This window comes from Streptomyces sp. NPDC048349 (genome assembly GCF_040651925.1).
GTDB lineage: Bacteria > Actinomycetota > Actinomycetes > Streptomycetales > Streptomycetaceae > Streptomyces.
The window spans coordinates 115,344-170,859 of sequence record NZ_JBEZLA010000003.1 but is presented as its reverse complement, the minus strand read 5'-3'; the positions used below and the strand labels follow the sequence as shown (position 1 = coordinate 170,859).

Genomic DNA, 55,516 nt, shown 5'->3' with positions numbered 1-55,516 from the left:
TGGCGGCGTCCAGGTCGCGCCACTCCGATTCGCCGAGGTGGCCGAGGCCGTCCGGGGAGGCGGGGGCGCCGAGGTCGCCGCGGTAGGCCAGGTCCAGCACGGGCAGCCGGTACCGGTGCAGGAAGGGCATGACCACCATCGGGTGCTCCCGGCCGGCGCCGAGCCCGTGCACGGTGATGACCCAGGTGTCGCGGGCCGCGGGCACGAACCAGGCGGGCAGGGCGCCGAGCTCCCCCGGGACGTCGACGTCGGCGTGGTCGAGCCCGAGGGCGGTGCGCGGGTTGCCGAGGTGGACCTGGGGGGTCAGGGCGACCCTGGTGCCGGGGTCGAGGCTGCCGTGGGTGACGGCGAGGAGGCGGCGTACGACGGTGTCCGGGCCGTGTTCGGCGTCGGGGAGCACGGGCCCGACCACGGCGTGCACCCCGGGGGCGTCGAGCCCGTACGTACCGGGCCGCAGGGAGGCCAGCGAGCGGGTCAGGACGACCCGGCCGGCGGCCGTGGAGTGGACGCTCAGGCGCGGGCTGCCGGGCAGCGGGCGCCCGGGCCGGGGCCGCAGGGCCGCGTCGGCGGCGTAGCGGCCGGCCGCTACCGCGGCCACGCCGGCGCCCAGGAGGGTCGTGGTGACGGCCGCTGCCGTCGCTGTGGCGGTACGCACCGCTCCAGTGTCGAGGTGCGGGCTTCGGCGGGCCACCGGAGGAGATCCCTCCGATCGTCCCCGGCGACGAGGTGATCTCGCTCTCTTTCGGCGTCCCGGGCGGGCGGGCCGGCAGGTCACAGGTCCCCCGTGGATGGGTTCGTTCACCCCGCTTTGACGTGCATTTATCGTGACAGCAAGGGCAGAATCGGGACGAATGACCCGATCATGCCCCGGGCGGAGACACCATTACGCCCGCGCCAGTTCACCTTCCGTTCATCCAGGTTGCCTACGTTCGCCGTGCCACTGACGTCAAACAGAAGCCTGGGTAAATGGAGCACATAACGCTTCTCCTCGGGATCGTGATCATCACCGCTCTCGTGTTCGACTTCACGAACGGTTTCCACGACACAGCCAACGCGATGGCCACCACCATCTCGACCGGCGCCCTCAAACCCAAGACGGCGGTGGCCATGTCCGCCGTGCTCAACCTCGTCGGCGCGTTCTTGTCCGTGGAGGTCGCCAAGACGATCTCCAAGGGCCTGGTCAACGAGGAAGGCATCCAGCCAGAGGTGATCTTCGCCGCCTTGGTCGGCGCGATCCTCTGGAACCTCCTCACGTGGCTGGTCGGCCTCCCCTCCAGCTCCTCGCACGCCCTGATGGGCGGCCTGATCGGCGCCGCGGTCGCCTCCGCCGGCCTCGGCGCGGTCAACGGCGACACGCTCGTCACCAAGGTGCTGATCCCGGCGATCGCGGCCCCGCTCGTCGCCGGTGCCGCGGCGATGCTGGCCACGAAGGTCACCTACAAGTTCGGCAACAAGGTCGGCGAGAAGACCTCGGCCAAGGGCTACCGCGCCGGTCAGATCGCCTCGGCCGGACTCGTCTCCCTCGCGCACGGCACCAACGACGCGCAGAAGACGATGGGCATCATCACGCTGGCGCTCATCGCGGGCGGCGCGATCGCGCCCGACGCGAACCCGCCGGTGTGGGTCATCCTCTCCGCCGGTCTCGCGATCGCGCTCGGCACCTACCTGGGCGGCTGGCGCATCATCCGCACCATGGGCAAGGGCCTGACCGACCTGCAGCCGCAGCAGGGCTTCGCCGCCCAGACCTCGGCCGCCACGGTCATCCTGGCCTCGTCCAACCTCGGCTTCTCGCTGTCCACCACCCACTCGTGCTCCGGCGCGGTCATGGGGGCGGGCCTGGGCCGCAAGGGCGGTGTGGTCCGCTGGTCCACCGCGACCCGCATGTTCATCGCGTGGGGTCTGACCCTGCCGGCCGCCGCCCTGGTCTCGGCGGGCGCCGAGCTGGTCATGCGCACCGGTGACGTCGGCATCGCCGCGGTCACGGTCTTCCTGGTCGGCTCCTGCCTCGCCATCTGGCTCGTCTCGCGCCGCCAGGTCGTCGACCACCACAACGTCAACGACGTGCCGGCGGACGGCGGCGAGGAGCCGGGTGTCGTCACCACGGCGATCGCGGCCGTCACCGTCCCGCCGACCGTCGCCGCGGCCGGTACGACCGCCGCCGTGACCGACGAGGACCTCAAGGCCACCATCCCGGCCTCGACCGCGTCTGCGGCTCCGGCCGCGGCGGTCTGACCCCGAGAACGACAGAGGAATCAGCGGTATGAAGATCGACTGGGAAGCACTCGGCTCCGTGTTCGGGGTCAGCCTCTCCGCCACCGTCGCCCTCGTGGCCCTGTTCACCCTCGGCCTGGTGGGCCTGTCCAAGCACGAGGCCGCCACCGAGCAGGGCGGCGCGGCCACCCTGGCCCGCAGCGGCGCGTACGCCTGCTTCGCGCTCTGCGCGGCGGCCGTGGCGTACGGGATCTACCTGATCGTCGTCTGACGCGTCACCTGTGAAGGCTCCCCCCGGGTTTCCCGGGGGGAGCCTTCGCGTACCCCGCCACGGCCTGGCCGCCGCCCCGCCACCGCGCCGCCCGGCCCGGCCGCCGCCCCGCTCCCGCCCCGCCGCAGGTCAACGGCGAGTTGACGGGCATTCGCGGTGCGTGGTGGACTGCCCGAGCCAATACGGCGGCATGGAGAGGAAGTCCGGTGCGAATCCGGCGCGGTCCCGCCACTGTCACCGGGGCACTCGGCCGAGTGCGACCCGGGAGCCAGGAACTCTCGCCGCCGGACACGTCGAACCAGGGCGCGGACCCTGAGTGAGGACATACCTGCCACCATGCGTGCCGATCGCGTCTTCGCGTACGGCGTCACGGCGGGCCTGATCGGCGACCGGATCCTCGGGGATCCGCGCCGAGGGCACCCCGTGGCCGCCTTCGGACGGGCCGCCGCCGCCGTCGAACGCCGCCTGTGGCGCGACGACCGCGCCCGGGGCCTCCTGCACACCCTGGTCTGCGCCGGGGGCGCGGCCGCCGTCGGCGCGCTGGGCGCCCGCGCCGTGCGCTCCCGGCCCGCGGCCGCCCGTATCGCCCTGACCGCCGCCGCCACCTGGGCCGTCGTGGGCGGCACCTCGCTGGGCCGCGAAGCGCGCGCCATCGGCGGCGCGCTCGCCGCCGGGGACGCCGAGGTGGCCAGGGAGCGCCTGCCGCACCTGTGCGGGCGCGACCCGCACGCCCTGGACGAGCAGCAGATGGCCCGCGCCGTCGTGGAGTCGGTCGCGGAGAACACCTCCGACGCGGTCGTCGGGGCCCTGGTGTGGGGCGCCGTCGCCGGAGTCCCGGGGCTGCTGGCCTTCCGCGCCGTGAACACCCTGGACGCGATGGTCGGCCACAAGTCGCCCCGCTACCTGCGCTACGGCTGGGCCTCGGCCCGGCTCGACGACCTGGCCGGCTGGCCGGGCGCCCGGCTGACCGCGCTGGCCGCCGTACTGGCCGGACCCGACCGGCGGGGAGCCGTACGGGCCTGGCGCGCGGACGCCGCCGCACACCCGAGCCCCAACGCCGGACCCGTGGAGGCCTCCTTCGCGGGGGCGCTCGGCGTACGGCTGGGTGGCACCCTGGCCTACGGGGGACGGGTCGAACACCGGGCGGTGCTGAACGGCGGGGCGGGGCGGCCGGTTCGGGTCGCGGACATCGAGCGGGCGGTACGGCTCTCGCGGCAAGTGACCTGGCTGGCGCTCGGGGCCTGTGTGGCCGCCCGGACGCTGGTCTCGCGTACATCACGGAGGGGACGCGCATGAGCGGCGCGAAGCGGGGCGGCGGACTGCTGGTCGCCGGAACCACATCGGACGCGGGCAAGAGCGTGGTCACGGCGGGCATCTGCCGCTGGCTGGCCCGCCAGGGCGTGAAGGTGGCGCCCTTCAAGGCGCAGAACATGTCCCTGAACTCCTTCGTCACCCGGGAGGGCGCCGAGATCGGCCGCGCCCAGGCCATGCAGGCCCAGGCGGCCGGCGTGGAGCCGACCGCGCTGATGAACCCGGTCCTGCTCAAGCCGGGCAGCGACCGCAGCAGCCAGGTGGTGCTGCTGGGCAAGCCGGTGGGCGAGATGAGCGCACGCGGCTACCACGGGGGCAGGCAGGAGCAGTTGCTCGGCATCGTCACGGACTGCCTGGAGCAGCTGCGGGGCACGTATGACGCCGTGATCTGCGAGGGGGCGGGGAGCCCGGCCGAGATCAACCTGCGCCGGACCGACATCGTCAACATGGGCATCGCGCGGGCCGCGCGGTTCCCGGTGGTCGTGGTCGGGGACATCGACCGCGGCGGGGTCTTCGCGTCCTTCTTCGGTACGACGGCTCTGCTCTCGGCGCAGGACCAGTCGCTGATCGCCGGATACCTGGTCAACAAGTTCCGCGGGGACGTCTCGCTGCTGGAGCCGGGCATGGAGATGCTCCGCGGCCTGACCGGGCGGGCCACCTACGGGGTCCTGCCCTTCCGGCACGGACTGGGCATCGACGAGGAGGACGGGCTGCGGGTCTCCCTGCGAGGAGCGGTACGGGAGTCCGTGGTGGCTCCGCCCGTGGGTGAGGACGTGCTGCGGGTCGCCGTGTGCGCGGTGCCGCTGATGTCGAACTTCACGGACGTCGACGCGCTCGCGGCGGAGCCGGGAGTGGTCGTGCGGTTCGTGGACCGGGCGGAGGAACTGGCCGACGCGGACCTCGTCGTCGTACCGGGGACGCGCGGCACGGTGAAGGCGCTGGAGTGGCTGCGGGAACGGGGGCTCGCGGACGCGCTGGCGCGGCGGGCCGCCGAGGGGCGGCCGGTGCTGGGCGTCTGCGGCGGGTTCCAGGTGCTCGGCGAGCACATCGAGGACGAGGTCGAATCGAAGGCGGGCGCGGTCGACGGGCTCGGGCTGCTGCCCGTGCGCGTCCGCTTCGCGCGGGAGAAGACCCTGGCGCGGCCGACGGGTTCGGCGCTCGGGGAGCCCGTCGAGGGGTACGAGATCCACCACGGCGTGGCCGAGGTCCTGGGCGGGGAGCCCTTCCTCGACGGGTGCCGGGTCGGGTCGGTGTGGGGCACGCACTGGCACGGCTCGCTGGAGTCGGACGGCTTCCGGCGGGCGTTCCTGCGGGAGGTCGCCGAGGCCGCGGGCCGCCGGTTCGTGCCGGCGCCGGACACCTCCTTCGCCTCCCTGCGCGAGGAGCAGCTGGACCTGCTGGGCGACCTGATCGCCGAGCACGCGGACACGGACGCCCTGCTGCGCCTCATCGAGACCGGAGCCCCTGCCGGCCTCCCGTTCCTCCCCCCGGGCGCGCCGTGACGGGCCGGGCCCTGCGGGCAAACCAGCCGCACCTGGCGGACGGCAGCAGCCAAAATCCAGCCCCTCCGGCGTTTGAGGAGCGGGGTCCGGGGCGGAGCCCCGATCGTTCAGCCCCGCCGGCGTTCGAGGCGCGGGGTCCGGGGCGGAGCCCCGATCGTTCAGCCCCGCCGGCGTTTGAGGCGCGGGGTCCGGGGCGGAGCCCCAGGTACGGGAGCAGCCCGCGCAGCGGTCCCCGCACCCGCGCCGCGCAGCCAACCGCACCACACCAAGGAGTGAGCCACACGTGAGCACGCCCTACCCGTTCACCGCGGTCGTCGGCCAGTCCGACCTCCGCCTGGCGCTGCTGCTCAACGCCGTCAGCCCCGCCGTCGGTGGGGTGCTCGTGCGCGGTGAGAAGGGCACCGCCAAGTCCACCGCGGTGCGCGCGCTGTCCGCGCTGCTCCCGCAGGTCGACGTGGTCCCCGGGTGCCGGTTCTCGTGCGCCCCGGCCGCACCCGACCCGGCCTGCCCGGACGGCCCGCACGAGCCCGGGCCCGGCGCCGCCCGGCCCGCCCGCATGGTGGAACTGCCCGTCGGCGCCTCCGAGGACCGGCTCGTCGGGGCCCTCGACATCGAACGGGCCCTGGCGGAGGGCGTGAAGGCCTTCGAGCCGGGCCTGCTCGCCGACGCGCACCGCGGCATCCTGTACGTCGACGAGGTCAACCTGCTCCACGACCACCTCATCGACCTCCTGCTGGACGCGGCAGCGATGGGTGCCTCGTACGTGGAGCGGGAGGGGGTCTCCGTCCGGCACGCCGCACGGTTCCTGCTCGTCGGCACCATGAACCCCGAGGAGGGCGAGCTGCGCCCGCAGCTCCTGGACCGCTTCGGGCTCACCGTCGAGGTCGCCGCCTCCCGCGAGCCCGCCCAGCGCGTCGAGGTCGTGCGCCGCAGGCTGGCCTACGAGGACGACCCGGCCGGTTTCGCGCACCGCTGGGCCGAGGACGAACACGAGGTCCGCGCCCGGGTGGTGGCGGCGCGCGCACTGCTCCCGCAGGTCCGGCTCGGGGACACCGCGCTGCTGCGGATCGCCGCGACCTGTGCCGGCTTCGAGGTCGACGGCATGCGGGCGGACATCGTGATGGCCCGGACCGCGACCGCGCTGGCCGCCTGGGCCGGGCGGACCGAGGTGCTCAAGGAGGACGTGCGGCAGGCCGCGCTGCTGGCGCTCCCCCACCGGCGGCGGCGCAACCCCTTCGACGCGCCGGGCCTCGACGAGGACAAGCTCGACGAGATCCTCGACCAGTTCCCGGACGACGAACCGGAGAACGAGCCCGACCCGGAGCCGCAGGGCCCGGACGACGGCGGCGACGGCGGACCCGACGGCGGCGGCGTGCCCCCGCAGGGTTCGGGACCCGAGTCGGGGGCCGACGCGCCCGCGGCGGGCACGGAGAGCGCCGAGAACCCCGAGGGCCCCGAGCCCGCCGAGGCGCCCGAGGCCCCGCAGCCCTCCTCCCGGGGAGCCGGCGGCCCCGAACAGGCCGCCGTGCGGGCCGCGGAGCCGTTCCGCACGAAGATGCTGAGCGTGCCCGGCCTCGGCGAGGGCGCCGCCGGGCGGCGTTCGCGGGCCCGTACCGCCCACGGCCGGACCACGGGCGCCCAGCGCCCCGGCGGCCAGCTGACGAAGCTGCACCTGACGGCCACCGTGCACGCGGCCGCCCCGCACCAGAAGGCGCGCGGCCGCAACGGGCGCGGCCTGGTGATCCGCAAGGACGACCTGCGCCAGGCGACGCGCGAGGGCCGCGAGGGCAACCTCGTCCTCTTCGTCGTCGACGCCTCGGGCTCGATGGCAGCCCGGCAGCGAATGAGCGCGGTCAAGGGCGCCGTGCTGTCGCTGCTCCTGGACGCCTACCAGCGCCGGGACAAGGTCGGCCTGATCACCTTCCGCGGGGCCGCGGCCGAGCTGGCACTGCCGCCCACCTCCTCGGTGGACGCGGCCGCGGCCCGGCTGGAGCAGCTGCCGACCGGCGGCCGCACCCCGCTGGCCGCCGGGCTGCTGAAGGCCCACGAGGTGCTGCGCATCGAGCGGCTCAGGGACCCGTCCCGACGGCCGCTGCTCGTGGTCGTCACCGACGGGCGGGCGACCTCGGCCGGGGCCGTCGGCGGCGACCCGCGCGAGCTGTCGGGGCGCAGCGCCCGGCTGCTCCGGGCCGCGGGCGTGGCGTCCGTGGTCGTGGACTGCGAGACCGGGCCGGTCCGGCTGGGGCTGGCGGGCGTACTGGCCGCCGATCTCGGGGGGCCCGCCGTCACCCTCGACGGGCTGCGGGCCGACTCGCTGGCCGGGCTCGTGAAGAACGTACGTACCGCAGTGACATCTTCCGCAACCGACTCCCCCAGGAGGGCCGCGTAATGCCGCAGGGACAGCCGACCGTCGTTCCGGACGACGGGCTCACGACGCGCCAGCGCCGCAACCGTCCGCTCGTCTTCGTCCACACCGGCCCCGGCAAGGGCAAGTCCACGGCGGCCTTCGGGCTGGCGCTGCGCGCCTGGAACCAGGGCTGGCCGATCGGGGTGTTCCAGTTCGTCAAGTCCGCGAAGTGGAAGGTCGGCGAGGAAAACGCGCTCAAGGTGCTCGGCGCCTCCGGCGAGGGCGGCTCCGTCGTCTGGCACAAGATGGGCGAGGGCTGGTCCTGGGTCCAGCGGGACGCGCAGCTCGACAACGAGCAGGCGGCCAAGGAGGGCTGGGAGCAGGTCAAGCGTGACCTGGCGGCCGAGACGCACAAGCTGTACGTGCTCGACGAGTTCGCGTACCCGATGCACTGGGGCTGGATCGACGTCGACGAGGTCATCGAGGTGCTGCGGAACCGTCCCGGTACCCAGCACGTGGTGATCACGGGCCGCAACGCGCCGGAGAAACTGCTGGAGTTCGCGGATCTCGTCACCGAGATGACCAAGGTCAAGCACCCGATGGACGCGGGCCAGAAGGGCCAGAGAGGCATCGAGTGGTGACGTCCGTGAACGTTCCCCGGCTGGTCGTCGCCGCGCCGTCGTCCGGCAGCGGCAAGACCACCGTCGCCACGGGTCTGATGGCGGCCTTCTCGGAGCGCGGCCTCACCGTGTCCCCGCACAAGGCCGGGCCGGACTACATCGACCCAGGCTACCACGCGCTGGCCACCGGCCGCCCGGGCCGCAACCTCGACGCCTTCATGTGCGGGCCGGAGCTGATCGCTCCACTGTTCGCACACGGGGCGGACGGGTGCGACCTCGCGGTGGTGGAGGGCGTGATGGGCCTGTACGACGGTGCTGCGGGCCGCGGTGAACTGGCGTCCACGGCGCAGGTGGCGAAGCTGCTGCGGGCTCCGGTGGTCCTGGTCGTCGACGCCTCCTCGCAGTCGCGGTCGGTGGCGGCGCTGGTGCACGGCTTCGCGTCCTTCGACCCGCAGGTGCGGCTCGGGGGCGTGATCCTGAACAAGGTGGGCTCCGACCGGCACGAGGTGATGCTGCGGGAGGCACTGGAGGAGGCGGGCACGCCGGTGCTCGGCGTGCTGCGGCGGGCTCCGCAGGTGGCGGCGCCGTCCCGGCACCTGGGCCTGGTGCCGGTCGCCGAGCGGCGGGCCGATGCGGTGGCCGCGGTGGCGGCCCTCGCCGCGCAGGTCCGGGCCGGCTGCGACCTGGACGCGCTGATGGCCCTGGCCCGTACGGCCCCGGCGCTGTCCTGCGAAGCCTGGTCCCCGGCGACTGCGCTGGCGCGTAGCCGGGGCGCCGCTCCAGACCCCGCGCCTCACACGCCGGCGGGGCTGGATTCGGCCGGCGTAAGCCGGGAAGTGCGCGCAGCGCCCGACCAGCAGGGCAACGGCGCCGCGCCGAACCGACGGCCCGTCATCGCCATGGCCGGCGGGGCCGCGTTCACGTTCTCGTACGCCGAGAACGCCGAGCTGCTCATCGCCGCCGGAGCGGAGGTCGTCGCCTTCGACCCGCTCAGGGACGAGGCCCTCCCCGAGGGAGCCGCCGGCCTGGTGATCGGCGGCGGGTTCCCCGAGGTGTACGCGCCCGAACTGTCCGCCAACGAGCCGCTCCGCAAGGCCGTGGCCCGCTTCGCCGCGCAAGGGCGACCCGTCGCCGCCGAGTGCGCCGGGCTGCTCTACCTGGCGCGGTCCCTGGACGGGAAGCCCATGTGCGGGGTGCTCGACGCCGACGCCCGGATGTCGGAGCGCCTGACCCTGGGCTACCGCGAGGCCGTGGCGGTGTCCGACAGCTCGCTCGCCCCCGCGGGGACCCGGCTGCGCGGGCACGAGTTCCACCGGACCGTGGTCGAACCCGGCGCCGGTACGGCCCCCGCGGGCCCCGCGTGGGGCTTCACGCATCCGGAACGCCGCGTCGAGGGCTTCGTACGCAGCGGCGTGCACGCCAGCTACCTGCACACGCACTGGGCCGCGGAGCCCTCCGTCGCCCTGCGCTTCGCCGGGGCGGCGGCCCGGCCGTGAGATCACTCCGCGAGGCCCACCACGAGCCAGATTCCGGCCACCCCGCCCACCGTGCACATCAGCGTGGACAGGGCGGGGTGTTCGTGGTGCGCCTCGGGCAGGATCTCGGCGGCCGCCAGGTACAGCAGCACCCCGCCGAAGAATCCGAGGTACGCGCCGAGCGGTTCCTCCGGAAGGGTGAACAGCACCGTGGACGCCGCGCCCACCACGGGGGCGGCGGCGTCCGCGAAGAGCATCATCAGCGCCTTGCGGCGGGCGTTGCCGTACAGGCTGGTGAGCGTGTACGTGTTGAACCCGTCGGCGAAGTCGTGGGTGATGACGGCCAGCGCCACCGCCACGCCCATCCCCCCGCCGACCTGGAACGCGGCCCCGAGGGCCACGCCGTCCGCGAGGCTGTGGCCGACCATCGCGGCGGCCGCGGTGAGCCCGACCTGCGGGACCCGGGCGCCGTCCTCCGCTCCGTGGGCGGCCTGGCGCACGGCGAGCAGCCGTTCCACGACGTGCGCGACGAGGAATCCGGCCACGAACAGCAGCAGGGCGAGCGGCACGCCGAAGACCTCGGTGCCGGCGGCGTGCAGGGCCTCGGGAAGCAGGTCGAGGCCGACGACGCCGAGCATCAGCCCGCCCGCCAGCCCCAGCACGAGGTGACGGCGGTCGGTGACGCGCTGCGCCGTCCATCCGCCCGCCAGGGTCATCAGGAACGCGCCCAGTGCCACGATCACGGCCATGTGCCCCTGAATACCGATTCCCCGGCCCGCGCGCACGTCCGCGCCGGGGTGGCGGGCGGCGGACTGTTGACGGTGACTACGGAGGGAGGGCCCCGGTGGGCGAGTACGTGACGCAGCTGGTGGTCGGGGTCGGCGGACGTGCGGGGGTGTCCGTGGCGGAGGTCTGCGCCCTGGTCGAGGAGACGCTGCGGGGGGCCGGACTGGCTTCGGCGGCGGTGACGGCCTTGGCCACGGTGGACTCCAAGGCGCAGGAGGTGGGGCTGGCCGGTGCGGCGAAACGATTCGGCGTCCCCCTCATCGGCTATCCCGCCGCACAGCTGGCCGCGATCACCGTGCCGCATCCGTCGGAGGCGACGCGCACCGTCACCGGAACTCCCTCGGTGGCGGAGGCCGCGGCGCTCGCGGCCGGCGGTGAGCTCCTCGTGCCGAAGCGGCGGTCGGTGGCCGCGACCTGCGCGGTGGCCACGGCGCAGGCCCACGACCTGCGCCACCACGGCGACGCGGAGGTGATCGACGCGGGGGCCGACCTGGTCGACCTCGCGGTCAACGTACGGGCGGACACGCCCCCGCAGTGGCTGAGGCAGCGGATCGCGGCCTCCCTCGGGGACCTCGCCGCCTATCCCGACGGCCGGGCCGCCCGCGCCGCGGTTGCCGACCGGCACGGGCTGCCGGTCGAGCGGGTGCTGCTGACGGCCGGGGCCGCGGAGGCGTTCGTACTGATCGCCCGGGCGCTGGACGCCGTACGGCCGGTCGTGGTCCATCCGCAGTTCACCGAACCGGAGGCGGCCCTGCGGGACGCGGGCCACCGGGTGGACCGGGTGGTGCTGAGTGCTGCGGACGGGTTCCGGCTGGACCCGGCGGCGGTGCCGGAGGACGCGGACCTGGTGGTCGTCGGCAATCCGACGAACCCGACGTCGGTCCTGCACCCGGCCGCCACGCTGGCCGCGCTGGCCCGGCCCGGCCGGATCCTGGTGGTGGACGAGGCGTTCATGGACGCCGTCCCGGGCGAACGGGAGGCACTGGCGGGCCGGACGGACGTGCCGGGCCTGGTGGTCCTGCGGAGCCTGACGAAGACCTGGGGTCTGGCGGGGCTGCGGATCGGCTACGTGCTGGCCGAGCCGCAGGTCGTCGCACAGCTGGCGGGGGCGCAGCCGCTGTGGCCGGTGTCCACTCCGGCGCTGGTGGCGGCCGAGGCCTGCATGGCTCCGGCGGCGCTGGCCGAGGCGGAGGAGGCCGCGCGGCGGATCGCGGTGGACCGCGCCCACCTGGTGGCCGGGCTGGCGGAGTTCGACGAGGTCACGGTGGTGGGGGCGGCGCAGGGGCCGTTCGTCCTGATCCGGGTGGCGGGCGGCGCGCAGGTGCGGACCCGGTTGCGGGCACTGGGCTTCGCGGTCCGCCGCGGGGACACCTTCCCGGGGCTGGACGGCTCCTGGCTCCGGCTGGCGGTGCGCGACCGGGCGACGACGGGCCGGCTGCTCCAGGCCCTGGACCACGCGCTGGCGCTGGCCGCGCGCTGAGCCGGCCCCGGGCCGGCCGGGGCGCGGCGGGGTCCGGGGCGCGGCCGTGTCCGGGGTCGGGGCCGGGTCCGGGGTCGGGGCCGGGTCCGGGGTCGGGGCCCCGGACCCGTGAGCCGCGGGGGTGGCCGGATCTGCGTGCCTCGGGCGGCCCGCTTACGATGGCCATCACGGGCGGACCACAGGGGGCGGCGATGAAGGCATCCGCGCGGGTAGCCGTGGCGCTGGCCGGACTGGCGGTCGTGGGCGGCGGGTTGTACGCCGCACCGCGGCTGCTCGACACGGGCTCCGCGGAGCAGCGGCTCCGGGCGGAGCCCACCGCCGAGCCCACCGCCGAGCCCGCCGAACCGGGCAGCGCGCCCCTGGCCGGGCGGCCGTTCACCCTGGTGGCGACCGGCGACATCATCCCGTACCCGTCGATCATCCAGCGGTCCGCGGACGATGCGGACCAGCCCGGCGCGTACGACTTCCGGAAGATACTCGCCGGGGTCAAACCCCTGGTGTCCGCCGCCGATCTGGCGATATGCCACCACGAGATACCGTACGCCCGCCCCGGCGGCCCCTACACCGGCTATCCGCTCTTCAAGGCCCCGCACCAGCTGGCCGACGCCCTGAAGGACGCCGGGTACGACAGTTGTTCCACCGCCTCGAACCACACCCTGGACGACGGCTACGAGGGCCTCGCGCGCACGCTCGAGCACCTCGACCGGGTCGGCATCCCGCACGTCGGCTCCGCCCGCAGCGCGCAGGAGGCCAAGGCGCCGGCGCTGATGTCGGCCGGCGGCGCGAAGGTCGCCCAGCTGGACTACACGTACGGCACGAACGGCATACCGCTCCCGGAGGGCAAGCCGTGGGCCGTCAACCTGATCGACGAGGACCGGATCCTGGCCGACGCCCGAGCGGCCCGGGCCGGCGGCGCGAACGTGGTCGTGCTCAGCGTCCACTGGGGCACCGAGTGGCAGACCGCGCCCGACGAGCAGCAGCGCGAGCTGGCGCAGGCGCTGACGGCCTCCCGGGGGGCCGACGGACTCCCCGACATCGATCTGATCATCGGTACGCACAACCACGTGCCGCAGCCCTACGAGAAGGTCAACGGCACCTGGGTGGTGTTCGGCATGGGCGACCAGGTCGCCAGCTTCGTGCCGGCCGACAAGCTGCGCGGGAACCAGTCGTCGGTCCCCCGGTTCACCTTCGCCCCGGCGGCGGCCCACGCGGGCCGGTGGGAGGTGGTGAAGGCCGAGTTCCTCACGCAGTTCTCGGACATGGGGCCGCCGTTCCGCGTCGTCTGCGCCTCCTGCGCGGCCTCCGACGACACGCTCCCGGCCGCCAAGCGGAGCGAGTACGCCCGGATCGATCAGCAGGTGACCGAGGCCGTACTGTCCCGCGGCGCGGGCGGACAGGGCCTGGAGCACGCCACCCACTGACCTGCTGACCCGCTGAGGCACGCCGCCGAGCACGCCACCCGCCGAGCACTCCCCTCCGGGTGCTCCACGGGCAGCGGCTCTCGCGGCGGCGGACTACGAGGTCCGGCCCCGCCGGGTCACGAGGAGCGCGCCCCCGCCGATCCCGAGCAGGACCAGCGCGCTGCCCGCGACGTACGGGGTCAGCGAACCGCCCCCCGTCTCGGCCAGGTTGGCATCGGTGGTGACGGCGGAGCCGGTGCCGCTGCCCGCCCCGGCCTGCGGCTTGACGTCGGGCTTCGCGGACGGGGCGGGAGCGGGGGCCGCCGGGGACTCGCAGTGCGCCTCGGCGAGGACGATCTCGCCCTCCACCTCGGCCACGTTCAGCTTGAGCGGGTTCACCGACACCTTCAGGCGCAGCGCAGCCGCCGCGGCGGTCGTGGAGGTGGTCTGCGTGCCGGACAGTTCGAGGCTGACCAGGCCCACGCCCGGCACCTCGACCTTGGTGGGGCCGCCCGCCGACAGGGTGGTCTTCTTGCCGAGCGCGGTCACCGTCCCCAGGACGTTGGAGGTGGCCACCGGCTGCTTGCCCGCCTCGCACACGGCCTTGCTGGTGACCTCCTCGACCTCGATGAGCGAGAGCGCCGGCAGGCCCGGCACGTGCACGCGGGCCTTGGCGAGGTGGGCCTGTGCCTCGGCCCGGGTCTTGTCGGCGGTCGCCTTGGATGTGGCCACGTCGGCGCGGAGCACGCTGACCGGCGTACCGCCCTCGACGCCGTCCAGAGTGACCGTCAGCGCCGTCTTCTCGGCCGTCGCGGGGGCGTTGACCTCGTTGAGGGTCGCCTTCAGCGGGACGTGCACGGTCTTGTTGAGCAGGCCCACGTCCAGTCCGGTGCGCAGGACGACGGCGCCGGCCTTGCCCTCGCCCCCGGCGCTGCCGCCTCCCGTGGCGGAGGCGGGCGGAGCGGTGAGCAGGGCTACCGCTCCCGTGGCGAGCAGGACGGCCGCGGGCATGCGGAAGGTAGTGCTGTTCAAGGTGGTGGAACCCCCGGGGAGATGGGTGCCGTCGCGCCGCCATGGGGGACATCGCGTGCGCCGACGGCCTTCGTCCCCGGAATCTTTACGCACTGTGGGTGAATGGACAGACACCTGACGTGACTTCACCCCAAAGGGTGGTTTCCACGCATACATTCGAATTTCTACGCCTCAGGAGGAACGCGAGTTCTCTCCTTTCGCGGACATCCGGTGAACGCGACCCCCTCTAACGGCCTCGGGACGCCGGATGTCACGCGGCGTCAACGACTCGCTCAAGCCTGGACGGTGCCGTTCACCACGACCCGCAGGGGCTGCGCGAGCGCCCGTACGTCGGCCCGCGGGTCGGCGGCATAGACCACGAGGTCGGCGGGCGCCCCCTCGGTCAGGCCGGGCCTGCCGAGCCACTCGCGCGCCGCCCAGGTGGTCGCCGAGAGCGCGTCCAGCGGCGGGATCCCGGCCTTGACCAGCTCCGCGACCTCGGCCGCGACCAGCCCGTGCGGCAGGGAACCCCCGGCGTCGGTGCCGACGTACACCCGGATCCCCGCGTCGTAGGCGGCGCGCACGGTGTCGTAGCGCCGCTCGTGGAGCCTTCGCATGTGCGCCGACCAGCGCGGGAACTTCGCCTCGCCGCCCGCCGCCATCTTCGGGAAGGTGGCGATGTTCACCAGGGTCGGGACGATCGCGACGCCGCGTTCCGCGAACAGCGGGATGGTGTCCTCGGTGAGTCCGGTGGCGTGTTCGATGCAGTCGATGCCCGCCTCGACCAGGTCGCGCAGCGAGTCCTCGGCGAAGCAGTGCGCCGTGACCCGGGCGCCCAGCCGGTGCGCCTCGGCGATCGCGGCCTCCACCTCGGCGCGCGGCCAGCAGGCCGTCAGGTCCCCGGCCTCGCGGTCGATCCAGTCGCCGACCAGCTTGACCCAGCCGTCGCCGCGCACGGCCTCGCGGCCGACGTACGCGACGAGGTCGGCGGGCTCGATCTCGTGGGCGTAGTTGCGGATGTAGCGACGGGTCCGCGCGATGTGCCGGCCCGCCCGGATGATCTTCGGCAGGTCCGCGCGGTCGTCGATCCAGCGGGTGTCGGAGGGGGATCCGGCGTCGCGGATGAGGAGGGTCCCGGCGTCCCGGTCGGTCAGGGCCTGGCGCTCGGCGGTCTCGGCGTCGACCGGCCCGTGGGAGTCCAGCCCCACGTGGCAGTGCGCGTCGACCAGCCCGGGCAGGGCCCAGCCGGTCATCGTGGTGATCTCCCGGGCCGCGCGCGGGCGCTCGTAGGAGATCCGGCCGCCGACGACCCACAGCTCGTCGCGGACCTCGTCGGGCCCGACCAGTACCCGCCCCTTCACGTGCAGCACGTCGCTCACATCGCTCATGCCGGCACTGTACGTGCGGGCTCGATACGCTCTGCGGGTAGCCCCGGACGAAAGAGCACCACCGTGACCCACCCCCTGCTGGACCTCCCGCCGCTGACCGCGGAGCGCTTCGCCTCGATCGAGCGGGGGGTCGCGGACCTCCTCGCCACCCGCGCGGACGTGGTGATCACCCAGGGCGAGGCGCTGCTCCCGCTGGAGGGGTGCATCCGGTCGGGCGCGCGGCCCGGTTCGACGGCGCTGAACGTGGTCACCGGGCCGTACGGCACCACCTTCGGCAACTGGCTGCGCGACTGCGGTGCGGCCGTGGTGGACCTGGAGGTCCCGTTCGACACGGCGGTGACGGCCGGCCAGGTGGCGCGGGCACTGGCCGAGCGCCCGGAGATCGACTTCGTCTCGCTGGTCCACGCGGAGGCGGCGACGGGCAACACGAACCCGGTCGCGGAAATCGGCGAGGCGGTCCGGGCGCACGGGGCGCTGTTCATGCTCGACGCGGTGGCGTCGGTGGGCGCGGAGCCGCTGCTGCCGGACGCGTGGGGCGTGGACCTGTGCGTGATCGGGGCGCAGAAGGCGATGGGCGGCCCGGCCGGGGTGTCCGCGGTGTCGGTCTCGGAGCGGGCGTGGGCCCGGTTCGCGCAGAACCCGGCGGCCCCGCGCCGCTCCTACCTGTCGCTGCTGGACTGGAAGGAACGCTGGATCGACGGCGGGCGCACGGCGCTGCCGCACGCTCCGGCGCAGCTGGAGATGCTGGCGCTGGAGGCCTGCCTGGACCGCATCGCGGACGAGGGGCTGTCCTCGGTGACGGCCCGCCACGCGGCGGCCGCGGCGGCGACCCGCGCGGGTGCGGCGGAGCTCGGGCTGCCCCCGTACGTGGGCCGGGCCGCGGAGGCCGCACCGGTGGCCACCACGCTGCGGGTCGCGGACGCCTCGCTGGTGGTGGCCAAGGCCCTGGCCGCGGACCCGCAGGCTCCGCTCGCCGCGGGCGGTGGGGCGCCGGCGCGGGAGATGGTCCGGGTCAACCACTACGGGGCCGCGGCCTCGCTGCCCGCGGTCGAGGCCGCGCTGACGGCCCTCGCCGCCGCTCTGGGGGCCGGGCCCGCGGCGGCCGTCGCCGCGGCGGGGGCGGCCTGGGCCGCGGCGCTGGGCTGACCCGGACCCGGCCCGTGCGGGTTTCGCCCGGGCCTGAGGACAGCCCGTGCGGGTTTCGCCCGGGCCTCAGGACAGGACGTCCAGCAGCCGGTCGACGTCCGCCTCGGTGTTGTAGAGGTGGAACGAGGCCCGCAGGGCGCCCGCGCGGGCGGCGGTGGCGATCCCGGCCGCCAGCAGGGCGGCCTGCCGGCCGGCGAGGCCGGGCACCGACACGATGGCCGACTCCCCCGGCACGGGTTCGTGGCCGAGGCGGGCGAGACCGGCCCGGTAGCGGGCGGCCAGGGCCGTGTTGTGGGCGTGGACGGCCCCGACGCCGATCCGCTCCAGCAGGGCCAGGGAGGCCTCGGCCGCGTGGTAGGCGAGGAAGGCGGGGGACTCGTCGAACCGCCGGGCCCCGTGGGCCAGTTCCGGCATGGGGCCGTAGGTGGCCTCCCACATGGACTCGGCCGCCACCCACCCCGCGTGCAGCGGGGTCAGGGTGTCCTGGGCCTCCTGCGACACGGTCAGGTAGGAGGCGCCGCGGGCGCTGAGCAGCCACTTGTAGCCGGCCGTGACCGTGTACTCGTACGGCGAGGCGTCGAAGGGCAGCCAGCCCGCCGCCTGGGTCGCGTCCACCAGCATGCGGGCACCGTGCGCGGTGGCGGCGGCGCGCACCGCGGCCAGGTCGGCCGTGCGCCCGTCGGCGGACTGTACGGCGCTCAGCGCGACCAGCGCGGTGCCCCGGTCGACGGCTTCGGCGAGGGATTCCAGCGGCGCGAAGCGCACCTTGAGGTCGCCGCGCACCACGAAGGGGTTGATGACCGAGGCGAACTCGCCCTCGGGGCAGAGGACTTCGGCGCCGGCCTGGAGGGACGCGGCGACCAGGCCGACGTGGGTGGCCACGGCCGAGCCGACGGCCACCCGTTCGACGCCGACCCCCACCAGCCGGGCGAAGGCCGCCCGGGCTCGGTCGACGCGGTCGAAGTCGCCGAACCCGCTGGGGATTCCGGCGCCCGCCGCCTCGGCCAGGTCACGTACGGCCGCGACGGCGGAACGCGGGAGGATCCCGCAGGTGGCTGTGTTGAGGTAGGCGGGGGACGGGGCGAACTCGGTACGGAGCGCTTCGGCGATGGGAAGATCCATGCGTCCACTCTGCGCCGCGGACGACCCGCAGTCCATTGCCCGTCGTTGTACGCCGCCCTCAAGGAACGCTTATACCCGGGGCACGGCGCACGCCCCGTCGGGCTCGCACGCCCCGGCTCCGCCCCCGCTCGGCTCCTCGGCCTCGCGCCCGGCCCACGCCTGCTCCAGGGCGCGGGTGAACACCTCGGCCGGCTGCCCGCCGGAGATCCCGTACCGGCGGTCGAGGACGAAGAACGGCACGGCGTTCGCGCCCAGTTCGGCTGCCTCGCGCTCGTCGGCGCGGACCTCGGCGGCATAGGCGGAGCCGTCGGCCAGGACGGCGCGCGCCTCGGCCCCGTCCAGCCCGGCCTCCACGGCGAGGGCGACCAGCACCTCGGGGTCGAAGACGGACCGCTCCTCGCCGAAGTGGGCCACGAAGGCGAGGTCGAGCAGCTCCTCCTGGCGGCCGCGGGCGGCGGCCAGGTGCAGCAGGCGGTGGATGTCGAAGGTGTTGCCGTGGTCTCGCCCGTCGGTGCGGTACGTCAGCCCCTCGGCGCGGGCGCTGGCCGCGACGTGCTCCTCCATGGCGCGCGCCTCCTCGAGGGTGCGGCCGTACTTCTTGGCGAGCATCTCGAGAACGGGCGCGGTGACGCCCTTGGGGCCGTTCGGGTCGAGCTCGAAGGACCGGAAGACGATCTCCACCTCGTCGCGGTGCGCGAACTCGGCCAGGCCCTTGGTGAAGCGGGCCTTGCCGATGTAGCACCACGGGCAGGCGATGTCGCTCCAGATCTCGACGCGCATGTTCCTTCTTCTCTCCGGTCGGGTGGCAGAGGGCTCTGCCGTCGGACGGCTCTGCCGACAGACAGTTCTCCCTTCAACCACCCGGCGGTGCGTCTCATTCCCCGGACGGCGCGGCCCCGGGCGACGCGACTCCGGACGGCGCGGCCCCGGACGGCCCGGCCCCGGACGGCCGCGTGACCGCGAGCCAGAGGGTGAGGTGGGAGCCGGTCTCGGCGGGCCGCGGGTCCGGGAGCCAGCCGTGGGCGGCGTAGAAGGCCTGGGCGCGCAGGTTGTGCACGTAGACCTCCAGGCGGACCCGGTCGATGCCCGCCCGGCGCCACGCGTCGAGGCACGCCGCGTGCAGGGCGGCGCCGGTGCCGCGGCGCCAGTGGACCGGGTCGACGTGGAGCTGGGTGAGGGTGGTCGCGCCGTCCGCGGTGTGGAAGGCGGCCACGCCGGTGACCACGCCGTCCTGCTCGGCGCACAGGACGGCGCCCTCGGCGGCGGGCCGCGCGACGGCCCGGGACCACGCCTCGCGGGCGTGGGCGAGGTGCAGGTCGCCGGCGTAGGTCTCCTCCGGGACCCGTCCGCGGTAGTAGGTGGCCCGGGCCCTGGTGTGGAGGGCGGTTATGGCCTCGAGGTCTGCGGGTCGCGCGGTCCTGATCACGGGAAGGGAAACGCGCCGGGAACCCGGTCGGTTCCCGGCGCGTGCACGTGCGACGCGTGCAGCGTGGGTCGCGCGCCGTGCGTCTCCTTCGGCCGGCGCCCGTGCGTCGCGTGCGGCCGGCGCCCGTGCGGCGGCCGCACGCGGCTACTTCTTCAGCCAGGCCGCCATCATCTTCTGGGCGATGGGGGCGGCCAGCTTGCCGCCGCCGATCTCCGACCGGTCGGTGTCGGAGTTCTCGATCACGACGGCGACGGCGATCTGCTTGCCGTTCGCCTTCCCGTACGAGGTGAACCAGGCCAGCGGCGACAGGCTGTTGTTCACGCCGCGCTGCGCGGTTCCGGTCTTGCCGCCCACCTCGGCGCCCGCCACCTGGGCCGGCTTGCCGCCGCCCTCGGTGGCGACCGTCCGCATGGCGTCGCGGAGCATCGAGGCCGTCTTCTCGCCCATGACCTGCTGGGACTTGGGGTCCTTGAAGCTCTCCAGCACGTTGCCGTTGGCGTCGGTGACCTCGGAGACCATGTGCGGGGCGACGAGCTTGCCGCCGTTCTCGATCGCGGCCGTCACCATCGCCATCTGCAGCGGGGTGGCCTGCACGTCGAACTGGCCGATACCCGTCTGCGCGACCTGGTCGACCGACATCTTCTTGGAGGGGTACTTGCTGGGCGGGTTGGTGCGGACCGGCGTGTCGATCTGCACGTTGAAGCCGAGCTTCTCGGCCATCGCGCGCATCTTGTCCTGGCCCAGCTCGGCGGCGAACTCCGCGAAGACGTTGTTGCAGGAGTAGCGCAGGGCGACGCGGGGAGAAACGTTGTTGCAGGTGGCGTTGTCCACCTCGCTCTTCAGCGGGGTGCGGGTGCCGGGGATGGTGTAGTCGCCGGGGATGCCGGTCGGCTGGTCGATGCTGGTGACCAGGCCGTTCTCGATCGCCGCGGCGAGGGTGACCAGCTTGAAGGTGGAGCCGGGCGCCTGCGGCTTGCGCAGGGCCACGTTCTCCATCGCCTTGCCCTTGTCGGCGGAGAGCTCCGCCCAGGCCTCCTTGTCGTTGGCGCCCGTGATCCGGCCCGGGTCGAAGGAGGGGTTGTTGACGACGGCGAGGATCCGGCCCGTCGAGGGGTCGAGGGCGACGGCGGCGCCCTGCTTGCCCTGGAGCGCGTCGTAGGCGGCCTTCTGGACGTCCGGATCGATGGTGGTCAGGACGTTGCCCGGGGCGGCCCGCTTGTTGGTGAGCATGTCCATCATGGTCTTCAGCCGGCTGTCGGAGCCGTTGAGGACGTTCTTGTAGACGCCCTCCAGCATGCTCGTGCCGAATGCCTGGGAGCTGTAGCCGGTGATCGGCGCGTAGAGCGGGCCGTTGGTGTAGGTCCGCTTGTACCCGAAGTCCTTGCCGCCCGTCTTCGTCGAGCCCGTGATCGCCTCCCCGCCCACGATGATGTTGCCCAGCGGGTTCTCGTACTGCCCGATGAGATTGCGCCGGTTGTGCTCGTCGTCTGCGAGGGCCTGGCCTTGGTATGCCTGCACCCAGGTGACGCGGACCAGCAGGGCCAGCACCAGGAGCAGGCAGAAGACCGACGCACGCCTGATCGTCTTGTTCATCCCCCAGAAGGACGTACCAACGGCCCCAGCCGTTCCGCTCTGCCCCGATTGTGGCGGGGTTCTCAGCTTTTCTTCATGAAGCCGCCCTCGTAGGCGGCGATGACCGCCTGGGTCCGGTCGCGGGCTCCGGTCTTGGCGAGGACCGAGGCGACGTGGGTCTTGACCGTCTGCGGTCCGACCCCCAGGCGCTCGCTCATCTCGTGATTGGACAGACCGCCGGCCATCAACCGCAGTACGTCGGCCTCGCGGCCGGTGAGCCGGGCCACCCAGGGCGCGACGGGCGCGGCGGCGGCCGTGTGCACGGCGGCGAGGGAGCGGACGGCAGCCGGGAAGAGCACCGAGTCCCCGCGGGCGACGAGGCGTACGGCGCCGATCAGCTCCTCGGGGTCGGCCCGTTTCAACAGGAACCCGGCGGCTCCCGCGCGCAGCGCCCCGTAGACGTACGCGTCGTTCTCGAAGGTGGTCACGACCACGATGCGGGGCGGCTCGGCCATGGTGGCGAGGATCTGCTCGGTGGCCCGGATCCCGTCGATCTCGGGCATCCGGACGTCCATCAGCACCACGTCCGGGGCGAGGGAGCGGACCAGCGGAACCGCCTGCGCCCCGGTGGCCGCCTCACCGACGACCTCCAGGTCGGCCTCTGCCTCGAGGATGACCCGCAGGGCGGTGCGCACCATCCGCTCGTCGTCGCAGAGCACGATCCGCAACGGCGGCCGGCCCGCCGGGGCGGGCGTGGCGTCGGGCAACGGGGCGGCGGACGGCATGGTCGCGGACGGCATGGTCGGCGACGGCATGGCGGGCTCGGCCGAGGTCCTCGTCGGGTTCGTCATCGGGCGTCCTCCGCGAGCGGCAGCACGGCCTTCAGCCGCCACCGGTCCTCGTGCGGGCCGGCCTGGACGCGCCCGCCGAGCAGGGCGGCCCGTTCGGCGGCTCCGCGCAGTCCGCGGCCCCCGCTGGTGCGGGGCGCCCCGCCTTCCGGAGCGGCGGGTGGGTTGGTCATGGTGATCTCCAGTTCACGGTGTCCGGTGCCGGCCGCGCCCTGTACGCGGATCCGCACGTCGACGGGTCCCGCGCCGTGGCGCAGCGCGTTGCTGAGGCCCTCCTGGACGATCCGGTACGCCTCGCGGGAGGCGATCGCCGGCAGGTGCGCCCAGTCCCCGGCGGGTCCGGGGTCCTGGTGGGCGGTGACGGGGGTGCCCGAGGCCCGGGTGCGCGCCAGCAGCCCGTCGAGGTCGGCGGCCAGCGTCGGAGCGGGTGCGCAGTCCGCGCCGGCCTGGTCGCCGTCCCGCAGCAGGCCCAGGACGGCGTCCAGCTCGCCCACCGTCCGCCGCGTGGTGTCCTCGATGGCGGCCAGTGCCTCGCGGACGAAGCCGGGGTCGCTGTCGAGCACCCGCCGGGCGGCGACCGCCTGGAGGGTGACGGCACTCAGCGCGTGCCCGACCGCGTCGTGCAGTTCCCGGGCCAGCCGGTTGCGCACGGCCAGGTCGGCGGCCCGCTCCTCGGCGGCGGCCAGCCGGTCCGCCGCCGTCGGCCCGAGGAGTACGGGCGCCAGCCGGGCCAGCAGCACCCCGGCCCCGGCGGCGCAGAGGGCGAGCCCGCCCAGCAGGCCGGTCCCGAGCAGCGGGGCCAGGTAGGGGTCGGCCTTGGTGCTGAACCAGCCCAGCCCGAGCTCGGTGTTCCGCAGCCCGCTCATGAACGGCAGCATGATCAGGGCCACTGCCATCGGGGGGACCGCGAGGGTCATCCCACTGACCAGGGCCCCGACCCCCAGGTGCAGGGTCCACCAGGCCGAGGTCCGGCCGCGCGCCGCCCAGCTCCGCGCCGGCCCTTCGGCGAGCCGCTCCCCCGGCACTGCGCACAGGGCCCGGACGGCGGCCGCCGACAGCGGCCGGACCAGCCCGAACACGGCGCTCGCCGCGGCGAGCGGAAGGGCTGCCGCATAGGCGGCGAGGGTCAGCGGGAAGGAGCTGAGGGCATTGACCCCGCCGGCCGCCACACCGACCCCCACCTGGGCGAGGAGGAAGTACGGCATCAGCAGGGCCCCGCCGAGTATCAGGTGGATCCAGCGGAGCCTGGCCCGGGCTCCGAACAGTCGGCTCACGGGGCGCGGCGGGCGGTCAGGAACCCCATGAGGACGGCGGCGGAAAGCAGTCCGGTGATCATCTGGCCAGCGTAGGCCAACAGGATCGCTCCGGTGGGCCCTTCACCCCCGTCCAACTGCGGTCCCAGCGCGGCGATCAGCATCCACGTCCCCCAGCTCAGCGCCGCACCCGACCCGATCCAGGCGATCCCCAGCGGCCACCGGGCCCCCAGCCCCCCGCCGCGGGCCAGGAGCAGGGCTCCGGCTCCCGCGGCGAGGGCACACCACCCGTGGACGGCGGACACCACCGCCGTATCCGCGGAGTACGCGGCCGCCTGCTCGGCGCTCAGCCAGGCCGTACCGCCGAAGGCCCAGTAGGCGTGGACGGCCGCGACCGCCAGGCCTGTCGCGGCAGCGGCTCCCGCCATCACCCCCGTGGACGACGGAAACCTCCCCCGGCCCCCGTCCGGGGCGACCCCCGGTCCCTGCACTCCCCGCCACCGCGCGCTCCAGCGCTCCCGTGCATAGGGCACGAACAGCCCGGCCAGGGCGAGTCCCTGGAGCGTGAATCCGGTGTAGACGACGTTGAACACCCAGGGGTCCAGGAACGGCTTCCGAACCGCCCGGGCGGCCTCGTCCGCCCCGAAGCCCATGGCCCGTACGAGCAGTTGTCCCGGGAAACCGAGGAGGATCGGCGTCAGCAGCCCGGTGGCGAAGAAGCACGGGACGCTCAGCAGCCAGGACGGCACCCGTCTGCCAAAGGGGCGGGTGAGCACCAGCACGAGCAGGATCACGCAGGCGTCCATGGCCAGCGTCACGGAGTTGGCCACGGTGAAGAACGGCCCGGGCTCGTTCAGCACGCTGCCGGCCGGTATGCCCACCCGGCTCCCGGCCAGCCAGGCGGTCTTGAGCGTCAGATACGGCACGGTGGCGGCCAGGGCCACCGCCCGCAGGATCCGCCGCCCGGTCCCCAGGAGGGGGTCCGACGGCTGCGTCGCGTACGTCGCGTGAACGGCTCGTGTGGTCATGACCCAACGGTCCCTCCCGCGCCGCCCCGCCACCTCCCCCTCGTTGGGGAACCGCCTCCCCCGCCCGGGGGAGGAACCACCCCCTCCCGCTCCTCCCGCGTCACATCCGGCGCGTCACCACGGACAGCCGGTCCCGCGCCTCGAACAGCGCCGCCTTGATGGCCTGCTCGTGCTCCGCCGTCAGCCGGGCCACCGGCACCGAGCAGCTCACCGCGTCCCGGGCGGGCGTCCGGTAGGGAAGCGCCACCCCGAAGCAGCGCAGCCCGAGGGTGTTCTCCTCCCGGTCCACCGCGTAGCCCTGCTCCCGCACCAGCGCCAGTTCCCCGATGAGCCGCTCCCGGTCGGTGACGGTGTGTTCGGTGACCGCCTCGAGCCTCGGCGGCAGCAGGCTGCGCACCTCCTCGTCCGTGTGCGTGGCCAGCAGCGCCTTGCCGAGCGCCGTGGAGTGCACCGGCAGCCGCCGCCCGACCCGGGTGAAGGGCCGCAGGTAGTGCCGGGAGGGGCGGGTCGCGAGGTACACCACGCTCGTCCCGTCCAGTCGCGCCAGGTGGATGGTCTCCGTGGTGTCGTCGGAGAGCCGGTCCAGGGTGGGCCGGGCCGCCGCGACCACCTCGTCGCCGTCGATGTACGAGCTGCCGACCAGCAGCGCCCGCACGCCGATGCCGTAGCGCGTGCCCGTGGCGTCCGTCTCCACCCAGCCCAGGTTCACCAGCGTGCGCAGCAGCATGTACAGGCTGGACTTGGGCAGGGCCAGGTCGTTCTGGATGTCGGCGAGGCTGTGCAGCCCCGGCCGCGCCGCGAAGTGCTCCAGCAACAGGACCGTCCGTACCGCCGATTTGACCGGCGACGCCGGGACCGTGCTTCCCGATTCGGTCGTCGTCATGCGCCTGCTTCCCCTCTGGCCGCCTCTTGTCACGCCGAGGACGCGGAAATAGAGTCCGCAGCAGATGTGATCATTCATCCACCGGAACGGCGTTCAGAATACTGAACGATCCAGGAGGCAGCGGGCCATGACAACGACACCAGTCTGGAGTGTGGACCCCCGCACCGGGAAGCAGCGCGAACAGGTTGCGGTCGAGGCCACACCCCGGGAGGTGGACGAAGCCGTACGGACCGCCCACGCCGCCCGGGCCGCGCTGGCCGACGCCGCCGCCCGCGCCGCCTTCCTGCGCGCGGCCGCCGACCTCCTCGACGGGTCCGCCGCGCACGTCGTCGAGGCCGCCGACGCCGAGACCGCACTGGGCCCGGGCCGGCTCACGGGGGAGCTGGCCCGCACCACCGGCCAGCTGCGCGCCTTCGCCGACGCCGTCGAGGAGGGGTCCTACCTCGACATCCGGATCGACCGCGCCGACCCCTCCCTCAGTCCGCCGCGCCCCGAACTGCGCCGCTACAAGGTGCCGTTGGGCGTGGTCGCGGTGTACGCCGCCTCCAACTTCCCGCTCGCCTTCTCCGTCCCCGGCGGGGACACCGCGAGCGCCCTGGCCGCCGGCTGCCCGGTGGTCGTCAAGGCGCACCCCGACCACCCGGCCACCTCCGAGCTGTGCGCCTCGCTGCTGCGCCGGGCGGCCGTCGCCTCGGGGCTCCCGGCCGACGTGGTCCGCGTGGTGCACGGGTTCGACGCGGGCCTGGCGCTGATCCGCCACCCTCTGGTGGCCGCCGCCGGTTTCACCGGTTCCATCCGGGGCGGGCGCGCCCTGTTCGACGCCGCTGCGGCCCGGCCGGTGCCCATCCCCTTCCACGGCGAGCTGGGCTCCCTCAACCCCGTCGTGGTCACCCCGGCCGCGGCCGTCGAGCGCGCCGAGGAGATCGGCAGCGGGCTCGCGGGGTCGGTCACCCTCGGCGTCGGCCAGTTCTGCGTGAAGCCCGGCCTCGTCCTGGTCCCCGAGGGCGCGGCGGGCGACCGCCTCACGGGCGCGCTCACCAAGGCGCTCGGGGAGACCGAGCCGGGGGTGCTGCTCGACCACCGGATGCGGGAGAACTTCGTCGCCGGAGTGCGCGAGCGGGCCGCGCTGCCGGGCGTCGACGCGCCGGTCACCCCGGGCTCGGGCGGCGAGCACACCGTCGGCGCCGGCTACCTGACCGTGGACGCCGCCCGCCTCCTGAACAGTGCTCCGGGCGGGGAGTACGAGGTGCTCCTGGAAGAGTGCTTCGGTCCGGTCACCGTCGTCGTGCGGTACGCCGACCAGCGCGAGGCGGGCGCGGTGCTCGGGCGGCTGGGCGGGAACCTGAGCGCCACCCTCCAGCTGTCGGCCGCCGAGACCGAGGGTGTGCCGGGCCCGGCTTCCGAGCTGATCGGGCAGGTCACGGAGCTGGCGGGCCGGATCGTGGTCAACAACTGGCCGACCGGGGTGGCGGTGGCCCCGGCCCAGCACCACGGCGGCCCGTACCCGGCGGCGACCTCGCACTCCACCTCGGTCGGCGGAACGGCCATCGAGCGCTGGCTGCGCCCGGTCGCCTACCAGTCCGTCCCGGACGCCCTGCTCCCGCCCGAGTTGCGCGAGGCCAACCCGCTCGGCCTGCCGCGTCGCGTGACGGGCGCCGCCGGGACCCCATAAATCCGTTGCCCGCCCCGCTCCGGCGGGGCAGGCTGCGGCGCATGCCCAAGCCGCACGGATTCTCGTACGAACGCCACCGCGACCGCTCCGTCGTCATCACCCACCAGGGCCGCACCGCGGCCACCCTGCGCGGGAACCGGGCGGAGAAGTTCCTGACCGAGGTGGGGTCCGGCGACGCGCAGCTGGTGATGGCCCGCTGGACCGGCGCCTACAAGTTCGGCAACGAGCGCACCGCGAAGAACCACCCTCGCAACCGGCGCTGAAATCCGCCGCGAGGGTAAGGGAACGGCAAAGCACCGCCGCTCGTTCTCCCGGCATGACCGCTATGACCCCTGGATCCAACCTGCCGCTCCATGCCGTCCGTGTGACGGTGGACGTGGCCGCGCCGGTACGGCTCGACGTATCGGGACTGCTCCTGACGGCGGACGGCAAGGTGCGCTCCGACGCCGACTTCATCTTCTACAACCAGCCCTCCGGGCCCGGTGTCAGCTACCGGTCGGGCGGCGGTGCGGCGCCGGACTCGATCACCGTGGACACCTCCGCACTGCCGCCCGGCATCGAGCGGATCGTGGTCACCGCCAGCCCGGACGCCGCGGGGCAGACCTTCCAGGGCATCGAGCCCACCGCCACCGTGCGCAACGCGGACGGCGGAGCGGTGATCGCCAGCTTCACCCCGCCGCAGCTCGGCTCCGAGACGGCGCTGGTCGTCGTCGAGGTGTACCAGCGGGGCGGCGTGTGGAAGGTGCGCGCGGTCGGCCAGGGGTACGCGAACGGCCTCGCCGGGATCGCCACCGACTTCGGCGTCTCCGTGGACGAGGAGCCGGCCGCCGCGCCCGCCGCGCCCGCGCCCGTAGCCGCCCCGCCCGCCCCGCCCGCTCCCCCGGCTCCGGCGGCCTCCTACCCGCCCTCCCCCTGGCTCGGCGGTACGACGCCCACGACGCCCAGCGCCCCGGTTCCCCCCGCGCCGCCGGCGGCCCCGGCCCCGCCCGTCGGCGGCAGCGGGAAGATCAACCTCGACAAGGGCCGGGTCAGCCTCCAGAAGAACCAGACCGTCTCCCTGGTCAAGGGCGGCCGCCCGCTGCTGTCGCAGGTCAAGATGGGCCTCGGCTGGGAGCCCGCGTTCCGCGGCCGGGACATCGACCTCGACGCCTCCGTCATCGCGTACGGCCCCCAGCGCAACCACATCGACAGCTGCTACTTCGGCAAGCTGTCGATCCTGGGCGGAGCCATCAAGCACTCGGGCGACAACCTGACGGGCGAGGGCGCGGGCGATGACGAGGTGATCGTCGTGGACCTCGGCCGGCTCCCCGCCGACGCCACCGGGCTCGTGTTCACGGTCAACTCCTTCTCCGGCCAGAAGTTCACCGAGGTCGCCAAGGCCTACTGCCGTCTGATCGACGCGGCGAGCGGCGAGGAGCTGGTGCGCTTCGACCTCACCTCCGCCGAACCGCAGACCGGGGTCATGATGGCGAAGCTGATCAAGCAGTTCAGCGGCGAGTGGGAGATGACGGCCATGGGCGACTTTGTGAAGTCCCGCACAGTACGCGGCATGGTCAAGCCGGCCTCGCAGGCACTCTGAGCAGGTGGGCGGGCACAGGAGGCCGCAGGGCGCCACCGGGGCGCTTTCCCCGGGTGATGGATGCCACGCGTAATCCGGGGGTGGCTGTCAGTGCCCGCCCGTAGCCTTGAACTCATGCACGAGTCAGTCATCCCCGCAGGGCCCGCCCGCCCGTCCGCCGCAGAGGCGAACGAGGCGATACGGCTCCTTGTCGAGACCCGGGTGGACGGCGAGTGGCCCTCGGATGCGTATGAGTTCCTGCTCGCCGAGTGGGCCGCGGCCTCCCGCGCGGAGGTTTCCGCGGCCCCGTAGCCGCCGGGCCGGGCGCTCACGCCCCGCCCGGGGCCGGCGTCAGTGTGCGCGCCGCCACGGCCCGGTGATGGCGAGCATGATGCCCGGGTCCTGGAGGTTCGCGAACAGCGTGCGCCCGTCCGGGGAGAAGCAGACACCCGTGAACTCGGAGTACTCCGGCTCCTCGGCCGACCCGATGTTCAGCTCGTTGCGCGCCAGCGGGTAGGTGCGGCCCGAGGCGGTCGCGCCGAACAGGTGCTGGAGGCCCGAACCGTCCTCGGCGATGACCAGTCCCCCGTACGGCGACACGGTGATGTTGTCCGGGCCGTCGTGGCCACCGCCCGTCGACGGGTCCGTGTTGACCCCGATCAGCACGGTCAGCCGGATCGTGCGCCGCTTGGGGTTGTAGAACCACACCTGTCCGTCGTGCGCCGCGCCCGGGCTCTCCTCACGGGCGTAGGAGGACACGAAGTACGCGCCACCGTCGGCCCACCACATGCCCTCGAGCTTGCGCCCCCGCGTCACGACGCCGTCGGCGAACTGCTTGCGCACCGGCACGGTCCGCGCGTCGCGGTCCGCGACGTCCACCCAGTCGACCCCGTAGACGGTTCCGATCTTCGTGGCGCGCGAGAGGTCGTCGACGAACCGGCCCGAGCTGTCGATGCACTTGGCGGCCTGGAGCACCCCCGCATCGTCCGCGAGCGTACGGAGCTTTCCGCGCCCGTGGCGGAAGCCGCCGGGCGGGGTCCAGCGGTAGAACAGCCCGTTGGGGCCGGAGGCGTCCTCGGTCAGGTAGGCGTGGCCCTGGCGCGGGTCGATGACCACGGCCTCGTGGTCGTAGCGCCCGAAGGCCTTGACGGGCCGCGGGTCGCGGTTGGCGCGCCGGTCGTGCGGGTCGACCTCGAAGACGTAGCCGTGGTCCTTGGTCATGCCGTTCTTGCCCGCAAGGTCGGAGTTCTCCTCGCAGGTCAGCCAGGTGTCCCAGGGGGTGGCGCCGCCCGCGCAGTTGGTCGACGTACCGGCGATCCCCACCCATTCGGCGACCTCCCCGCCGCGCCGGACCTCGACGACGGTGCAGCCGCCGGCCGCGGCCGGGTCGTAGACGAGGCCCTCGGCGAGCGGGACGGGGCGGGCCCACTTGTCCCGGGTGCCCTTGAGCTCGTGGTTGTTCACCAGGAGGGTGACCCCGCGGTGGCCTTCGAAGGCGGCCGTGCCGTCGTGGTTCGACGGGGTGCTCTCGCCCGATTCCAGGGTGGTGACCCCACTGTGCGTGATCACCCGGTAGGTGAAGCCCGCGGGGAGGGCCAGGATGCCGGCCGGGTCGGGGACGAGCGGACCGTAGCCGGGCTCGCAGGGCCGCCCGTGCTCGTCGCGGGCGGTGCTGTCGTCCGCTGCCAGGGCGCCCGGGGCGGTGGCGAGCGCGCCGACCGTCCCGGTGAGCGCGACCCCCGCGCCGGCGATGACGGTACGGGCGGTGAAGTCTCTGCGGCTGAGCGGCATCGGGTCTCCAGGGGTGGGGAGTGGTGCGCCTGTCGTGCAGTCGTCGGCGCACACGCTCCCGCCCGCACGTGAACGGCGGCTGAACTACCCGGTAAGAAGAGCCGACCCCTTGCCGGGGGCCGGAATGGCCAACTCCGGCCCTAGGAACGGCGCAATGTCGATGCCCGGCCCACCTGCCGCCACCGCCACCTCCACCCCACCGCGCCCGCCACCGCCATCGCGCTCCCGCCACCGCCATCGCGCCCGCGGCCGCGCCCGTGCCGCGGCGCGCCGGCGCTCAGGACCGCCGCGAGCGCGCCTTGAACGCGGCCTTGCGGGCCTCCTTCGCCGCCTTCTTGTCCGGGTGCAGCCGCCCCATCGCCTCCAGGACGTCCACGGTCGCCGGGTGCTCCACCCGCCACACCTGCTCGAAGAACCCTGCGTGATGGGCGGTCAGGGTCTCCATCAACTGCGGCAGCTCCTCGGTCTCCCCGTCGGCGGCGAGCTGCGCCGCGATCGTGTCGACCGTCAGCCAGAACACCATCGTCGCGTCCGGCGCCGGTACGTCGGCCGCGCCGCGCTCGGCCAGCCAGACCCGGGCGAGCCCGCCCAGCTCCCCGTCGTCCAGCACCGCGCGCACGGCGGGCTCGGCCTCCGGTCCGGCCGGTGCAAGGGCCTGCTGGCAGCGCAGTCGGCGCAGCGGGGCCCCCTCGTCGTCGCCGCGCGCCGCGGCCAGCAGTTCGGCGACGGCCGCGGGCACCTCCCTGCCCGCCATCCATGCCTCGATCTCGGCCTGGGCGGCGCTCTCCGCATAGTGGGAGACCGCGTCCAGCAGTGCGTCCGCGCCCTTGCCGGCCAGTTCGCCCACGGCGGGGGCCACGACCCCGGCCTCCAGCATGCGGGCGCGGATCCCGTACAGGCCGAGCGGGGTCAGGCGGACCATCCCGTAGCGGGAAACGTCCTCGTCGTCGGCGCCGGCACCGGCGCGGTCGGCGGCGATCTGCTCGTCGTCCGCCTCCGCCAGCAGCTCCTCGTCGACGGGCCGGAACTCGACCAGCCCGATGGGCTCCAGCTGTCGGAACTGGTCGTCGAGGCGCATCATCGCGTCCGAAACCTGCTCCAGCACGGCATCGGTCGGCTCGCCCATGTCCTCGGGCACCACCATGGACGCAGCGAGCACCGGCAGCGGAACCGGCCGGTCCGCCGCCCCGCCCTCGGTGACCGTGAGCAGGTAGAGGTTGGCGAGGACCCCGTCGAGGAAGTCCTCCTCGCGCCGCGGGTTCCATTCCAGCCGGTCGAAGTCGATGTCCCCGCCCGCGTCCAGCGCGTCGACGAGGTCGTCCAGATCGGGCACGGCCGCGTCGGCCAGCACGCTGTCCAGGGCCGCCAGCCACAGGTCGAGTACGTCGCCGGGCGCCCCGCTCTTCACCAGCGCGAGGTCCTCGCCGGGCGCGGCGGTGCCGAACTGCGTCCCGCCCGCCCCGGCTTCGGCGCCGCCCGCCCCAGCTTCCGGCCCGCCCGCCCCGGCCTCCGCGGCGCCGCCCGACCCGCCGTCCTCGTCCGGCTCGGTCACGTCCACCAGGCCGGTGTCCACGGCCACCCGCCAGGCCTGGCTCGCGTACACGACCGAGTCCGCGTCCGCGGCGTCGAGGCCGAGGACCGCGGCGGCGTCGGGGAGCTGGTCCGCGGCGAGCTCGCCGCCGATGTCGACGCGGGTGCCGGGCCCGGCCCAGCGCGCCAGCCGTACCGCGCGGGCGAACAGCGGGGCGACGAGGGCGTCGCGGGCCAGTTCCGCATCGGAGTGCAGCCGTACCGGCGGCAGCGTGGGGTGCGGCTCTGCGGACATGGGGCGGTTCTCCTCGTGGATGGCGGAGTGGGCAGGGCAGGTCGGGCACTTGGGGCATGCAAGGCGGAGCGGGCGGAGCGGCCGGTCGAGGACGAAGCGGGCGGACGGACAGGCACGACGGACCAGGATCCTCCTGCCGTGCCGCAGCGGTCGGTTCGTCGGCCGGCCGGCCCGTCGGGCCCGTCCGGCGCTCCAGCGTAGACGCATTTCGGGCGGCTCCGGCGGGCCATCGCCTTTGGTTCATCCCACAGTCAGCTGCCGTCTTTCCTGGAGCCCTTGACAACTTTGCTGGTCACCCAGGAAATTGACGCGCGTAGATGTTTCGGGAGCCGCACGGCCTCCCGCACGTCTCCTGCCGCAATCCCGCCCCACCCCCGCCGTCTCCCTCATCCCACACCGGAGTTCCTGACCATGCGCTCCTCGCATCCCCGTTCCTCCGCCGTCGCGGCCCTCGTCGCCACCGCACTGGCCACCGGCCTGCTGGCGGGCTCCGCCGGCGCGGCCGAAACCGGCACGGCCGACGGCCCGGTCCGCATCCACGACATCCAGGGCACCACCCGGATATCCCCCCTCGCCGGCAAGCAGGTCGCCGCCATCGAGGGCATCGTGACGGGCGTGCGGACGTACGGTTCGCGCGGCTTCTGGATCCAGGACCCGGACGCCGACGACAACGAGGCCACCAGCGAAGGCGTGTTCGTCTTCACCAGCTCGGTGCCGACCGTCGCCGTGGGCGACGCGGTCAAGGTCTCCGGCCTGGTCGGCGAGTACGTCCCCGGCGGCGTCAGCTCCGGCAACCAGTCGGTGACCCAGATATCCAAGCCGGTCGTGACGGTCGTCTCCTCGGGCAACGCGCTGCCCGAGGCCGCCGCGATCAACGAGTACTCGGTGCCCGCCGAGTACGCCCCCGCCGGCGACCCGGCCGCCGCCGGCAGCATCAACGGCCTGGCCCTGGAGCCCTCGCGCTACGCCCTGGACTTCTACGAGTCCCTCGAGGGCATGAACGTCAAGATCGGCACCTCGCGCGTGGTCGGCGCCACCGACCCGCACGCGGAGCTGTGGGTCACCGTGAAGGGCTGGGAGAACGCCACCAAGCGCGGCGGCACGCTCTACGGCTCCTACGCCTCCCAGAACACCGGCCGCCTCCAGATCCAGCAGCTCGCGCCCCTCGCGCAGCAGCCCTTCCCGGTGGCCAACGTCGGCGACAAGCTGACGGGCACCACCGAGGGCCCGCTGGACTTCAACCAGTTCGGCGGCTACACCCTGGTGGCGCGCACCCTCGGCACCGTCACGGCGGGCACCCTCGCCCCCGAGAAGACCAAGGCGCAGGCCGAGCACGAGCTCGCGGTGGCCACGTACAACGTCGAGAACCTCGACCCCACCGACCCCCAGGAGAAGTTCGACGCCCTCGCCAAGGCGGTCGTCGAGAACCTGGCCTCCCCCGACATCCTCGCCCTGGAGGAGATCCAGGACGACAACGGCGCCAAGAACGACGGCACCGTGTCCGCCGAGCAGACCCTGGCGAAGTTCACCGCGGCGATCGCGGCGGCGGGCGGCCCGGCCTACCAGTGGCGGACCGTCAACCCGGAGGACAAGAAGGACGGCGGCGAGCCCGGCGGCAACATCCGCCAGGTGTTCCTGTTCAACCCCGCGCGCGTGTCCTTCACCGAGCGCGCCCCCGGCGACGCGGTGACGGCGACCGGCGTGGTGACGGAGAACGGCAAGGCCGCCCTGACCCACTCCCCCGGCCGCGTCGACCCGGCGAACCCGGCGTGGGCCGACAGCCGCAAGCCGCTCGCCGGCGAGTTCACCTTCCGCGGCAAGACGGTCTTCGTGATCGCCAACCACTTCGGTTCCAAGGGCGGCGACGAGGGCCTGACCTCGCACCACCAGCCGCCCGTGCGCAAGTCGGAGGAGAAGCGACTGCTCCAGGCGCAGGCCGTGAACGGCTTCGTCAAGGAGATCCTGGCGGCCGAGAAGAACGCGAACGTCCTGGTCCTCGGCGACATCAACGACTTCGAGTTCTCGGCGACGACGGCCGCGCTGGCCGACGGCGGGGCGCTGTACCCGGCGGTCAAGTCGCTGCCGAAGTCGGAGCGGTACTCGTACGTCTTCCAGGGGAACGCCCAGGTGCTGGACCAGATCCTGACCAGCCCGGCGATCAAGAAGTTCACGTACGACAGCGTGCACATCAACGCGGAGTTCTCGGAGCAGAACAGCGACCACGACCCGCAGGTGCTGCGCTTCAAGCCGTAGCCCCCGGACCGCAGAGGGCCCGGATGCCGTCCCTTCCGGGCCCTCTGCCACACTCCCGACCATGGTCTTCCGTACCGCCACGCGCGCCGATCTGCCCGCCGTGCTCGCCCTGCTGGCCGACGAGGAGCGGGTCGTGCAGCCCGATGCGGTCGTCGTCGACGAGGCGCAGGAACATGCCTTCGCCGCCATCGAGGCGGACGCGCGCAACGAGATGATGGTCCTCGTCGATGACACGGACGGGGGCGTCCTGGGCTGCTTGCAGTTGACGTACGTACCGGGCCTCGGCCGAGGCGGACGCGAGCGGGCGCTCGTGGAGGCGGTACGGATCCGCGCGGACCGGCGGGGTGGAGGACTGGGCGCGGAGCTGATGGAGCTGGCCGTGGCGCGGGCCCGGGAGCGGGGCTGCGGCCTGGTGCAGCTGACGAGCAACAAGCGGCGGGCCGCGGCGCACCGCTTCTACGAGCGTCTGGGCTTCGCGCGGAGCCACGAGGGCTTCAAACTGCACCTCGCGCCGTAGGGGCCGCCCCCTGGGGGCCGTTGTAGAACAAGTGGGGAACTTTCGACCCTGACGTGACGCTCGACACATCCCTACCGAATCGAGCGCCCGTGGTGTTGAGTGTCCACACGCCCGATCTTGTACCGCCTTGTACCCCCGCACTCCCCGGAGGACCGCGTGTTCCCCTCCATCTCCCTCGCCCAGGAAATCGGCCTCGCCGTCCTGTTCGTGGCCGCCCTCGTCTGGGTGGCCGGGCTCGGCCACATGCTGTGGGACAGCCGCTTCCACCACCCGGAGCCCAGCGCCTTCGAGGGTCTGCCGGTGATCCCGGCCCAGCGCAGCCGGGTCTCGCACCCGATGGAGTCCGTGGAACTGACCGAGGCGGAGAAGCAGGCCTTCGCGGGCCTGATCCGCAGGCTGCCGCCGCGCTGACCCCGACGCGACGAAGGCGCCCTCCCACCCCGGCCGGGGGTGGGAGGGCGCCTTCGCGTACGGGTACGCGGACCGGCCCGGTGGGGGTCAGTTGTGGCTGTGCAGGATCTCGTTCAGGCCGCCCCAGGCCGCCTTGTAGGGGCGGGCCTCGACGGCGCCGGTGACCGAGTTGCGGCGGAAGAGGATGTTGTCGGCGCCGGAGAGCTCCAGGGCCTTGACGATCTGGCCGTCCGGGAGGGTGACGCGGGTGCCCGCGGTCACGTAGAGGCCGGCCTCGACGACGCACTCGTCGCCGAGCGCGATGCCGATGCCCGCCTCGGCGCCGATCAGGGTCCGCTCGCCGATCGAGATGATCTGCTTGCCGCCGCCCGAGAGGGTGCCCATCGTGGACGCGCCGCCACCGATGTCCGAGCCGTCCCCGACCACGACGCCGGCGGAGATGCGGCCCTCGACCATGGAGGTGCCCAGGGTGCCGGCGTTGAAGTTGACGAAGCCCTCGTGCATGACGGTGGTGCCCTCGGCGAGGTGCGCGCCGAGGCGGACGCGGTCCGCGTCGGCGATGCGCACGCCCTTGGGGGCGACGTAGTCCGTCATCCGGGGGAACTTGTCGATCGAGGTGACCTGGAGGTGCAGGCCCTCGGCGCGCGCGTTGAGGCGGACGGTCTCGAGCTGGTCCACGGCGACCGGGCCCAGCGAGGTCCAGGCCACGTTGGTCAGCAGGCCGAACACGCCGTCGAGGTTCTGGCCGTGCGGCTTGACCAGGCGGTGGCTGAGCAGGTGCAGGCGCAGGTACGCGTCGTGCGCGTCCAGCGGCTTGTCGTCGAGGGAGGCGATGACGGTGCGAACGGCTACGACCTCGACGCCGCGGACCGCGTCCTGGCGGATCGCCTTCGCGGCGGCGGCGCCCAGCAGCTCCACGGCCTGGTCGGCGGTGAGGCGCTCGGTGCCGGCCGGGCCGGGCTCGGCGACCAGCTGGGGGGCGGGGAACCAGGTGTCGAGGACGGTGCCGTCGGCGGTGAGGGTGGCAAGTCCGGCGGCGACGGCGCCGGTGGTACGCGTAGCAGTCATATCCGAAACCTAACCGGCGACGGCCTTCGGTTGCGAACCGGTCTCATGTGCCGGGCGCGCGGGTCGCCGCACCCCCCGCGCACCCGTGACCAGCACGATCCCCCCGGCGCCCGCGCCGAGCACCGCGCACAGCGGCCACAGCAGCTCCGGCGCGGTGTCGTACAGGGCTCCGCCCAGGGGCGCGGCGAGGACGAAGCCGCTGATGGAGACGCCCGCGTACAGGCTCTGGAACCGGCCGACGGCGTGCTCGGGCGACTCGTCCGCGACGTACGCCATGGCGGTGGTCTTGTAGAGGATCTCGCCGAGGGTGAGCAGCAGCATCATCAGGACGGCCGTTGCGGTCCCGACCCCGAGCACGAGCACCGCGTAGCCGCCGCCCACCAGCACCAGCCCGCTGCCGATGACGTGCAGCGGGGAGCGCCGCCGCAGGGCGAGGGCGGCGGGGATCTCCAGGAGCAGGATGACCCCGCAGTTGACCGCGATCAGCCATCCGTACGCGCGGGTGTCCAGTCCGTGGTCGGCGAGGTAGACGGGGAAGGTCGTCAGGTGCTGGCGGTAGACGACGTCGATGACGACGATCGCACCGAGCAGGACCAGTACGGCGGGCCGCGCGCGCAGCTCCCGCCACAGCCCTCCGCGGCCCAGACCCCCGTCCGGGGCCGCGGAGGGGGCGGTGGCGGCCCTGGCCGGGACGACCCGGGCGGTCCAGAGGGCGAAGAAGAGGGTGGCGAGGCCGTCCGCGACGAAGAGCCAGTCGTACGAGAGTCCGGTCGCGATGAGCGCCCCGAGCGGTCCGCCCACGGCGAAGCCGCCGTTGGACAGGCAGCGGATGACGGCGAAGGCCTGGCGGCGGGAGCCTTCCGGCACGGTGACGGCGACCAGCGCGGAGTTGGCGGCGCGGATCACCCCGGAGGCGTACTGGGCGAGCGGCAGCAGGAGGGCCAGCAGGCCGGTGGGGGCCGCCGGCAGGGCGACGAGGGCGGCTCCGCCGAGGGCCGAGGCGGTGAGCAGCACCCGGCGGTGGCCGAAGCGGTCGCCGTACCAGCCGCCGGTGAAGTTGCCGGCGACCAGGCCGATGCCTCCGATGCCGACGATCAGGCCCGCCTGGGTGGCGCCGAGGCCGCGCGGGCCGGTCAGGTAGAGGAAGACGAAGACGACGGTGAAGCCGGCGACGGTGTTGACGAAGATCCCCGCAGCCAGCAGCCACACGACCTTCGGTACGTCCTTGATCCCCTGCAGCACACCCGTGTCCCCCGCATCCCTACTAAGTTCCTTTTGGGAACGGACTATGTCAGCATGACAGCCTTGGGTCAACGGACAAAGGAGTTCCCATGGCCCAGCGCACGCACCTCGGCGACGCGGACTGCTCCATCGCCCAGGCCCTCGACGTGGTGGGCGACTGGTGGACGCTGCTGATCGTCCGCGACGCCGCGCGCGGCCTGCACCGCTTCGACGAGCTCCAGCGCGAGCTCGGGATGTCCCGCAAGGTGCTCGCCGAGCGGCTGAAGCTGCTGGTCGAGGCCGGGGTGCTGACGCGCGAGCCGTACCAGGAGCGCCCGGTGCGGCACGAGTACCGGCTGACCCCGCGCGGGCGGGGGCTGCTGCCGGTCCTGGTGGCCCTCCAGGACTGGGGAGACACCTGGGTCCTGGGAGAGGGAGAGATGACCGCGACGACCGCAGAGGCCTCACGCGAAGCGGAGCGGGTCCACGCGCTGCGGGGCACCCGGCTGCCGGAACTGCTGCTGCCCGACCGCTCCGGCGCCCCGTGCGACCCGGTGGCGGACACCGCGTTCACGGTCCTGTACTGCTTCCCGGGCGCGTACGCGCGCGCCGAGTCCTACCCGCCCGGCTGGGCCGGGATCCCGGGCGCCAAGGGCTGTACGTTCGAGTCGTGCACCTACCGCGACCAGCTCGCGGAGTTCACCGCGGCGGGCGCGACCGTGCACGGGGTGTCGACCCAGCGCCCGGACGAGCAGCGGGAGTTCGCGGAGCAGGAGCGGCTGTGCTTCCCGCTCCTGTCGGACGCGGAGCTGGGCCTGACGGCGGCGCTGCGGCTGCCGACGTTCCGCGCGGCGGGCGTGACCCGGCTCAAGCGGCTGACCCTGGTCATCGACCGGGACCGCACGGTGCGCGAGGTGTTCTACCCGATCCAGGACATCGAGGCGAGCGTCCGGGCCGCGCTGACCGCCGTCCGCTCGGGCTAGGTCGTCTCTTTCGGATCTTGCCGGTTAAGCCCGCGTCGTCCGGTGCCGTGCATCGCAAGGCGGAGGGGCTCCCGCGTACTGGACGTACTCGGGAGCCCCGACAACACAGCGAGGTGCGGTGCCGGGCGGCGCGGGTCAGGCAAGATCCGAAAGAGACGGCCTAGGCCGGCCGGGACGGCCGCAGCACCCGGTCCAGGATCTCGCGGGCGTACGGTTCGTCGTACTGCGCGTCCGTCAGCAGGACCTGGAGGCTCATGCCGTCCATGACCGCGACCAGCGCCCGGGCCGTCGCCGGGTCCGTGCGCGGGGTCAGTGCCGTGGCCACGGCCTCGTACCACTGCGCCGCGACCGGCCGCAGCGCCGGGCGCCGCAGGGCCGCGAGGTAGAGCTCGTACTCCAGCTCCACCCCGGTCCGGTCCCCCGCCAGGAACTCCCCCAGCAGACGGGCCAGCGCGGCTGCGAGGTCCGTCTGCGGATCGGCCAGCGCCGGCGAGTCCGCCACCGCCCGGGCGAAGCCCTCGTTGGCCTGGTGCAGGGCCGCGACCAGCAGGTCGTCCAGGGTCTTGAAGTGGTACGTGGTCGACCCGAGCGGTACGTCGGCCTCCGCGGCCGCGCTGCGGTGACTCAGCCCGGCGATCCCCTTGGCGCCGACCACCCGGATCGCCGCGTCGATGATCCGCTGCCGCCGCTGCGGGTCGTACCTGCGCACACCGGGGGCCATCAGTGCGCGCCGCCCAGATTGAGCAGCACCACGCCGCCGATCACGAGCGCGATCCCGGCGATCTTCGCGGCGGTGGCCGCCTCCCCCAGGAACACCATCCCTATGGCGGCGATCGCGGCGGTCCCCACCCCGGCCCATATCGCGTACGCCGTGCCCACGGACATCGTCTTCAGCGTCTGCGCGAGCAGGGTGAAGGCGATGGCGTAGCCGAGCAGCGTGCCCAGCGAGGGCCACAGCCGGGTGAAGCCGTCGCTGTACTTCATGGCGGTGGTCCCGGCGACCTCGGCGGCGATGGCCGCGGCGAGCAGTACGTATGGCATGCGTACAAGGGTACACAACGTAGTGTACGGCCGTACACATACAGCACCCGGGACTCCTGCGGCTCCCGGCGCTACGTCCGCGGGGCCTGGTGGCGGATGCTCGCGATCAGCGCCGCGGCCGCGGGGCTCGCGCCGGTGGCCGCGTACGCCCTGTACCGGGGGCTGGGCCTGCCGGACGCGCTGCTGGCCCCGGCCCTGCTCCTGCCCTTGCCGCGGCTGGCGGCGGGCCTGCTCTACGTGACCGGCGGCTGCGCCGCGAGCGCCTCGCCGAGGAGCTCGCGGCACGGTCCCGGCTCAGCCGAGGGTGAACCAGGCCGCCCGCGCCTTCTTCCACTCCGGGTGCGCGAGGTCCTTGGCCTCCACGCCGTCCCCGTACAGGTCCGCCGACCCGCTGTCCGTCACCAGCTGCACCCGGGCGCCCGGCACCGACAGGTCCGGCACCTCCACGACGGCCTCCCAGCCGCCCGGGTCCGCCGTGGGCAGGTCGGCCCGCTTGACCGGCGCGTGGCCCGGCACGCCGTCCCACTGGTAGAGCGCGTACGGGTCGGAATTGTCGTCCGCGGCCCAGGATCCGGCCAGGATCAGGTACTGCCCGGCCGCGTTCCTGCGGAGGTCGCGGAGGGACAGCCCGCCGAGGTCCAGTTCGATGCCCGTACCGAAGACCGCCTCGGCCCCGACCGCCAGCACCTGGTCGAAGTTGACGACGGGCACGATCAGCGCCTTGCCGCCGGGCACCGCCGGCGTCAGCGGTGCCCGGAAGCCGAGGTAGGCCGTGGTCGTCGAGCCGGGGGCGAATTCGAGCCCCTCCACGTTGAACCCGTCGACCTGCTTCGGGGCCTCGCCCGCCGCCGTACCGGCCGCGAACCCGTACCGGTCGCCGTGGGCGGCGTCCCAGGCCACCAGGTCCTCGCGGAGCTTCTTGTACGAGCGCCCGTACGCCAGCTGCGTGCCTGCGCCCGTTCCGCTGACCGTGGTGGTGAACACCGTGTTCCGGGGCGCCTTGTACGCGCCGTCCTTGTTGTTGCCGAGCGATCCCGTCCAGTAGACGGTGTCGCCGATCCTGGTCGCCCCCTCGATATCCACCTCCTTGGCGACCCCGAGCCGGGAGCCGAAGTCCCAGGTGCGCACCGGGGCGCCCGAGCGGGAGCGGTCGTACAGGCGCAGCACGTTGGACTCGTCGTCGGCGACGACCACGTGGCCGCCGCCCACGTCCACGACGGCCGAGGCGTCCGCGGAGCCGGTGAAGTACCGCGCGTCGGCCGGGTTCTGCACGGGGGCCGACGCCGCGTAGGACAGGGTCGTGGAGGCCGTCTTGCCGCCGAGGCCCGTCACCTCGACGGTGAGGCTGGTGTAGCCGCGGGCCCGCGCCGTGACCGCGAGCTGCCGTACCGCCCCGGCGCCCGTGACGGTCACGTCGCCCGTCCCGGCGACCGAGGGCTTGCTCGACGCGGAGGCCGCGACCGTCAGCGCGGAGACGTCGGCCCCGCTCTGCCCGACCGTCACGTTCACCACCGGGTCCCCGACCGCGCCGACGGCCCCGGACAGGTGGGAGGCGGAGAGCGCCAGGGTCGGCGTCCCGTACGCCACCGCCCCGGCGGGAGCGGGCAGCCCGGCGAGCAGCAAGGCGGCGCCGGCGACGCCGGCAGCGAAGCGAGCGGTCACGGAGAGTCCCGCCGGGCTTGCGCCCCGAGAACGCCGGAAAACGGGGAGGGCCCCCGGCACGAGCGTGCCGGGGGCCCTCACACACGGGCGGTCAGACGTTGAAGCCGAGCGCGCGCAGCTGCTCACGGCCGTCATCCGTGATCTTGTCGGGGCCCCACGGCGGCATCCAGACCCAGTTGATGCGCAGTTCGTTGACGATGCCGTCCGTCGCCGACTTCGCCTGGTCCTCGATGACGTCCGTCAGCGGACAGGCCGCCGAGGTCAGCGTCATGTCGAGGGTGGCGATGTTCGCGTCGTCGATGTGGATGCCGTAGATCAGGCCCAGGTTGACGACGTCGATGCCCAGCTCGGGGTCGACCACGTCGTAGAGGGCCTCGCGGACCTCTTCCTCGGTGGCGGGCTTGGTCGACGCCTCGGGCGTCGCGTTCTCGGTCATGCCGTCTTCCTCTCCGCGTCGCCCAGCGCCTGGGCCGTCGCGTCCTTCCACGCCATCCAACTCAGCAGAGCACACTTCACGCGCGCCGGATACTTGGAGACGCCGACGAACGCGACCGCGTCCTCCAGCACCTCCTCCATGGCCTCGTCGGGTTCGATCTTGCCCTTGGACTGCATCATCTCCAGGAAGACGGCCTGGATCTTCTGCGCCTCGGCCAGGTTCTTGCCGACCAGCAGCTCGTTCAGCACGGACGCGCTGGCCTGGCTGATGGAGCAGCCCTGGCCCTCGTAGGAGACGTCGGTGAGCGTCTCGCCGTCGTACTTCACGCGCAGCGTGATCTCGTCACCGCACGTCGGGTTGACGTGGTGCACCTCGGCGTCGCCCTCGCGCAGGCCACGCCCGTGCGGGTGCTTGTAGTGGTCCAGGATCAGTTCCTGGTACATCGAATCCAGCTTCACAGCGTCCTCGTCCTCGTCGCCTTCGTCAGCCGAAGAAGTTCCGTACGTGCTCCAGCCCGTCAACCAGCGCATCGACGTCGGCGGGAGAGGAGTACAGGTAGAAAGACGCTCGGGTCGTCGCCGGAATTCCGTACCGCAGGCAGACCGGGCGCGCGCAGTGGTGTCCCACGCGGACCGCGATGCCCTGCTCGTCCAGCACCTGGCCGACGTCGTGCGGATGGATGTCGCCGAGCACGAAGGAGATCGCCGCGCCGCGGTCCTCGGCCGTGGTGGGGCCGATGATCCGCAGGTCGGGCACCTCGGCGAGGCGCTTGATCGCGTACTCGGTGATCGCGTGCTCATGCGCGGCGATCTTGTCCATGCCGATCGCGGAGAGGTAGTCCACGGCCGCGCCGAGACCGACGGCCTGGGCGATCGGGGGCGTGCCGGCCTCGAACTTGTGCGGTGCCGGGGCGTAGGTCGAGGCGTGCATCGACACGGTCTCGATCATCTCGCCGCCACCGAGGAACGGAGGCAGGTCCTCCAGGAGCTCCTGGCGGCCCCAGAGCACACCGATGCCGGTCGGGCCGCACATCTTGTGGCCGGTGAAGGCCACGAAGTCGGCGCCGAGCCCCTGCACGTCCAGCGGCATGTGCGGCGCGGCCTGGGAGGCGTCGATCAGCACCAGGGCGCCGACGTCCTGGGCGCGGCGGACGATCGCCTCGACCGGGTTGACCGTGCCCATGATGTTGGAGACCAGCGTGAAGGAGACGATCTTCGTCTTCTCCGTGATGACCTCTTCGATGTTGGACAGGTCGAGCCGGCCGTCGTCGGTGAGGCCGAACCACTTCAGCTTCGCACCGGTGCGCTGCGAGAGCAGCTGCCACGGCACGATGTTGGAGTGGTGCTCCATCTCCGTGATGGCGATCTCGGTGTCGCGGTCGACCCGGTAGGGCTCGTCCGCCCAGCCGAGCATGTTCGCGACCAGGTTGAGCGACTCCGAGGCGTTCTTGGTGAAGATCACCTCGTCGCGGCTCGGCGCGTTGATGAAGGCGGCGACCTTGTCGCGGGCACCCTCGTACAGCGCCGTGGCCTCCTCGGCGAGCACGTGCACGCCGCGGTGGACGTTGGCGTTGTGCCGCTCGTAGTACTCGTTCAGCGCGTCGAGCACCTGGCGCGGCTTCTGCGAAGTCGCCGCGTTGTCCAGGTAAACGATCTTCTTCCCGTCGTGGACCACACGATCCAGCAGGGGGAAGTCCTTGCGGATCGCCTCGATGTCGAGGAGGCCAGGCAGCTGTGTCACGCGGTCGCGCCACCCTTCACGTACTTGTCGTAGCCCTCGGCCTCCAGCTGGTCGGCGAGCTCGGCGCCGCCGGACTCGGCGATGCGGCCGTTCGCGAACACGTGCACGAAGTCGGGCTTGATGTAGCGCAGGATGCGCGTGTAGTGCGTGATCAGCAGGGTGCCGACCTCGCCGGTCTCGCGGACGCGGTTGACACCCTCGGAGACGATGCGCAGCGCGTCGACGTCGAGGCCGGAGTCGGTCTCGTCGAGGATCGCGATCTTCGGCTTCAGGAGCTCCAGCTGGAGGATCTCGTGGCGCTTCTTCTCACCGCCGGAGAAGCCCTCGTTCACGTTGCGCTCGGCGAAGGCCGGGTCCATCTGGAGCTGCTCCATGGCGGACTTGACCTCCTTCACCCAGGTACGCAGCTTCGGGGCCTCGCCGCGGATGGCGGTGGCCGAGGTGCGCAGGAAGTTGGAGACCGAGACGCCGGGGACCTCGACCGGGTACTGCATGGCGAGGAACAGGCCGGCGCGGGCGCGCTCGTCGACGGACATCTCCAGGACGTCTTCGCCGTCGAGGGTCACGGTGCCACCGGTGATGGTGTACTTCGGGTGACCGGCCAGCGAGTACGCCAGCGTGGACTTTCCGGAGCCGTTCGGACCCATGATGGCGTGCGTCTCACCCTGCTTGACGGTGAGGTCGACGCCCTTGAGGATCTCGCGGGCGCCGTTCTCGGCCTCGACGGAGACGTGCAGGTCGTGGATTTCAAGCGTTGCCATGGATACCTCAGGACTCCTGGGTGAGGGAGACGAGCACGTCGTCCCCTTCGATCTTTACGGGGTATACGGGTACGGGGCGGGTCGCGGGCAGACCGGAGGGCTTGCCGGTGCGCAGGTCGAACGCCGACCCGTGCAGCCAGCACTCGATCATGCAGTCCTCGACCTCGCCCTCCGAGAGGGAGACGTTCGCGTGCGAGCAGATGTCGTTGATCGCGAACACCTCGCCCTCGGTGGAGACGATGGACACCGGCGTGCCGTCGAGTTCCACCCGCTTCGGGGTGTTCTCCTCCAGCTCGCTCAGCGCGCAGGCCTTGACGTAATTCATCAGACGGAACCCTGGAGCTCGGTCTCGATCTTGGTGATGAGGCGCTCCTCGATGTCCGGGACACCGATCTGCTGGACGAGCTCGGCGAAGAAGCCGCGCACGACCAGGCGGCGGGCCTCGTCGGCCGGGATGCCGCGGGCCTGCAGGTAGAAGAGCTGCTCGTCGTCGAAACGGCCGGTCGCCGAGGCGTGGCCGGCGCCGACGATCTCACCGGTCTCGATCTCCAGGTTCGGCACCGAGTCGACCCGCGCGCCGTCCGTGAGGACGAGGTTGCGGTTCATCTCGTAGGTGTCGGTGCCCTCGGCGGTCTTCTCGATGAGCACGTCGCCGATCCAGACGGCGTGGGCGTCCTGGCCCTGGAGCGCACCCTTGTAGACCACGTTCGACTTGCAGTGCGGGGCGTCGTGGGTGACCAGGAGGCGGTGCTCCTGGTGCTGGCCGGCGTCCGTGAAGTACAGGCCGAGCATCTCGGCCTCGCCGCCGGGGCCCGCGTAGCTGACGCGCGGGTGGAGGCGCACCAGGTCGCCGCCGAAGGTGACGACGACGGACTTGAAGCTGGCGTCGCGGCCGACCAGGGCGTTGTGCTGCGAGGTGTGGACCGCGGTGTCGTCCCAGTCCTGGACGGACACGAAGGTCACCTTGGCGCCGTCCCCGACGAGGATGTCGACGTTCGCGGCGCGCACGCCGTCACCGGTGTGGTCGATCACGATGATCGCCTCGGCGAACGGCTTGATGTCGAAGACGGTGTGCCCGAAGGTCGTACCGCCCTCACCGTGCAGCGCGACGCGGATCGGCTCGTCGAGCACGGTCTCCTTGGGCACGGTGACGACCGTGGCCTTGGCGAACGCGGAGAAGGCCTGGGCGGAGACGCGGTCGACGGGGGTGCCGGCCTTGCCGATCCGCTCGTCGCCGCGCTCGACGGACTCGACGGTGACGCCCTCGGGCGCGTCGATCTGGGCCTTCATGGTTCCGTTGGCGACCGCGGTGCCGTCGTGCAGGCCCTTGAGGCGGGCCAGCGGGGTGAACCGCCACTCCTCCTCGCGGCCGTGCGGGACCGGGAAGTCGGCCACGTCGAAGGACGGGGGCGCGCTCATCCGGGTGGCGACGGTGGACTCGGCGGCCACCGCGATCGCGCCGGCGGTGGTGGAGCCCGCCGGAATGTTCTGAGCCTCAGCCATGGCTGTCGTCTTGCTCTCTTCCTACGTCTACAAAGAATGTGCTGCCGGGAGGGGGCGGTCGGGACTAGCCGACCGAGCCCTCCATCTGCAGCTCGATCAGCCGGTTGAGCTCCAGCGCGTACTCCATCGGCAGCTCCTTCGCGATCGGCTCCACGAAGCCGCGCACGATCATGGCCATGGCCTCGAACTCGGTGAGGCCGCGCTGCATCAGGTAGAAGAGCTGGTCGTCGGAGACCTTGGAGACGGTGGCCTCGTGGCCCATGGTCACGTCGTCCTCGCGGACGTCCACGTAGGGGTACGTGTCCGAGCGGGAGATGGTGTCGACGAGCAGCGCGTCGCACAGCACGTTGGACTTCGAGCCCGCGGCGCCCTCGCCGATCTCGACCAGGCCGCGGTAGGAGGTGCGGCCGCCGCCTCGCGCCACCGACTTGGAGACGATGTTCGAGGAGGTGTTCGGCGCCATGTGGACCATCTTGGAGCCGGCGTCCTGGTGCTGGCCCTCGCCCGCGAAGGCGATGGACAGGGTCTCGCCCTTGGCGTGCTCGCCCATCAGGTAGACGGCCGGGTACTTCATGGTGACCTTGGAACCGATGTTGCCGTCGATCCACTCCATGGTCGCGCCCTCGTACGCCACGGCGCGCTTGGTGACCAGGTTGTAGACGTTGTTGGACCAGTTCTGGATCGTCGTGTAGCGGCAGCGGCCGCCCTTCTTCACGATGATCTCGACGACGGCGCTGTGCAGCGAGTCGGAGGAGTAGATCGGGGCGGTGCAGCCCTCGACGTAGTGGACGTAGGCGTCCTCGTCGACGATGATCAGCGTCCGCTCGAACTGGCCCATGTTCTCCGTGTTGATGCGGAAGTAGGCCTGGAGCGGGATGTCCACGTGGACACCCTTGGGGACGTAGATGAACGAGCCGCCGGACCACACCGCGGTGTTCAGCGACGCGAACTTGTTGTCGCCGACCGGGATGACCGTGCCGAAGTACTCCTGGAAGAGCTCCGGGTGCTCCTTGAGCGCGGTGTCCGTGTCGAGGAAGATGACGCCCTGCTCCTCCAGGTCCTCGCGGATCTGGTGGTAGACGACCTCGGACTCGTACTGGGCCGCGACACCGGCGACGAGGCGCTGCTTCTCCGCCTCGGGGATGCCGAGCTTGTCGTACGTGTTCTTGATGTCCTCGGGCAGGTCCTCCCAGGAAGCGGCCTGCTTCTCGGTGGAACGCACGAAGTACTTGATGTTGTCGAAGTCGATGCCCGAGAGGTCGGAGCCCCAGTTCGGCATGGGCTTCTTGTCGAAGAGCTTGAGGCCCTTGAGGCGGAGCTTCAGCATCCACTCGGGCTCGGACTTCTTCGACGAGATGTCGCGGACGACTTCCTCGGACAGACCCCGCTTGGCAGCCGCGCCGGCCGCGTCGGAGTCGGCCCAGCCGTATTCGTAGGTGCCCAGGCCATCGAGCTCAGGGTGAGCAGTCTCCGTGGTCATGCGGGGTTCCTCCCGGCCGTGCTTGCAGATACTGATGTGTCGGTCTGTGTGGCGCTCGCGCTACGCGGAATGAACGTCGTGCACACCCCGTCGCCGTGGGCGATCGTGGCGAGGCGCTGAACGTGTGTCCCGAGCAGGCGCGAGAAGACCTCGGTCTCCGCCTCGCAGAGCTGCGGGAACTGCTCGGCGACGTGTGCGACCGGGCAGTGGTGCTGGCAGAGCTGTTCACCGCTGTGCGGACCGGGAGCGCTCTTCGCCGTAGCAGCGTACCCGTCCGCGGTCAACGCCCTGGCAAGGGCCTCCGTGCGCTCCGCCGGGGCGGCGGCCTCGACGGCCTCGCGGTAGCTCTGCGCCTGCGCTTCCATCCGGGCCCTGGCGAAGGCGGCGACGGCCGCCTCTCCGCGCTCTCCGCCGCCGACGGACTGCGCGATCCAGCGCAGGGCGTCCGCGGCGAGCGTGTCGTAGGACTGGTCGAAGGCGTCGCGGCCGCAGTCGGTGAGCGCGAAGACCTTGGCGGGCCGGCCCCGGGTGCGTGCGCCGTACACACGCTGCTCACGGGGTGCGACCACGTCGTCGGCGACGAGCGTGTCGAGGTGGCGGCGGACGGCGGCCTGGGTGAGGCCGAGACGCTGGGCGAGGTCGGCGACGGTGGACGGACCGTGGTCCAGGATGGACCGCGCGACCCGGTTGCGGGTTGACCGCTCCCCGGTCGCGAGCTCCCCCTGGGGGGTCTCGATCTGCCGTTCGCCGTATTTCACAACGCCATTGTTGCGTAATTAGTCGAGCGCCGACAAGCCGTGACGGAGGCCACTCCTGGTGGCCTCCATCACTAAGGGTTACCTTATTTGTCGACGCAGAGTTATCCGGAGGGGAACGCTCCGCGTTCCCTCCGACCCCCGGCGGCGCACCCGTCCACCGCCCCCACCAGCCATCCTCCACCGAAGGTGCAGCCGGGTACGGTACCCGCCGATTCCGGAAAAGATCACCGAGCGACGCTGCGCCATCCAGGGTGGGCCGGATACGAAAACAGTCATTTTTGCGACGTGGTGTTCGCCTCTTGTTCGCCTCTTTGCGACGCGGTGTTCGGATCCGAGGCCGCGCATACCGCTCCCCGGGCCGCGCGAGAAGGTCACGTGCGAGCGGCCCGTCACCCTCGACCCCGGGACCCGAGCCCCTCCCCCGCCTCCGTAGACTCACCCCCCATGAGCAACGACCCCGCCGTGGAGATCCGCGGACTGGTGAAGAGGTACGGCGCAAAGACGGCCGTGGACGGCCTGGACCTCACCGTCGCGAAGGCCTCCGTCACCGCCGTCCTCGGCCCCAACGGCGCGGGCAAGACGACCACGGTGGAAACCTGCGAGGGCTACCGCCGCCCCGACGCCGGAACCGTCCGCGTCCTCGGCCTCGACCCGGTCGCCCAGGCCGAGGCGCTGCGCCCGCGGATCGGCGTGATGCTCCAGTCCGGGGGCGTCTACTCCGGAGCCCGCGCCGTCGAGATGCTCCGCCACATGGCCAAGCTCTACGCCGACCCGCTCGAGGTCGACCCCCTGGTGGAACGCCTCGGCCTCGGCGGCTGCGGCCGGACCGCCTACCGCAGGCTCTCCGGCGGGCAGCAGCAGCGCCTGGCCCTCGCCATGGCCGTGGTGGGCCGCCCCGAACTGGTCTTCCTCGACGAGCCCACCGCCGGCCTGGACCCGCAGGCCCGCCGCGCGACCTGGGACCTCGTACGGGAGCTGCGCGCCGACGGGGTCACCGTCGTCCTCACCACCCACCACATGGACGAGGCCGAGCAGCTCGCCGACGAGGTCGCCATCGTGGACGCGGGCCGGGTCATCGCCCACGGCAGCCCCGAGCGGCTGTGCCGGGGCGGCGCCGAGAACACCCTGCGCTTCACCGGCCGCCCCTCCCTCGACCTCGCCTCCCTGCTGAAGGCGCTGCCCGACGGCACCCGGGCCGCAGAGCTCACCCCCGGCGTCTACCGGGTCACCGGCGACGTCCACCCCCAGCTGCTCGCCACCGTCGCCTCCTGGTGCGCGCAGCACGGCGTCATGCCGGACAGCCTCTCGGTGGAGCGGCACACCCTGGAGGACGTCTTCTTGGAACTCACCGGCAAGGAGCTGCGCGGATGAGCGCCGGCACGTTCACCCCCTACCCGGGGGCGGCACCCGTCTCCCGCATGATCCTCGCGCAGACGGCCCTGGAGACCCGGATGCTGCTGCGCAACGGGGAGCAGCTGCTGCTGACCGTGATCATCCCGGCCCTGCTGCTGACCCTCTTCTCCGCCGTCGACATCGTCGACACCGGGGCCGGCACGTCCGTGGACTTCCTGGCCCCCGGCATCCTGGCGCTCGCCGTGATGTCCACCGCCTTCACCGGCCAGGCCATCGCCACCGGCTTCGACCGCCGCTACGGGGTCCTCAAGCGGCTCGGGGCCTCGCCGCTGCCGCGCTGGGCCCTCATGGCGGCCAAGACCCTGTCCGTGCTGGTCACCGAGGTGCTCCAGATCGCCCTGCTGACCGCGATCGCCTTCGCGCTGGGCTGGTCCCCGCACGGGAACCCGCTGTCGGTGGCCGCGCTGGTCCTCCTCGGCACCGCCGCGTTCTCCGGGCTCGGCCTGCTGATGGCCGGCACCCTCAAGGCCGAGATGACGCTGGCCGCCGCGAACCTGGTGTTCCTGCTGCTGCTGGTCGGCGGCGGGGTGATCGTGCCGCTGGAGAAGTTCCCGGACGCCGTCCGCTCCGTCCTGGAGCTGCTGCCCATCTCCGCCCTGTCCGACGGCCTGCGCGAGGTGCTCCAGCACGGCGCCGCGCTGCCGTGGCGCGACGCGGCGGTGCTGGCGGCCTGGGCCGCCGCGGGCCTGGGGGCCGCCGCACGCCTGTTCCGCTGGGAGTGAATCCCTTCCCCCCGCCGCGGCATTGCCGCGAGGATGGGCGCCTCCACACATGAAGCCGGGGGGCGGACATGGTGCAGCGGGAGGCCGTTCTACGGCTGGACGAGCAGTGGGCACGGGTGCGGTCGGGGGCGGCGCACGCGGAACCGCAGGAGCGCGAGCGGCTGCTCGACGAGCTGATCGCGGCCCTGCGCGCCCATCCCGACGACCCCGAGTGCACCGCGCGGCTGGGGCTGCGCCTCGCCGACCGGGCCGCGCTGCGCTTCGCCGAAGGGGACCGCGCCTGCGCCCTCGCCACGATCGAGGAGGGGCTGCGCAGCTCCGAGCGCGCAGCCCCGTACTCCCCCGAGTTCGCCCGCTGGTACGCCCGCGGGCTGATCAACCACGGCGTGTGGCTGGCCTGGCCGCTGAGCGACGAGTACCGGCTGCCCAGGCATCCGCTGGGCCCGGCCGCCACCGAGGGGCCGACCGCCATGGAGCGGGCCGCCGGGGAGCGCGCCCGTGATCTGACCCGGGCCGCGGTCGGGGTGTGGGCGGGCCTGGACCAGGCGGACCCGGTCAACCGTCGCGGCCTGGCCCAGGCGAAGGTGTTCCTCGGGGACCGCCTCGCGGAGCTGGGGGCCACCGAGGAAGCCGTGGCCTGGGCGGTGGACGCCGAGTCGGACTTCCGGCAGCTGCTGCTCGCCGGCCACGGCCCGGAGGCGTCCGAGGAGGCCGAGGGGGCCCTGGACCACATCGGCCACCAGCTGGAACTGCGCCTGCGCTTCCTGGCCTTCGACTCCCTCGTGGGTCTGCGCGCGCAGGGACTGCTGCCCGAACGGCTGCTGCCCCGGGCCGTGGTGGCCGCCCGCGTGCAGGGAGTGGCCGAATCCGAGATCGCGGCGCGGCTGGGCCTGGGCGCCGAACAGGTGCGCACGATGCTGGAGGTCACTCCCTGGCTCGCGGTGTGGCGCGTCGAGGTGCGCGGCCCTGACGGCCTGTGGAACGCACTCCCCCATCCATGGCACAGCGCCACGGAGGTCAGGAACAGGACGGCGAAGGAGATAGGGGACGAACTGGTCCGGGAATTCGCGGCCTCGGCGGACCACCCCGGGGACGGCGTCCCCTGGCGCATCCACGTGTGGTGGCACGAGGAGGGCGACCCGGCGGGCGCCCGGTTCCGGCTGTACGCGGGCTCGGACAGACCTCCGGCCACCCCCTCGTGAAACTTTGCACAAGGCTCGGCCTACGATAGGGGCCGTGTTGAACCCATTCGCCTTCATCGCCAGGCGCTGGACTCCGTCACCCCGGATCGTCCGGCGCGCCGCGCTCGCCGCCCTCGTCATGAGCGTGGCCATCGTCATCACCGGCGGCGCGGTGCGGCTCACCGGCTCCGGTCTCGGCTGCGACACCTGGCCCAAGTGCACGGACGACAGCCTGATCGCGACGCAGGCCCAGGGCTTCCACGGGGCCATCGAGTTCGGCAACCGGATGCTGACGTACGTGCTCTCCGGGGCCGTCGGCTGGTACATCCTCGCGGCCCGCTCGGCCAAGCCCTGGCGCCGCTCGCTGACCAGGCTCGGCTGGTTGCAGTTCCTCATCGTGATGGCCAACGCCGTGCTCGGCGGGATCACCGTCATGACGGGCCTCAACCCGTACAGCGTGGCCGGGCACTTCCTGCTCGCCACCTCGCTGATCGCGGTGACCACCGTCAGCTGGCAGCGAACCGGCGAGGGCGACACCGCGGCCCGGCCGCGCGTGCCCGGCCCGGTGCGCAAGCTGTCGTGGGCGCTGGTCGCGACGACCCTCGTGCTGATCGCGGCGGGCACGGTCGTCACCGGTTCCGGACCGCACGCGGGCGACAGCAGCGAGATCCGGCGGATGCCCTTCGACTGGTCGGGCACCGCCCACGTGCACGCGATCGCCGCCTGGCTGGTGTGCGCGCTGGCCGTGGCGATGTGGCTGGTGCTGCGCGTGGTCGACGCCCCGGCGGACACCCGGGCGCGCGCCCGCGACCTGCTGATCGTGCTCCTCGCGCAGGGCGCCATCGGCTACGTGCAGTTCTTCACCGAGCTGCCCGAGCTGCTCGTCGCCGCCCACATGCTCGGCTCCTGCCTGGTGTGGATCGCGGTGCTGCGGGTCGCGCTGAGCCTGCGCGAACGGCCGGTGACGCAGGCGGAGATCCCGGCCCAGGGCGACCCCCAGCTCTCCTCCGTCTGACCGGGGGGTCACCCCCGCTCGTCCAGGCGGTACACGCGGCGGGCATTGCCCGCCGCGATCATGGCGGCCACCCGGCCCGCGTCCGTCCAGGACCAGGCCCCGTCCGCGACCCAGCCGCCCAGCACCCGGCCCAGCGCCTCCCGGAACACCAGGGCGCCCACCGCGTGCAGCTCGGGCAGGCGCCGCCCGCCGCTGGAGAACAGCAGCTTCCCGAACGGGGCGAGCTCCAGCGATTCGGCGAGGACCGCCGCGGCGCGGGCCCCGGTCTGCCCGAGGGCCGCGCCGGCGTCGGCGTAGACGTGCGGGTGGGCCGCGGCCAGCTGCGCCGTCTGCCGGTGGTGGGGGTACCCGCCGAGCAGGACCAGTCGCGTGCCCAGGCCCGCGGTGGCCCGTACGAACCCGGTCAGCGGCGCCGGGTCCCCCGCTCCGGTGTGCAGCTGCAGCGGCAGCCCGCACGCGACCGCGCTCCAGACCAGGTGCCGCAGCAGGACGGGGTCGCGCACGGTCCCGCCCCTGGTCCGCCGGTCCAGCCAGCGCCCGGCCGCCCCGCGCACCTCCCCGGGATCGGGCGGCTCGGGGGCGTCGGCCAGTACGGACGCGGGGTCGGCGGCGGCACCGCAGGTGAAGGCCACGGCCCCGGTGGCGGCGTGGTGCACGGCCTCGGCGAGGTTCGCCAGAAAGGCGGACACGGTCCCGGAGGTGTCGGCGACCTGCTCGGCCAGCGGTTCCAGGCGGACCGTCTCGAAGGCCTCGGCGTCCCCCGCGAGCGCCAGCTCCTTGGGGCCGGTCAGGTCCCCCACCGCGCCGGTGTCGACCACGAAGGCGGCGATCCCGGAGCCCCGCAGCAGCAGCCGCGCGGACTCGGCGGCGCCCAGCTCCCGCCGGCGGGCCAGGTAGCGGGCGGGGGCGGCGTGCGGCTCCAGTCCGAGCAGCGGCGGGCACCAGCGGCGCACCGCGAAACCGGTCTGCGTGTCGAAGAAGGTGGTGCCCGCGGCGGGCGGACCGGCCGAGCGGATCAGCTGGGCCTCGAAGGTGCCCAGGCCCAGCTCCGTACGGAGTACTCCGTGGCAGTACTGGTCCACCAGGGGCGGCGTTTCGATCATCCGGGCATCCCGTTGCGGACGTGAGGAAGGGGCTTCCACACGTCCTAACGGGTGAGCGGGGTGTGAGGTGTTGCTCGCGCTGTTGACCGAGCGGCCACCGCCGGGGTCAGGCGGCCGGGTTCTCGGGTCCGCCGAGCTGGATGCCGGCCATCCGCGTCCACTCGTACGGGCCGGTGCGCACGCTCGCGGCGAACTCCCCGTCGAACTCCTCGTGGAGGGTCAGCGCGGCCTTCTCGGCGGCCAGCTGCGCCACCGCGAAGGCCGGGGCGACCAGGTCGCCCCACTCGCCGTCCTTGCCGACGAGCACGATCCGGGTGCCCGCCTGCCCGATGTGGGCGAGGTGGCCCTCGGCGCCGCCGTGCTGCTTGGCGAACGCGCCGATCTGCTTGGCGAGCTTCGCCGCCGTACGGTCCTGCTTCTTGTCCGCGGTCGCTGCGGTGGTGTCTGCGGTGTCTGCCATGGAGGGCATGCTACCGGTGAGTAATCAGCGGAGGAAGGGATCCACGGCCACCGCCACGAACAGCAGCGACACGTAGGTGATCGACCAGTGGAACAGGCGCATCTCCTTGAGCTTCGCGCCCGTGACCCCGGCCTTGGCCCGCGCGTGCAGCGCGTGCGCCTCCCACAGCCACCAGCCGCCCGAGACCAGCGCGACCGCCGTGTAGAACCAGCCGGTGTACCCCAGCGGGGTGAGCAGCAGCGAGACCCCCACCATCACCCAGCTGTAGAGGACGATCTGACGGGCGACGGCCTGGTTGCCCGCCACGACGGGGAGCATCGGCACGCCGACGCGCGCGTAGTCGTCCTTCACCTTCATCGACAGCGGCCAGTAGTGCGGCGGCGTCCAGAAGAAGATGACGAGGAAGAGGATGACCGCGGCCCAGGAGACCTCGTCCTTGACGGCGGACCAGCCGATGAGCACCGGCATGCAGCCCGCGATGCCACCCCAGACGATGTTCTGGGTGGTGCGCCGCTTCAGCAGCATCGTGTAGACCACGACGTAGAAGAGGAGCGCGCCGAGCGCGAGGGCGGCCGACAGCCAGTTGACCAGGAAGCCGAAGAAGAGCGTCGAGACCACGGCCAGGGTGATGCCGAAGACCAGGCACTCACGCGGGCTGACCATGCCGGTCACCAGCGGGCGCTGCGAGGTCCGGTCCATCAGCGCGTCGATGTCGCGGTCGATGTACATGTTCAGCGCGTTGGCGCCGCCCGCGGACAGGTACCCGCCGAAGCAGGTCGCGAGGACCAGCCACAGCGAGGGCACGCCCTGCTCGGCGAGGAACATGACCGGCACTGTGGTGATCAGCAGAAGTTCGATGATCCGCGGCTTGGTCAATGCCACGAAAGCCATGGCCCGGGCCCCGAACGGCCGCTGACCGGCGCTCGTCGCGAGCACCCCCGCTGGACGGGATTCGACGGCCGTCACGCACACCCCTGAGAGAGAAACCAGCAAGCACCACAAGGGCTTGCACGTACCACGCCACTGTAGACGTTGGTCATACGTCGCCCTGCGCGGGGGTCGCGTCGTGTTGGTCCGAACGGAGCTGACGGTCCGGTGACGGCACGGTGACCGTCTGCGGACACTCGAATAGCTGCACGCCGTTGCGGGGGTAGGCTCGGAATCGCGCCGGTGCGACCGTCCGTCACCGGGAACAGACATGTGGAGAGGAGCCCTGACCCAGGTGAGCACCAAGCCGACCACCACAGAGCTCGAGTGGACCGAACTGGACCAGCGGGCCGTCGACACCGCCCGCGTTCTGGCCGCTGACGCGGTCCAGAAGGTCGGAAACGGCCACCCCGGTACGGCGATGAGCCTGGCCCCCGCCGCGTACACCCTCTTCCAGAAGGTGATGCGGCACGACCCGGCAGACCCCGAGTGGGTGGGCCGCGACCGCTTCGTGCTCTCCGCGGGGCACTCGTCCCTCACCCTGTACACGCAGCTGTACCTGGGCGGCTTCGGCCTCGAGCTGGACGACCTCAAGGCGTTCCGCACCTGGGGTTCGAAGACCCCCGGCCACCCGGAGTACGGCCACACGGCCGGCGTGGAGACCACCACCGGCCCCCTCGGCCAGGGCATCGCCAACGCAGTGGGCATGGCCATGGCCGCCCGCTACGAGCGCGGCCTGTTCGACCCGGAGGCCGCCCCCGGCACCTCCCCGTTCGACCACATGGTCTACGTGATCGCGGGCGACGGCTGCCTCCAGGAGGGCATCTCCCACGAGGCGTCCGCGCTGGCGGGCCACCAGAAGCTCGGCAACCTGGTGCTGCTGTGGGACGACAACCACATCTCCATCGAGGGTGACACCGAGACGGCCGTCTCCG

Annotated in this window: 53 protein-coding genes and 1 riboswitch (2 of these 54 only partly in view); of the genes, 23 read left to right on the top strand and 30 right to left on the bottom strand. The window is 73.1% G+C overall.

Annotated features, from left to right (window positions below; genetic code table 11):
- A protein-coding gene (locus tag AB0D44_RS03700) for an alpha/beta fold hydrolase (protein ID WP_362583778.1) crosses the window boundary here: on the bottom strand, positions 1-655 show its 5' portion. The gene continues 476 nt to the left of window position 1, outside the view; 655 of the gene's 1,131 nt are visible here — the first part of the coding sequence; the start codon lies at positions 653-655; the stop codon falls past the left edge of the window.
- Between the two features lie 311 nt (positions 656-966).
- On the opposite strand from AB0D44_RS03700, the gene AB0D44_RS03695 reads away from it, so the two are divergent.
- The 7 genes from AB0D44_RS03695 to AB0D44_RS03665 all read left to right on the top strand — a co-directional run bounded on the left by AB0D44_RS03695 (position 967) and on the right by AB0D44_RS03665 (position 9,758).
- Entirely contained in the window at positions 967-2,232 is a 1,266-nt protein-coding gene (locus AB0D44_RS03695) for an inorganic phosphate transporter (protein ID WP_362583775.1), read from the top strand.
- A 28-nt stretch (positions 2,233-2,260) separates the two neighbouring features.
- On the top strand, positions 2,261-2,482 hold the full coding sequence (locus AB0D44_RS03690) for a hypothetical protein (protein WP_362583772.1): 222 nt from the start codon (positions 2,261-2,263) through the stop codon (positions 2,480-2,482).
- A 194-nt stretch (positions 2,483-2,676) separates the two neighbouring features.
- Positions 2,677-2,760, top strand: a riboswitch (cobalamin riboswitch).
- 58 nt (positions 2,761-2,818) lie between these two features.
- On the top strand, positions 2,819-3,778 hold the full coding sequence (locus AB0D44_RS03685; RefSeq protein WP_362583769.1) for a cobalamin biosynthesis protein: 960 nt from the start codon (positions 2,819-2,821) through the stop codon (positions 3,776-3,778).
- Positions 3,775-5,295 carry a cobyric acid synthase gene (locus tag AB0D44_RS03680; RefSeq protein ID WP_362583767.1) on the top strand — a complete coding sequence of 507 codons (1,521 nt, stop codon included), beginning with the start codon at positions 3,775-3,777 and terminating at the stop codon, positions 5,293-5,295. Before AB0D44_RS03685 ends, AB0D44_RS03680 begins: the two co-directional genes overlap by 4 nt.
- A gap of 283 nt (positions 5,296-5,578) precedes the next feature.
- Positions 5,579-7,684 carry a putative cobaltochelatase gene (locus tag AB0D44_RS03675; protein WP_362583764.1) on the top strand — a complete coding sequence of 702 codons (2,106 nt, stop codon included), beginning with the start codon at positions 5,579-5,581 and terminating at the stop codon, positions 7,682-7,684.
- A complete protein-coding gene (gene cobO, locus AB0D44_RS03670; RefSeq protein WP_362583761.1) occupies positions 7,684-8,283 on the top strand; it encodes a cob(I)yrinic acid a,c-diamide adenosyltransferase in 600 nt (199 codons plus the stop codon). Before AB0D44_RS03675 ends, cobO begins: the two co-directional genes overlap by 1 nt.
- A gap of 5 nt (positions 8,284-8,288) precedes the next feature.
- A complete protein-coding gene (locus tag AB0D44_RS03665; RefSeq protein WP_362583758.1) occupies positions 8,289-9,758 on the top strand; it encodes a cobyrinate a,c-diamide synthase in 1,470 nt (489 codons plus the stop codon).
- Between the two features lie 2 nt (positions 9,759-9,760).
- Here the strand turns inward: AB0D44_RS03665 and AB0D44_RS03660 are convergent, their stop codons facing one another.
- A complete protein-coding gene (locus AB0D44_RS03660) occupies positions 9,761-10,486 on the bottom strand; it encodes a ZIP family metal transporter (protein ID WP_362583756.1) in 726 nt (241 codons plus the stop codon).
- 107 nt (positions 10,487-10,593) lie between these two features.
- On the opposite strand from AB0D44_RS03660, the gene cobC reads away from it, so the two are divergent.
- Together cobC and AB0D44_RS03650 are read left to right on the top strand one after the other, a co-directional pair.
- Positions 10,594-12,003 carry an Rv2231c family pyridoxal phosphate-dependent protein CobC gene (cobC, locus tag AB0D44_RS03655; RefSeq protein WP_362583951.1) on the top strand — a complete coding sequence of 470 codons (1,410 nt, stop codon included), beginning with the start codon at positions 10,594-10,596 and terminating at the stop codon, positions 12,001-12,003.
- Between the two features lie 191 nt (positions 12,004-12,194).
- A complete protein-coding gene (locus tag AB0D44_RS03650; RefSeq protein WP_362583753.1) occupies positions 12,195-13,424 on the top strand; it encodes a CapA family protein in 1,230 nt (409 codons plus the stop codon).
- A gap of 93 nt (positions 13,425-13,517) precedes the next feature.
- On the opposite strand, the gene AB0D44_RS03645 is transcribed toward AB0D44_RS03650, so the two are convergent.
- Positions 13,518-14,435 (bottom strand): SCO1860 family LAETG-anchored protein, encoded by a 918-nt coding sequence (locus AB0D44_RS03645; protein ID WP_362583750.1) that lies wholly within the window; start codon positions 14,433-14,435, stop codon positions 13,518-13,520.
- A gap of 272 nt (positions 14,436-14,707) precedes the next feature.
- On the bottom strand, positions 14,708-15,802 hold the full coding sequence (locus AB0D44_RS03640; RefSeq protein WP_362583747.1) for an amidohydrolase family protein: 1,095 nt from the start codon (positions 15,800-15,802) through the stop codon (positions 14,708-14,710).
- Positions 15,803-15,865: 63 nt separating this feature from the next.
- Between AB0D44_RS03640 and AB0D44_RS03635 the strand changes: the two genes are divergently transcribed.
- Positions 15,866-16,948: an aminotransferase class V-fold PLP-dependent enzyme gene (locus tag AB0D44_RS03635; RefSeq protein WP_362583744.1), complete on the top strand. Its 1,083-nt coding sequence runs from the start codon at positions 15,866-15,868 to the stop codon at positions 16,946-16,948.
- 66 nt (positions 16,949-17,014) lie between these two features.
- Here AB0D44_RS03635 and AB0D44_RS03630 read toward each other — a convergent pair whose 3' ends face one another.
- The 8 genes from AB0D44_RS03630 to AB0D44_RS03595 all read right to left on the bottom strand — a co-directional run bounded on the left by AB0D44_RS03630 (position 17,015) and on the right by AB0D44_RS03595 (position 25,080).
- Positions 17,015-18,070: an aminotransferase class V-fold PLP-dependent enzyme gene (locus tag AB0D44_RS03630; protein ID WP_362583741.1), complete on the bottom strand. Its 1,056-nt coding sequence runs from the start codon at positions 18,068-18,070 to the stop codon at positions 17,015-17,017.
- A 69-nt stretch (positions 18,071-18,139) separates the two neighbouring features.
- A complete protein-coding gene (locus AB0D44_RS03625; protein WP_362583738.1) occupies positions 18,140-18,850 on the bottom strand; it encodes a DsbA family oxidoreductase in 711 nt (236 codons plus the stop codon).
- 94 nt (positions 18,851-18,944) lie between these two features.
- Positions 18,945-19,496, bottom strand: coding sequence for a GNAT family N-acetyltransferase (locus AB0D44_RS03620; protein WP_362583735.1), 552 nt, complete (start codon positions 19,494-19,496; stop codon positions 18,945-18,947).
- A 144-nt stretch (positions 19,497-19,640) separates the two neighbouring features.
- The gene (locus tag AB0D44_RS03615; protein WP_362583732.1) at positions 19,641-21,089 is read right to left on the bottom strand and encodes a penicillin-binding protein 2; all 1,449 of its coding nucleotides are present in this window, start codon (positions 21,087-21,089) and stop codon (positions 19,641-19,643) included.
- Between the two features lie 62 nt (positions 21,090-21,151).
- Positions 21,152-21,853 carry a response regulator transcription factor gene (locus tag AB0D44_RS03610; RefSeq protein WP_362583948.1) on the bottom strand — a complete coding sequence of 234 codons (702 nt, stop codon included), beginning with the start codon at positions 21,851-21,853 and terminating at the stop codon, positions 21,152-21,154.
- Between the two features lie 62 nt (positions 21,854-21,915).
- Complete coding sequence (locus AB0D44_RS03605) at positions 21,916-23,190, bottom strand: histidine kinase (protein WP_362583730.1); 1,275 nt, start codon at positions 23,188-23,190, stop codon at positions 21,916-21,918.
- Positions 23,187-24,197 (bottom strand): hypothetical protein, encoded by a 1,011-nt coding sequence (locus tag AB0D44_RS03600; RefSeq protein WP_362583727.1) that lies wholly within the window; start codon positions 24,195-24,197, stop codon positions 23,187-23,189. The genes AB0D44_RS03605 and AB0D44_RS03600 overlap by 4 nt, the downstream gene beginning before the upstream one ends.
- A gap of 100 nt (positions 24,198-24,297) precedes the next feature.
- On the bottom strand, positions 24,298-25,080 hold the full coding sequence (locus AB0D44_RS03595; protein WP_362583724.1) for an IclR family transcriptional regulator: 783 nt from the start codon (positions 25,078-25,080) through the stop codon (positions 24,298-24,300).
- Positions 25,081-25,207: 127 nt separating this feature from the next.
- Here AB0D44_RS03595 and AB0D44_RS03590 point away from each other — a divergent pair, with 127 nt between their 5' ends.
- The 4 genes from AB0D44_RS03590 (at position 25,208) to AB0D44_RS03575 (ending at position 28,622) form a co-directional block, all read left to right on the top strand.
- A complete protein-coding gene (locus AB0D44_RS03590; protein ID WP_362583721.1) occupies positions 25,208-26,752 on the top strand; it encodes an aldehyde dehydrogenase (NADP(+)) in 1,545 nt (514 codons plus the stop codon).
- A gap of 41 nt (positions 26,753-26,793) precedes the next feature.
- Positions 26,794-27,015, top strand: coding sequence for a hypothetical protein (locus AB0D44_RS03585; RefSeq protein ID WP_362583719.1), 222 nt, complete (start codon positions 26,794-26,796; stop codon positions 27,013-27,015).
- A gap of 62 nt (positions 27,016-27,077) precedes the next feature.
- Positions 27,078-28,331, top strand: a complete 1,254-nt coding sequence (locus AB0D44_RS03580; RefSeq protein ID WP_362583717.1) for a TerD family protein — start codon at positions 27,078-27,080, stop codon at positions 28,329-28,331.
- 114 nt (positions 28,332-28,445) lie between these two features.
- Complete coding sequence (locus AB0D44_RS03575) at positions 28,446-28,622, top strand: hypothetical protein (RefSeq protein ID WP_362583714.1); 177 nt, start codon at positions 28,446-28,448, stop codon at positions 28,620-28,622.
- Between the two features lie 39 nt (positions 28,623-28,661).
- On the opposite strand, the gene AB0D44_RS03570 is transcribed toward AB0D44_RS03575, so the two are convergent.
- Together AB0D44_RS03570 and AB0D44_RS03565 are read right to left on the bottom strand one after the other, a co-directional pair.
- Complete coding sequence (locus AB0D44_RS03570; RefSeq protein ID WP_362583711.1) at positions 28,662-30,101, bottom strand: alkaline phosphatase PhoX; 1,440 nt, start codon at positions 30,099-30,101, stop codon at positions 28,662-28,664.
- 277 nt (positions 30,102-30,378) lie between these two features.
- Positions 30,379-31,926 carry a hypothetical protein gene (locus AB0D44_RS03565; protein ID WP_362583708.1) on the bottom strand — a complete coding sequence of 516 codons (1,548 nt, stop codon included), beginning with the start codon at positions 31,924-31,926 and terminating at the stop codon, positions 30,379-30,381.
- 411 nt (positions 31,927-32,337) lie between these two features.
- Between AB0D44_RS03565 and AB0D44_RS03560 the strand changes: the two genes are divergently transcribed.
- The 3 genes from AB0D44_RS03560 to AB0D44_RS03550 all read left to right on the top strand — a co-directional run bounded on the left by AB0D44_RS03560 (position 32,338) and on the right by AB0D44_RS03550 (position 35,107).
- Positions 32,338-34,179 carry an endonuclease/exonuclease/phosphatase family protein gene (locus tag AB0D44_RS03560; RefSeq protein WP_362583706.1) on the top strand — a complete coding sequence of 614 codons (1,842 nt, stop codon included), beginning with the start codon at positions 32,338-32,340 and terminating at the stop codon, positions 34,177-34,179.
- Between the two features lie 61 nt (positions 34,180-34,240).
- Positions 34,241-34,696: a GNAT family N-acetyltransferase gene (locus AB0D44_RS03555; protein ID WP_362583703.1), complete on the top strand. Its 456-nt coding sequence runs from the start codon at positions 34,241-34,243 to the stop codon at positions 34,694-34,696.
- Positions 34,697-34,852: 156 nt separating this feature from the next.
- Positions 34,853-35,107, top strand: coding sequence for a hypothetical protein (locus AB0D44_RS03550; protein WP_362583700.1), 255 nt, complete (start codon positions 34,853-34,855; stop codon positions 35,105-35,107).
- 87 nt (positions 35,108-35,194) lie between these two features.
- Here the strand turns inward: AB0D44_RS03550 and dapD are convergent, their stop codons facing one another.
- Positions 35,195-36,175, bottom strand: coding sequence for a 2,3,4,5-tetrahydropyridine-2,6-dicarboxylate N-succinyltransferase (gene dapD, locus AB0D44_RS03545; protein WP_362583697.1), 981 nt, complete (start codon positions 36,173-36,175; stop codon positions 35,195-35,197).
- A gap of 9 nt (positions 36,176-36,184) precedes the next feature.
- On the bottom strand, positions 36,185-37,465 hold the full coding sequence (locus AB0D44_RS03540) for an MFS transporter (protein WP_362583945.1): 1,281 nt from the start codon (positions 37,463-37,465) through the stop codon (positions 36,185-36,187).
- Between the two features lie 41 nt (positions 37,466-37,506).
- Between AB0D44_RS03540 and AB0D44_RS03535 the strand changes: the two genes are divergently transcribed.
- The gene (locus AB0D44_RS03535) at positions 37,507-38,379 is read left to right on the top strand and encodes a winged helix-turn-helix transcriptional regulator (RefSeq protein WP_362583694.1); all 873 of its coding nucleotides are present in this window, start codon (positions 37,507-37,509) and stop codon (positions 38,377-38,379) included.
- A gap of 160 nt (positions 38,380-38,539) precedes the next feature.
- Here AB0D44_RS03535 and AB0D44_RS03530 read toward each other — a convergent pair whose 3' ends face one another.
- The 11 genes from AB0D44_RS03530 to AB0D44_RS03480 form a co-directional block, all read right to left on the bottom strand.
- Positions 38,540-39,088 (bottom strand): TetR family transcriptional regulator, encoded by a 549-nt coding sequence (locus AB0D44_RS03530; RefSeq protein WP_362583691.1) that lies wholly within the window; start codon positions 39,086-39,088, stop codon positions 38,540-38,542.
- An 11-nt stretch (positions 39,089-39,099) separates the two neighbouring features.
- Positions 39,100-39,420 (bottom strand): multidrug efflux SMR transporter, encoded by a 321-nt coding sequence (locus AB0D44_RS03525; RefSeq protein WP_362583688.1) that lies wholly within the window; start codon positions 39,418-39,420, stop codon positions 39,100-39,102.
- A 294-nt stretch (positions 39,421-39,714) separates the two neighbouring features.
- The gene (locus AB0D44_RS03520; protein ID WP_362583943.1) at positions 39,715-41,043 is read right to left on the bottom strand and encodes a hypothetical protein; all 1,329 of its coding nucleotides are present in this window, start codon (positions 41,041-41,043) and stop codon (positions 39,715-39,717) included.
- 130 nt (positions 41,044-41,173) lie between these two features.
- Positions 41,174-41,518, bottom strand: coding sequence for a metal-sulfur cluster assembly factor (locus AB0D44_RS03515; protein ID WP_030027092.1), 345 nt, complete (start codon positions 41,516-41,518; stop codon positions 41,174-41,176).
- A complete protein-coding gene (sufU, locus tag AB0D44_RS03510; protein ID WP_362583686.1) occupies positions 41,515-41,976 on the bottom strand; it encodes a Fe-S cluster assembly sulfur transfer protein SufU in 462 nt (153 codons plus the stop codon). Before sufU ends, AB0D44_RS03515 begins: the two co-directional genes overlap by 4 nt.
- Positions 41,977-42,001: 25 nt before the next feature.
- A complete protein-coding gene (locus AB0D44_RS03505) occupies positions 42,002-43,258 on the bottom strand; it encodes a cysteine desulfurase (RefSeq protein WP_362583684.1) in 1,257 nt (418 codons plus the stop codon).
- Positions 43,255-44,019 carry a Fe-S cluster assembly ATPase SufC gene (gene sufC / locus AB0D44_RS03500; protein ID WP_030388906.1) on the bottom strand — a complete coding sequence of 255 codons (765 nt, stop codon included), beginning with the start codon at positions 44,017-44,019 and terminating at the stop codon, positions 43,255-43,257. The genes AB0D44_RS03505 and sufC overlap by 4 nt, the downstream gene beginning before the upstream one ends.
- A gap of 7 nt (positions 44,020-44,026) precedes the next feature.
- Positions 44,027-44,344 (bottom strand): bifunctional 3-phenylpropionate/cinnamic acid dioxygenase ferredoxin subunit, encoded by a 318-nt coding sequence (locus tag AB0D44_RS03495; RefSeq protein WP_030009135.1) that lies wholly within the window; start codon positions 44,342-44,344, stop codon positions 44,027-44,029.
- Positions 44,344-45,522 carry a Fe-S cluster assembly protein SufD gene (gene sufD, locus AB0D44_RS03490; protein ID WP_362583680.1) on the bottom strand — a complete coding sequence of 393 codons (1,179 nt, stop codon included), beginning with the start codon at positions 45,520-45,522 and terminating at the stop codon, positions 44,344-44,346. The genes AB0D44_RS03495 and sufD overlap by 1 nt, the downstream gene beginning before the upstream one ends.
- Before the next feature lie 64 nt (positions 45,523-45,586).
- On the bottom strand, positions 45,587-47,002 hold the full coding sequence (sufB, locus tag AB0D44_RS03485) for a Fe-S cluster assembly protein SufB (protein WP_362583677.1): 1,416 nt from the start codon (positions 47,000-47,002) through the stop codon (positions 45,587-45,589).
- Positions 46,999-47,739, bottom strand: a complete 741-nt coding sequence (locus AB0D44_RS03480; RefSeq protein ID WP_362583941.1) for an ArsR family transcriptional regulator — start codon at positions 47,737-47,739, stop codon at positions 46,999-47,001. The genes sufB and AB0D44_RS03480 overlap by 4 nt, the downstream gene beginning before the upstream one ends.
- A gap of 465 nt (positions 47,740-48,204) precedes the next feature.
- Between AB0D44_RS03480 and AB0D44_RS03475 the strand changes: the two genes are divergently transcribed.
- The 4 genes from AB0D44_RS03475 (at position 48,205) to AB0D44_RS03460 (ending at position 52,091) form a co-directional block, all read left to right on the top strand.
- Complete coding sequence (locus AB0D44_RS03475) at positions 48,205-49,131, top strand: ABC transporter ATP-binding protein (protein WP_362583674.1); 927 nt, start codon at positions 48,205-48,207, stop codon at positions 49,129-49,131.
- Positions 49,128-49,895, top strand: a complete 768-nt coding sequence (locus AB0D44_RS03470; protein ID WP_362583671.1) for an ABC transporter permease — start codon at positions 49,128-49,130, stop codon at positions 49,893-49,895. Before AB0D44_RS03475 ends, AB0D44_RS03470 begins: the two co-directional genes overlap by 4 nt.
- Positions 49,896-49,963: 68 nt before the next feature.
- Positions 49,964-51,097 carry a hypothetical protein gene (locus AB0D44_RS03465; RefSeq protein ID WP_362583669.1) on the top strand — a complete coding sequence of 378 codons (1,134 nt, stop codon included), beginning with the start codon at positions 49,964-49,966 and terminating at the stop codon, positions 51,095-51,097.
- A 25-nt stretch (positions 51,098-51,122) separates the two neighbouring features.
- Complete coding sequence (locus tag AB0D44_RS03460; RefSeq protein WP_362583939.1) at positions 51,123-52,091, top strand: COX15/CtaA family protein; 969 nt, start codon at positions 51,123-51,125, stop codon at positions 52,089-52,091.
- An 8-nt stretch (positions 52,092-52,099) separates the two neighbouring features.
- Here AB0D44_RS03460 and AB0D44_RS03455 read toward each other — a convergent pair whose 3' ends face one another.
- The 3 genes from AB0D44_RS03455 to AB0D44_RS03445 all read right to left on the bottom strand — a co-directional run bounded on the left by AB0D44_RS03455 (position 52,100) and on the right by AB0D44_RS03445 (position 54,620).
- Entirely contained in the window at positions 52,100-53,194 is a 1,095-nt protein-coding gene (locus tag AB0D44_RS03455) for an amidohydrolase family protein (RefSeq protein ID WP_362583666.1), read from the bottom strand.
- 106 nt (positions 53,195-53,300) lie between these two features.
- Positions 53,301-53,663 carry a hypothetical protein gene (locus tag AB0D44_RS03450; RefSeq protein ID WP_362583664.1) on the bottom strand — a complete coding sequence of 121 codons (363 nt, stop codon included), beginning with the start codon at positions 53,661-53,663 and terminating at the stop codon, positions 53,301-53,303.
- Positions 53,664-53,678: 15 nt separating this feature from the next.
- On the bottom strand, positions 53,679-54,620 hold the full coding sequence (locus AB0D44_RS03445) for a heme o synthase (RefSeq protein WP_362583661.1): 942 nt from the start codon (positions 54,618-54,620) through the stop codon (positions 53,679-53,681).
- Positions 54,621-54,876: 256 nt separating this feature from the next.
- Between AB0D44_RS03445 and tkt the strand changes: the two genes are divergently transcribed.
- A protein-coding gene (gene tkt, locus AB0D44_RS03440; RefSeq protein WP_362583658.1) for a transketolase crosses the window boundary here: on the top strand, positions 54,877-55,516 show its start. The gene runs 1,448 nt beyond the window's last position; 640 of the gene's 2,088 nt are visible here — the first part of the coding sequence; its start codon is at positions 54,877-54,879; the stop codon falls past the right edge of the window.

What these genes read in the sequence shown, in the direction of transcription:
- AB0D44_RS03615 (WP_362583732.1), bottom strand. Translation starts at nt 21,089, where the DNA reads ATGAACAAGACGATCAGGCGTGCGTCGGTCTTCTGCCTGCTCCTGGTG.
- AB0D44_RS03680 (WP_362583767.1), top strand. Translation starts at nt 3,775, where the DNA reads ATGAGCGGCGCGAAGCGGGGCGGCGGACTGCTGGTCGCCGGAACCACA.
- AB0D44_RS03450 (WP_362583664.1), bottom strand. Translation starts at nt 53,663, where the DNA reads ATGCCCTCCATGGCAGACACCGCAGACACCACCGCAGCGACCGCGGAC.
- AB0D44_RS03595 (WP_362583724.1), bottom strand. Translation starts at nt 25,080, where the DNA reads ATGACGACGACCGAATCGGGAAGCACGGTCCCGGCGTCGCCGGTCAAA.
- AB0D44_RS03515 (WP_030027092.1), bottom strand. Translation starts at nt 41,518, where the DNA reads ATGACCGAGAACGCGACGCCCGAGGCGTCGACCAAGCCCGCCACCGAG.
- AB0D44_RS03455 (WP_362583666.1), bottom strand. Translation starts at nt 53,194, where the DNA reads ATGATCGAAACGCCGCCCCTGGTGGACCAGTACTGCCACGGAGTACTC.
- AB0D44_RS03625 (WP_362583738.1), bottom strand. Translation starts at nt 18,850, where the DNA reads ATGCGCGTCGAGATCTGGAGCGACATCGCCTGCCCGTGGTGCTACATC.
- AB0D44_RS03565 (WP_362583708.1), bottom strand. Translation starts at nt 31,926, where the DNA reads ATGTCCGCAGAGCCGCACCCCACGCTGCCGCCGGTACGGCTGCACTCC.
- sufC (WP_030388906.1), bottom strand. Translation starts at nt 44,019, where the DNA reads ATGGCAACGCTTGAAATCCACGACCTGCACGTCTCCGTCGAGGCCGAG.
- AB0D44_RS03495 (WP_030009135.1), bottom strand. Translation starts at nt 44,344, where the DNA reads ATGAATTACGTCAAGGCCTGCGCGCTGAGCGAGCTGGAGGAGAACACC.
- AB0D44_RS03590 (WP_362583721.1), top strand. Translation starts at nt 25,208, where the DNA reads ATGACAACGACACCAGTCTGGAGTGTGGACCCCCGCACCGGGAAGCAG.
- cobO (WP_362583761.1), top strand. Translation starts at nt 7,684, where the DNA reads ATGCCGCAGGGACAGCCGACCGTCGTTCCGGACGACGGGCTCACGACG.
- AB0D44_RS03695 (WP_362583775.1), top strand. Translation starts at nt 967, where the DNA reads ATGGAGCACATAACGCTTCTCCTCGGGATCGTGATCATCACCGCTCTC.
- AB0D44_RS03650 (WP_362583753.1), top strand. Translation starts at nt 12,195, where the DNA reads ATGAAGGCATCCGCGCGGGTAGCCGTGGCGCTGGCCGGACTGGCGGTC.
- AB0D44_RS03560 (WP_362583706.1), top strand. Translation starts at nt 32,338, where the DNA reads ATGCGCTCCTCGCATCCCCGTTCCTCCGCCGTCGCGGCCCTCGTCGCC.
- AB0D44_RS03470 (WP_362583671.1), top strand. Translation starts at nt 49,128, where the DNA reads ATGAGCGCCGGCACGTTCACCCCCTACCCGGGGGCGGCACCCGTCTCC.
- AB0D44_RS03640 (WP_362583747.1), bottom strand. Translation starts at nt 15,802, where the DNA reads ATGAGCGATGTGAGCGACGTGCTGCACGTGAAGGGGCGGGTACTGGTC.
- sufD (WP_362583680.1), bottom strand. Translation starts at nt 45,522, where the DNA reads ATGGCTGAGGCTCAGAACATTCCGGCGGGCTCCACCACCGCCGGCGCG.
- AB0D44_RS03580 (WP_362583717.1), top strand. Translation starts at nt 27,078, where the DNA reads ATGACCCCTGGATCCAACCTGCCGCTCCATGCCGTCCGTGTGACGGTG.
- AB0D44_RS03585 (WP_362583719.1), top strand. Translation starts at nt 26,794, where the DNA reads ATGCCCAAGCCGCACGGATTCTCGTACGAACGCCACCGCGACCGCTCC.
- AB0D44_RS03685 (WP_362583769.1), top strand. Translation starts at nt 2,819, where the DNA reads ATGCGTGCCGATCGCGTCTTCGCGTACGGCGTCACGGCGGGCCTGATC.
- AB0D44_RS03600 (WP_362583727.1), bottom strand. Translation starts at nt 24,197, where the DNA reads ATGACCACACGAGCCGTTCACGCGACGTACGCGACGCAGCCGTCGGAC.
- AB0D44_RS03630 (WP_362583741.1), bottom strand. Translation starts at nt 18,070, where the DNA reads ATGGATCTTCCCATCGCCGAAGCGCTCCGTACCGAGTTCGCCCCGTCC.
- AB0D44_RS03525 (WP_362583688.1), bottom strand. Translation starts at nt 39,420, where the DNA reads ATGCCATACGTACTGCTCGCCGCGGCCATCGCCGCCGAGGTCGCCGGG.
- AB0D44_RS03475 (WP_362583674.1), top strand. Translation starts at nt 48,205, where the DNA reads ATGAGCAACGACCCCGCCGTGGAGATCCGCGGACTGGTGAAGAGGTAC.
- sufB (WP_362583677.1), bottom strand. Translation starts at nt 47,002, where the DNA reads ATGACCACGGAGACTGCTCACCCTGAGCTCGATGGCCTGGGCACCTAC.
- AB0D44_RS03575 (WP_362583714.1), top strand. Translation starts at nt 28,446, where the DNA reads ATGCACGAGTCAGTCATCCCCGCAGGGCCCGCCCGCCCGTCCGCCGCA.
- AB0D44_RS03610 (WP_362583948.1), bottom strand. Translation starts at nt 21,853, where the DNA reads ATGCCGTCCGCCGCCCCGTTGCCCGACGCCACGCCCGCCCCGGCGGGC.
- dapD (WP_362583697.1), bottom strand. Translation starts at nt 36,175, where the DNA reads ATGACTGCTACGCGTACCACCGGCGCCGTCGCCGCCGGACTTGCCACC.
- AB0D44_RS03465 (WP_362583669.1), top strand. Translation starts at nt 49,964, where the DNA reads ATGGTGCAGCGGGAGGCCGTTCTACGGCTGGACGAGCAGTGGGCACGG.
- AB0D44_RS03690 (WP_362583772.1), top strand. Translation starts at nt 2,261, where the DNA reads ATGAAGATCGACTGGGAAGCACTCGGCTCCGTGTTCGGGGTCAGCCTC.
- AB0D44_RS03555 (WP_362583703.1), top strand. Translation starts at nt 34,241, where the DNA reads ATGGTCTTCCGTACCGCCACGCGCGCCGATCTGCCCGCCGTGCTCGCC.
- AB0D44_RS03660 (WP_362583756.1), bottom strand. Translation starts at nt 10,486, where the DNA reads ATGGCCGTGATCGTGGCACTGGGCGCGTTCCTGATGACCCTGGCGGGC.
- AB0D44_RS03535 (WP_362583694.1), top strand. Translation starts at nt 37,507, where the DNA reads ATGGCCCAGCGCACGCACCTCGGCGACGCGGACTGCTCCATCGCCCAG.
- AB0D44_RS03570 (WP_362583711.1), bottom strand. Translation starts at nt 30,101, where the DNA reads ATGCCGCTCAGCCGCAGAGACTTCACCGCCCGTACCGTCATCGCCGGC.